The organism is Verrucomicrobiia bacterium (genome assembly GCA_036405135.1).
GTDB lineage: Bacteria > Verrucomicrobiota > Verrucomicrobiia > Limisphaerales > JAEYXS01 > JAEYXS01.
Genome location: DASWYF010000047.1, coordinates 115,343 through 173,013, shown reverse-complemented (window position 1 = coordinate 173,013; position 57,671 = coordinate 115,343). Strand labels below are relative to the sequence as shown.

At 56.0% G+C, this 57,671-nt stretch carries 53 protein-coding genes (2 of these 53 running past the window's edge); 27 read left to right on the top strand and 26 right to left on the bottom strand.

What is annotated here, in order from left to right; genetic code table 11:
- Nucleotides 1-75: the start of a leucine-rich repeat domain-containing protein gene (locus VGH19_21755; protein HEY1174006.1), read on the bottom strand. 1,452 nt of this gene lie to the left of the window's left edge; 75 of the gene's 1,527 nt are visible here — the first part of the coding sequence; it begins with the start codon at nucleotides 73-75; the stop codon falls past the left edge of the window.
- An 81-nt stretch (nucleotides 76-156) separates the two neighbouring features.
- On the opposite strand from VGH19_21755, the gene VGH19_21750 reads away from it, so the two are divergent.
- From VGH19_21750 to VGH19_21725, 6 genes are all read left to right on the top strand, one after another.
- Nucleotides 157-297, top strand: a complete 141-nt coding sequence (locus tag VGH19_21750; protein HEY1174005.1) for a hypothetical protein — start codon at nucleotides 157-159, stop codon at nucleotides 295-297.
- Nucleotides 298-1,484: 1,187 nt separating this feature from the next.
- A complete protein-coding gene (locus VGH19_21745) occupies nucleotides 1,485-2,375 on the top strand; it encodes a phosphoribosylaminoimidazolesuccinocarboxamide synthase (protein HEY1174004.1) in 891 nt (296 codons plus the stop codon).
- A gap of 1 nt (nucleotide 2,376) precedes the next feature.
- Nucleotides 2,377-2,547 carry a hypothetical protein gene (locus VGH19_21740; protein HEY1174003.1) on the top strand — a complete coding sequence of 57 codons (171 nt, stop codon included), beginning with the start codon at nucleotides 2,377-2,379 and terminating at the stop codon, nucleotides 2,545-2,547.
- Between the two features lie 2 nt (nucleotides 2,548-2,549).
- Nucleotides 2,550-3,470 (top strand): tyrosine recombinase, encoded by a 921-nt coding sequence (locus VGH19_21735; GenBank protein HEY1174002.1) that lies wholly within the window; start codon nucleotides 2,550-2,552, stop codon nucleotides 3,468-3,470.
- 47 nt (nucleotides 3,471-3,517) lie between these two features.
- Nucleotides 3,518-4,420, top strand: coding sequence for a hypothetical protein (locus tag VGH19_21730; protein ID HEY1174001.1), 903 nt, complete (start codon nucleotides 3,518-3,520; stop codon nucleotides 4,418-4,420).
- Between the two features lie 45 nt (nucleotides 4,421-4,465).
- Nucleotides 4,466-5,389, top strand: a complete 924-nt coding sequence (locus tag VGH19_21725) for an alpha/beta hydrolase (GenBank protein ID HEY1174000.1) — start codon at nucleotides 4,466-4,468, stop codon at nucleotides 5,387-5,389.
- Nucleotides 5,390-5,396: 7 nt separating this feature from the next.
- On the opposite strand, the gene VGH19_21720 is transcribed toward VGH19_21725, so the two are convergent.
- From VGH19_21720 to VGH19_21710, 3 genes are all read right to left on the bottom strand, one after another.
- Complete coding sequence (locus tag VGH19_21720; protein HEY1173999.1) at nucleotides 5,397-7,763, bottom strand: dienelactone hydrolase family protein; 2,367 nt, start codon at nucleotides 7,761-7,763, stop codon at nucleotides 5,397-5,399.
- A 79-nt stretch (nucleotides 7,764-7,842) separates the two neighbouring features.
- Nucleotides 7,843-8,271, bottom strand: coding sequence for a helix-turn-helix domain-containing protein (locus VGH19_21715; GenBank protein HEY1173998.1), 429 nt, complete (start codon nucleotides 8,269-8,271; stop codon nucleotides 7,843-7,845).
- Nucleotides 8,268-8,576 carry a type II toxin-antitoxin system HigB family toxin gene (locus tag VGH19_21710; GenBank protein ID HEY1173997.1) on the bottom strand — a complete coding sequence of 103 codons (309 nt, stop codon included), beginning with the start codon at nucleotides 8,574-8,576 and terminating at the stop codon, nucleotides 8,268-8,270. Before VGH19_21710 ends, VGH19_21715 begins: the two co-directional genes overlap by 4 nt.
- A 97-nt stretch (nucleotides 8,577-8,673) precedes the next feature.
- On the opposite strand from VGH19_21710, the gene VGH19_21705 reads away from it, so the two are divergent.
- The 9 genes from VGH19_21705 (at nucleotide 8,674) to VGH19_21665 (ending at nucleotide 17,457) form a co-directional block, all read left to right on the top strand.
- On the top strand, nucleotides 8,674-9,204 hold the full coding sequence (locus VGH19_21705; protein HEY1173996.1) for a hypothetical protein: 531 nt from the start codon (nucleotides 8,674-8,676) through the stop codon (nucleotides 9,202-9,204).
- Nucleotides 9,205-9,313: 109 nt separating this feature from the next.
- Complete coding sequence (locus tag VGH19_21700; GenBank protein HEY1173995.1) at nucleotides 9,314-10,264, top strand: SDR family NAD(P)-dependent oxidoreductase; 951 nt, start codon at nucleotides 9,314-9,316, stop codon at nucleotides 10,262-10,264.
- A gap of 194 nt (nucleotides 10,265-10,458) precedes the next feature.
- Nucleotides 10,459-11,592: a M20 family metallopeptidase gene (locus tag VGH19_21695; protein ID HEY1173994.1), complete on the top strand. Its 1,134-nt coding sequence runs from the start codon at nucleotides 10,459-10,461 to the stop codon at nucleotides 11,590-11,592.
- Entirely contained in the window at nucleotides 11,589-12,542 is a 954-nt protein-coding gene (locus VGH19_21690; protein ID HEY1173993.1) for a glycosyltransferase, read from the top strand. Before VGH19_21695 ends, VGH19_21690 begins: the two co-directional genes overlap by 4 nt.
- A complete protein-coding gene (locus tag VGH19_21685) occupies nucleotides 12,539-13,837 on the top strand; it encodes a hypothetical protein (protein HEY1173992.1) in 1,299 nt (432 codons plus the stop codon). Before VGH19_21690 ends, VGH19_21685 begins: the two co-directional genes overlap by 4 nt.
- Nucleotides 13,834-15,024: a glycosyltransferase family 4 protein gene (locus VGH19_21680; GenBank protein HEY1173991.1), complete on the top strand. Its 1,191-nt coding sequence runs from the start codon at nucleotides 13,834-13,836 to the stop codon at nucleotides 15,022-15,024. The genes VGH19_21685 and VGH19_21680 overlap by 4 nt, the downstream gene beginning before the upstream one ends.
- Nucleotides 15,021-15,770: a glycosyltransferase family 2 protein gene (locus VGH19_21675; protein ID HEY1173990.1), complete on the top strand. Its 750-nt coding sequence runs from the start codon at nucleotides 15,021-15,023 to the stop codon at nucleotides 15,768-15,770. The genes VGH19_21680 and VGH19_21675 overlap by 4 nt, the downstream gene beginning before the upstream one ends.
- Before the next feature lie 292 nt (nucleotides 15,771-16,062).
- Nucleotides 16,063-17,016, top strand: coding sequence for a type II secretion system protein (locus tag VGH19_21670; GenBank protein HEY1173989.1), 954 nt, complete (start codon nucleotides 16,063-16,065; stop codon nucleotides 17,014-17,016).
- A gap of 18 nt (nucleotides 17,017-17,034) precedes the next feature.
- Nucleotides 17,035-17,457, top strand: coding sequence for a hypothetical protein (locus tag VGH19_21665; GenBank protein ID HEY1173988.1), 423 nt, complete (start codon nucleotides 17,035-17,037; stop codon nucleotides 17,455-17,457).
- 106 nt (nucleotides 17,458-17,563) lie between these two features.
- On the opposite strand, the gene VGH19_21660 is transcribed toward VGH19_21665, so the two are convergent.
- The 9 genes from VGH19_21660 to VGH19_21620 all read right to left on the bottom strand — a co-directional run bounded on the left by VGH19_21660 (nucleotide 17,564) and on the right by VGH19_21620 (nucleotide 30,594).
- On the bottom strand, nucleotides 17,564-19,429 hold the full coding sequence (locus tag VGH19_21660) for an FKBP-type peptidyl-prolyl cis-trans isomerase (GenBank protein ID HEY1173987.1): 1,866 nt from the start codon (nucleotides 19,427-19,429) through the stop codon (nucleotides 17,564-17,566).
- Nucleotides 19,430-19,434: 5 nt separating this feature from the next.
- Nucleotides 19,435-20,898, bottom strand: a complete 1,464-nt coding sequence (locus tag VGH19_21655; GenBank protein HEY1173986.1) for an ABC transporter permease subunit — start codon at nucleotides 20,896-20,898, stop codon at nucleotides 19,435-19,437.
- 21 nt (nucleotides 20,899-20,919) lie between these two features.
- Entirely contained in the window at nucleotides 20,920-22,140 is a 1,221-nt protein-coding gene (locus VGH19_21650; protein ID HEY1173985.1) for an ABC transporter ATP-binding protein, read from the bottom strand.
- Nucleotides 22,141-22,152: 12 nt separating this feature from the next.
- Nucleotides 22,153-24,180 carry a cation-translocating P-type ATPase gene (locus VGH19_21645; GenBank protein HEY1173984.1) on the bottom strand — a complete coding sequence of 676 codons (2,028 nt, stop codon included), beginning with the start codon at nucleotides 24,178-24,180 and terminating at the stop codon, nucleotides 22,153-22,155.
- A 41-nt stretch (nucleotides 24,181-24,221) separates the two neighbouring features.
- Nucleotides 24,222-25,472, bottom strand: a complete 1,251-nt coding sequence (locus VGH19_21640; protein HEY1173983.1) for a protease modulator HflK — start codon at nucleotides 25,470-25,472, stop codon at nucleotides 24,222-24,224.
- An 11-nt stretch (nucleotides 25,473-25,483) separates the two neighbouring features.
- On the bottom strand, nucleotides 25,484-26,395 hold the full coding sequence (locus VGH19_21635; protein HEY1173982.1) for a protease modulator HflC: 912 nt from the start codon (nucleotides 26,393-26,395) through the stop codon (nucleotides 25,484-25,486).
- Nucleotides 26,396-26,436: 41 nt separating this feature from the next.
- Nucleotides 26,437-28,323 (bottom strand): protease modulator HflK, encoded by a 1,887-nt coding sequence (locus VGH19_21630; GenBank protein HEY1173981.1) that lies wholly within the window; start codon nucleotides 28,321-28,323, stop codon nucleotides 26,437-26,439.
- 3 nt (nucleotides 28,324-28,326) lie between these two features.
- Nucleotides 28,327-29,292, bottom strand: a complete 966-nt coding sequence (locus tag VGH19_21625) for an ABC transporter permease subunit (GenBank protein HEY1173980.1) — start codon at nucleotides 29,290-29,292, stop codon at nucleotides 28,327-28,329.
- 342 nt (nucleotides 29,293-29,634) lie between these two features.
- Complete coding sequence (locus tag VGH19_21620; GenBank protein HEY1173979.1) at nucleotides 29,635-30,594, bottom strand: peptidyl-prolyl cis-trans isomerase; 960 nt, start codon at nucleotides 30,592-30,594, stop codon at nucleotides 29,635-29,637.
- 184 nt (nucleotides 30,595-30,778) lie between these two features.
- Between VGH19_21620 and VGH19_21615 the strand changes: the two genes are divergently transcribed.
- The 3 genes from VGH19_21615 (at nucleotide 30,779) to VGH19_21605 (ending at nucleotide 33,187) form a co-directional block, all read left to right on the top strand.
- Complete coding sequence (locus VGH19_21615) at nucleotides 30,779-31,762, top strand: acetyl-CoA carboxylase carboxyltransferase subunit alpha (GenBank protein ID HEY1173978.1); 984 nt, start codon at nucleotides 30,779-30,781, stop codon at nucleotides 31,760-31,762.
- A gap of 12 nt (nucleotides 31,763-31,774) precedes the next feature.
- Nucleotides 31,775-32,755: a type I phosphomannose isomerase catalytic subunit gene (locus VGH19_21610; protein HEY1173977.1), complete on the top strand. Its 981-nt coding sequence runs from the start codon at nucleotides 31,775-31,777 to the stop codon at nucleotides 32,753-32,755.
- Between the two features lie 153 nt (nucleotides 32,756-32,908).
- A complete protein-coding gene (locus VGH19_21605) occupies nucleotides 32,909-33,187 on the top strand; it encodes a hypothetical protein (GenBank protein HEY1173976.1) in 279 nt (92 codons plus the stop codon).
- A 51-nt stretch (nucleotides 33,188-33,238) separates the two neighbouring features.
- Here the strand turns inward: VGH19_21605 and VGH19_21600 are convergent, their stop codons facing one another.
- The 13 genes from VGH19_21600 to VGH19_21540 all read right to left on the bottom strand — a co-directional run bounded on the left by VGH19_21600 (nucleotide 33,239) and on the right by VGH19_21540 (nucleotide 44,465).
- The gene (locus VGH19_21600; protein HEY1173975.1) at nucleotides 33,239-35,383 is read right to left on the bottom strand and encodes an acetylxylan esterase; all 2,145 of its coding nucleotides are present in this window, start codon (nucleotides 35,381-35,383) and stop codon (nucleotides 33,239-33,241) included.
- Between the two features lie 341 nt (nucleotides 35,384-35,724).
- Nucleotides 35,725-36,567: a sugar phosphate isomerase/epimerase gene (locus tag VGH19_21595; protein HEY1173974.1), complete on the bottom strand. Its 843-nt coding sequence runs from the start codon at nucleotides 36,565-36,567 to the stop codon at nucleotides 35,725-35,727.
- A 461-nt stretch (nucleotides 36,568-37,028) separates the two neighbouring features.
- A complete protein-coding gene (locus VGH19_21590; protein ID HEY1173973.1) occupies nucleotides 37,029-37,169 on the bottom strand; it encodes a hypothetical protein in 141 nt (46 codons plus the stop codon).
- A gap of 14 nt (nucleotides 37,170-37,183) precedes the next feature.
- A complete protein-coding gene (locus tag VGH19_21585; GenBank protein HEY1173972.1) occupies nucleotides 37,184-37,465 on the bottom strand; it encodes a hypothetical protein in 282 nt (93 codons plus the stop codon).
- Nucleotides 37,466-37,613: 148 nt separating this feature from the next.
- Nucleotides 37,614-38,366, bottom strand: coding sequence for a prepilin-type N-terminal cleavage/methylation domain-containing protein (locus tag VGH19_21580; protein ID HEY1173971.1), 753 nt, complete (start codon nucleotides 38,364-38,366; stop codon nucleotides 37,614-37,616).
- Between the two features lie 373 nt (nucleotides 38,367-38,739).
- Nucleotides 38,740-39,537 carry a hypothetical protein gene (locus tag VGH19_21575; protein ID HEY1173970.1) on the bottom strand — a complete coding sequence of 266 codons (798 nt, stop codon included), beginning with the start codon at nucleotides 39,535-39,537 and terminating at the stop codon, nucleotides 38,740-38,742.
- 63 nt (nucleotides 39,538-39,600) lie between these two features.
- Nucleotides 39,601-40,617 carry a polysaccharide deacetylase family protein gene (locus VGH19_21570; GenBank protein HEY1173969.1) on the bottom strand — a complete coding sequence of 339 codons (1,017 nt, stop codon included), beginning with the start codon at nucleotides 40,615-40,617 and terminating at the stop codon, nucleotides 39,601-39,603.
- 32 nt (nucleotides 40,618-40,649) lie between these two features.
- A complete protein-coding gene (locus VGH19_21565) occupies nucleotides 40,650-41,042 on the bottom strand; it encodes a hypothetical protein (GenBank protein ID HEY1173968.1) in 393 nt (130 codons plus the stop codon).
- 324 nt (nucleotides 41,043-41,366) lie between these two features.
- A complete protein-coding gene (locus VGH19_21560) occupies nucleotides 41,367-42,308 on the bottom strand; it encodes a hypothetical protein (GenBank protein ID HEY1173967.1) in 942 nt (313 codons plus the stop codon).
- Nucleotides 42,309-42,440: 132 nt separating this feature from the next.
- Nucleotides 42,441-43,082 carry a hypothetical protein gene (locus VGH19_21555; GenBank protein HEY1173966.1) on the bottom strand — a complete coding sequence of 214 codons (642 nt, stop codon included), beginning with the start codon at nucleotides 43,080-43,082 and terminating at the stop codon, nucleotides 42,441-42,443.
- A gap of 5 nt (nucleotides 43,083-43,087) precedes the next feature.
- Nucleotides 43,088-43,348, bottom strand: a complete 261-nt coding sequence (locus VGH19_21550; GenBank protein HEY1173965.1) for a hypothetical protein — start codon at nucleotides 43,346-43,348, stop codon at nucleotides 43,088-43,090.
- Nucleotides 43,349-43,366: 18 nt separating this feature from the next.
- On the bottom strand, nucleotides 43,367-43,597 hold the full coding sequence (locus VGH19_21545; GenBank protein HEY1173964.1) for a hypothetical protein: 231 nt from the start codon (nucleotides 43,595-43,597) through the stop codon (nucleotides 43,367-43,369).
- Between the two features lie 202 nt (nucleotides 43,598-43,799).
- Nucleotides 43,800-44,465 (bottom strand): hypothetical protein, encoded by a 666-nt coding sequence (locus VGH19_21540; GenBank protein ID HEY1173963.1) that lies wholly within the window; start codon nucleotides 44,463-44,465, stop codon nucleotides 43,800-43,802.
- 450 nt (nucleotides 44,466-44,915) lie between these two features.
- On the opposite strand from VGH19_21540, the gene VGH19_21535 reads away from it, so the two are divergent.
- The 9 genes from VGH19_21535 to VGH19_21495 form a co-directional block, all read left to right on the top strand.
- Nucleotides 44,916-49,667 carry a 2-oxoacid:acceptor oxidoreductase family protein gene (locus VGH19_21535; GenBank protein ID HEY1173962.1) on the top strand — a complete coding sequence of 1,584 codons (4,752 nt, stop codon included), beginning with the start codon at nucleotides 44,916-44,918 and terminating at the stop codon, nucleotides 49,665-49,667.
- A gap of 107 nt (nucleotides 49,668-49,774) precedes the next feature.
- Entirely contained in the window at nucleotides 49,775-50,263 is a 489-nt protein-coding gene (locus tag VGH19_21530; GenBank protein HEY1173961.1) for a hypothetical protein, read from the top strand.
- Nucleotides 50,264-50,362: 99 nt separating this feature from the next.
- The gene (locus VGH19_21525) at nucleotides 50,363-50,716 is read left to right on the top strand and encodes an autorepressor SdpR family transcription factor (protein ID HEY1173960.1); all 354 of its coding nucleotides are present in this window, start codon (nucleotides 50,363-50,365) and stop codon (nucleotides 50,714-50,716) included.
- A complete protein-coding gene (locus VGH19_21520; GenBank protein HEY1173959.1) occupies nucleotides 50,637-51,329 on the top strand; it encodes an SdpI family protein in 693 nt (230 codons plus the stop codon). The genes VGH19_21525 and VGH19_21520 overlap by 80 nt, the downstream gene beginning before the upstream one ends.
- Before the next feature lie 27 nt (nucleotides 51,330-51,356).
- Nucleotides 51,357-52,703, top strand: a complete 1,347-nt coding sequence (locus VGH19_21515) for an SGNH/GDSL hydrolase family protein (protein ID HEY1173958.1) — start codon at nucleotides 51,357-51,359, stop codon at nucleotides 52,701-52,703.
- Between the two features lie 406 nt (nucleotides 52,704-53,109).
- Nucleotides 53,110-54,693 carry a patatin-like phospholipase family protein gene (locus VGH19_21510; protein ID HEY1173957.1) on the top strand — a complete coding sequence of 528 codons (1,584 nt, stop codon included), beginning with the start codon at nucleotides 53,110-53,112 and terminating at the stop codon, nucleotides 54,691-54,693.
- Nucleotides 54,647-56,191, top strand: coding sequence for an AMP-binding protein (locus tag VGH19_21505; protein ID HEY1173956.1), 1,545 nt, complete (start codon nucleotides 54,647-54,649; stop codon nucleotides 56,189-56,191). Before VGH19_21510 ends, VGH19_21505 begins: the two co-directional genes overlap by 47 nt.
- Nucleotides 56,188-57,471 carry a thiolase family protein gene (locus VGH19_21500; protein HEY1173955.1) on the top strand — a complete coding sequence of 428 codons (1,284 nt, stop codon included), beginning with the start codon at nucleotides 56,188-56,190 and terminating at the stop codon, nucleotides 57,469-57,471. The genes VGH19_21505 and VGH19_21500 overlap by 4 nt, the downstream gene beginning before the upstream one ends.
- On the top strand, nucleotides 57,468-57,671 hold the beginning of the coding sequence (locus tag VGH19_21495) for a 3-hydroxyacyl-CoA dehydrogenase NAD-binding domain-containing protein (GenBank protein HEY1173954.1). Its footprint extends 2,058 nt past the window's final position; 204 of the gene's 2,262 nt are visible here — the first part of the coding sequence; its start codon is at nucleotides 57,468-57,470; the stop codon falls past the right edge of the window. Before VGH19_21500 ends, VGH19_21495 begins: the two co-directional genes overlap by 4 nt.

Sequence of the window (57,671 nt, the reverse complement as noted above, 5' to 3'; positions counted from 1 at the left end):
TGCTGCACCTTTCTTTTCTGCGGCCATGAGCGGAGTAGCGAGCAGCATCATGGACAAGAGGGCGGGGAGATACATGGCGAGGGGAAGGCTAGCGCGAAGTTAAGTGCGGAGGCAACTATTTCAGCGGGTCGCATCGGGCGGTGGTCCGTGCATTTCATGCACGGCTACCATCGGGTCGTGCCGCTGGCACTGGAGGCGGGGATGCGGTGGTTGTTTCAGGAGACGTATAACGAGACGGAGACGGCGCGTCGGAAGAAGGGGTTTGTGGGGCGGTATCGGGAGGGGAGAAGGGGTTAACCGCAGCCCCGACTAAGAGCCGGGGTGAAATAGACGCAGATGAGAAGATTTTTTTGCGGTGCTTTTTTTGCGAGAGTGGGTTGGTGGTGCTTATGGACGTTGCTGCGGTTCGGAGACCCGCGCTCCAAGGAAGGCGAGCTCCAGGGCGCGGTGGAAAATATTTTTTGGTGGAAGTTTTTGAGCGGGAGGAGATTAGGGGTTTTGATTTTTAAGATATGGAAAATTTATTGTGCTAGTGAGGTTTTGTGGTAATCTTTTTGGTGCTGGCAGCTCGCTGCTGGTAAAGGACGGGCTTGAGGTAATTTTAAGTTCTTAGTTTTAAGTTTTGAATTAGGAACGAGGAAAGAGCCGGAAATCCCAGGTCACTAAACATAGCGATGCGTAATTGCGTCGATGTGTCCTGCGTTGGCGGGGAGGTGGCAGTTCTTATGGAACCGTTAGGAACGGGGGCAAGAGAGCTTTTGATAGCTATCGAGTCCACTGTTGCAAATCCGGTAGTTCAGTTGCGGAAAGAGTTACGGCGGAGCGGCAGCTCCGCCCTACCGGGTTTAGGATATGTGGGTGTATCGGGCGTTTGGATCAGGGTCCGTAAGCCGGAGGGGGAAAGGGACGTCGGTCGTCATAGGTTATGACCAGACCGGGGAATCCCTAGGTCGAAGTTCGACCTCCATTCCCACTGCGGAACCGGCCGGGTCAGGGACAAGCGCTCAATCTGAAGTCCCAATCGTAGGGAGGGAGGAAACGATAGCTCACAGGGGTCGGATGGTTTCATTGCTCTTTGACATAGTTCCCCAGTGGGGAAATGCGAAGGAAGAGGTGCGAGGTCCGAAAAGACCGGGCACCCTCATCCTCAATCCTTCTCCCGGTCGAAGTTCGACTGCCAAGGGAGAAGGACGAATAAAGCGCCGTTTTTCGACGTGACGCTCAAGCATTTTCCCGTGAAGTGGCTGGCGAGGGTTTGGTTTGGGAGGTTGAGGCCGGAGGCTAGAGTGCCGCAGAACAGGATGCTTTGAACGGGTTGCCGGGCTAAAGAAACCATGCAGAAGGCCATTTCGGGGAATGTTAAATAGGTTAAATGGTGAAGCGATTCACGGTTTCACGGTTTTAACGAATCGAGGACGAGCAAGATGGGAGGTTGGGAATTTCGATTTGCACTTTCGTGGGGGGACCCCATCATCCGCGCGATGATGAGTGACCAAACGTTGTTGCAGATCGATTTGCCGGGCATCCCGAAAGTGAAAAGCGGAAAGGTGCGCGAGGTGTTCGACCTCGGCGATAGCCTGCTGTTCGTGGCGTCGGACCGTATCTCGGCGTTTGATTGCATCATGCCCAACGGCATCCCGCGCAAGGGCGAGGTGCTCACGCAGATCTCCCACTTCTGGTTCGATCAAACGGAAAAGCTGGTGCCGAATCATCGCCTGGCGAAGGCGAACGATCCCCTGCCCGCCATCCTGCAACCGTTCGCAGACAAGGTGGCACGCCGCAGCATGATCGTGAAGAAGTCCAAGCCATTGGCGATCGAGTGCGTGGTGCGCGGCTATCTCGCAGGCTCCGGCTGGAAGGAATACAAGACCAGCCAGACGGTTTGCGGCATCAAGCTGCCGGCAGGTTTGAAGGAATCTTCGGAATTGCCTGAACCGATCTTCACCCCCGCGACAAAGGCGGAGACGGGCCACGACGAGAACATCTCGTTCGAGGAAGCGGTAAAGATCGTGGGCAAGGACATCGCCGAGAAGGCACGCGACCTGAGCCTGAAGATCTACAACTTCGCCCGCGATTACGCCCGCCAACGCGGCATCATCATCGCGGATACAAAGTTCGAGTTCGGCATCTACAATGGCGAACTCATCCTCATTGATGAAGTACTCACGCCGGATTCCTCACGCTTCTGGCCCGCAGATCAGTATCAGGCGGGCAAAGGCCAACCGAGCTTCGACAAGCAATTCGTGCGCGATTACCTGGAGACGCTGGACTGGGATAAGACCCCGCCCGCGCCTGCTTTGCCAAACGAGATCGTGATGAAATCGCAGGCGAAGTACCTGGAGGCGTATGAGCGGTTGACGGGGAAGAAGCTGTAAGATGACAGCCGAACTTACAGATGCTGTGAAAGATGAATTGATTCGTCGTCGGGAAGAATACACTCAGCATCCGGAACGCTTCGTAGTAATACACAACGCTGCTGAGTTAGATGGTTTCTTTGCTGGCATCCGCAAAGAAGTTCAAAAGCGCGTGAACAGGTCTCGGCATTAAATATGCAAGACCTCGTCGAAGATTTCCTGACTTACCTCCGCTTGGAGCGGGGCCAGTCCGAGCAGACGCAGAAAACCTACGCGGCGCTCTTGGGGAAATTCACAGCTTGGGCAGAAGCCCAAGGCATCAGCGCTTGGCGCGAGGTGGACCTGAAATGCCTGATGTCCTTCCTGCAAACGGAACGTGAACGCGTGCCGATGGATCAGCCGAAGGAGTCCGCAGCCAAGATGAGCTCCGAGAGTATCTACCTGCAGATCGCGGCGTTGCGCGCCTTCTACAAATACGCGGAGAACGAGAAAATCCTGCCGGTAAATGTGGCAGAAAACCTTTCCCTGCCTCGCCGCTGGAAGCGTTTGCCCAAAGCCCTCACGAATGCTGAGGTAGATCAGTTACTCAAGCCCTTGCCGGTAGAAACACCGGAAGCGCTCTGCGATCAGGCCGTTCTCGAACTCGCCTACGCCTCCGGCCTCCGCCTCAGCGAACTGCGCACCATCCGCCTTGAGCAACTGCATCTCGAATCCGGCTTCATCAACGTCATCGGCAAAGGCAACAAAGAGCGTGTCGTTCCCGTGGGCAAAATTGCGGTGGAAGCGATCAATCGTTACCTGCACGCCGCGCGTCCAAAACTGGTGACACCCAAATCTCCCGCGACATTATTCCTCAGCAAACGCGGCACCGGCTTCGCTTCCGTTAGCATGTGGTGGCGCGTGAAGCGTCGTGTGAAGCTCGCAGGCATCAAACGGAATATCACACCGCATATGTTACGGCATAGCTTCGCCACACATCTGCTCGAACACGGCGCGGACTTGCGCGTGATCCAAGAATTGCTCGGCCACGCGAACATCAGCACCACGGAGATATATACTCACGTGGCTGGCAGCCGCTTGCGCGAGGTGCATCGGAAATTTCATCCGAGAGCTTAGGAGCGGGGATTGCGCACCCTTCAGTTTCCTGCATAATCCCGCTTGTTATGCCCGGGAAGTTCGCCAAAGCGGTCAAAGGCTTGTTCGTGGTCGCGCTTATCGCCAGCGCGGCCTTGGCAGGACTTCATTACAAAGAAGATGCGATCCAACTATGGGAACGCCTGCGCGCACCGAAAGCCGCAGCACCGATAGAAGCCTCCCCCACCGCATCCACCGTCATCGACGAATCGTTAAGGCGCTCGCAAGTTTCCGGGAAAACCGCTGTGATCCGCTTTAATCTCACCGGCTGCGCCGTTTGCGAACGGATGTCGCGAGATGTTTTCGCACAAGCCGAATGGGCCACCTTCGCCGCCGAGAAACTGGAGCTGACGGACTATCTCATGCCCACCTCCTTCACCAGCGCGCAACCCGAACTTGTCCAGCGCATGGAACTGCTCGACTCCTTCGCGAAGGCTTCCGGAGCCGGACAGGGATTTCCTTTCGTGGCCGTCATCGCCAAGGACGGCTCCCTGCTCGGAGCGCGTTCTGGCTATCAGGACGGCGGCCCGAAAAGCTACATCCGCTGGATCGAACAACTCAGCAAAGGGGACAAATCCTCACCAAAAAAACTTATTGCCCCTGCTTCAGCCACAACCAAAAGCACGACTTCACCTGCCTCCGTCGCAACCGTATCGCAAACCGCCTCCGCAGCGAAAGCATCCCCAACCACTAACGCTCCCCCTATAATCTTTGAGGTAACACTGAAAGGTGTAAGCGGCACTGGTGACCGTAAGGTGGCGTTGATCGGCGTAGGCAAACGCAATATCCCTCTCATGATCGGCGAAAAGAAAAAGGTGCCATGGGAAAACACATTCAAGGTGGTCGAGTGCCGTGAGATCGGTGAACGCGAAGTGGTCGTCCACATCGAAGGTGAAGCAGAAACCCGTCACCTCGCCCTGCCACTGAAATAGTCTGACACTTGATTTCCTGCGTCTTGCAAGGGATGTTCTCCGCAAGTGGTCCGCTCTATTTCCATCATCACTTGCCTGTTTGCGCTGGCTCTCACCGGTATCGCGCAATCCGTTCAGACCTTGCAATGGCCCACACGCTTCGCCTCCAAACCGCCGACCGGTATCGACTCGCGCTGGCTTGCGACATATCGGCTGGGACTTTCCAGCATGAGCGAGGCACAGGCCGTCGGCATGAGCGCCTCTGCCGCCCAGATGATCGGCCTCACGCAAGAACAGGCCGGAAGATTGCAACGTCTCCTCGTCCCGCTCTACGCTGAGATCAAGAAGGACGAAGTATTCAAAAACGCCCGTAGCGCCCTGCCCTATTGCTACTCCGAGACCACGCCCACCAACGGCCTCGCCACAGTTTACTTTCCGGAGAATGTGGGTACGAACAAACCGCCCATCCTCTTCCTCCACGGCTACGGCGGCAGCTTCCTCTGGCCCATCCATCTCCTCGCCCGCGCTTTTCCCGATCGCGTCATCATCGCACCCGCTTACGGCCTCAGCGGTGGAAACATTCACCCTCTCTACATCCAGCAATCGTTACGCGCCGTTCAGGATACTTTAAAATTGGAAGAACCATTACCCAAGCCAGTGCTGATCGGGTTATCTGCTGGCGTGAATGGAGTCTTGGAACATTACGGGCCTCGCGCACGACAATATACGGGCGCGATCTGCATCGCGGGATATCCAGCCAACGAAACCCTGCCTGCCTTTCGTGAAGGCCATCGGTTGGAATTCCTCTGCGGCGAGAAAGAACTCTTCGTGCAAAACCAGATGCTCACGAACAATCTGGAGAAGATGAAGTCACGCGGCGTGCAAGTCACCAGCCAAGTGATCACCGGCGGCGACCACTTCTTCCTCGCCGAGCATCAGGAGGAATCCATCACCCGCCTGAAGCTCGCAATGTCGCGTCTGAAAGAATAGCAACGCTCTACTGTTTCGGCTCCGGCCAGTTCAGGTGCTTGTGCAGGAACTTGTAGCTCGCCTGACCATTGATCGTGTGCGGCCCGTCGAAATATTCTATCTGCGTGAGCTGCGGAATCTTTAATTTGCCGTAGAGACGGTTCACCTTCGCGTATTCGAAAGCCACCCATTCATCCACGCCCACCCCGTCATTATGCCCGCGCTCTACCATGAAAGGCCGTGGTGCGATCAATGCGGCCATCTCCGCATAATTGAACGTGGAGCCAAGATTGAACTCCGGCATCTCGTACTCGCCGCTGAACATGTAACTCCGGCTCCAGTCCGTCGTCACATTCTTCCAGACCCACTCATTGAAATCACCGGAGCAGATGGAAAGGCAATAGCGGTCCAGCAAAGCCGGCACACGCATCGCCGTCTTGCCACCGTAAGAAAGCCCGTAGAAACCGATGCGTTGCGGATCGACGAATGATTGGGAGGAAAGAAAATCCAGAATGCGATCATGCTGGTTCAGAATCACCGAGAAGAGTGACTTGCCGAGCGGATTCGCTTTGCGTTGCAGCACACGGAAGGCGTCCTTGCCGCGATACGGATTGTGCGGCACGAACACGATGAAACCACGCTCCACCAATCGCGCACCAAAAGCTTTGTAAGCAGCGTAAGCTGGGCTTTCCAGATTATCATTCACCACGTCGTCCGGCACACCTTCAAGACCATGCTGGCAGACAACCACAGGCCGTTTTTCACCCGGCTTCATCCCCTTGGGCAACAACAGATAACCCCAGGCGTAAACGTCATTATGCACATCCAACACCACGTCGTAGCCCGTCCACTTTGGTTTATCGTAGATCTTGCGCGTGCGTGGATTCAGCTCATTTGTCCCTTTGGCGAAACGTCCGATGCTTTCATCCCACAGTTTGGTCTGATACGACCGCATGGCAGCCTGCCACTCGTTCGTCGTGTTCGGCTTTACCTTGTTCCACAGAAAATCATCCCGCACGCTGCTGGCCAGCAATAAGAGCCGTTGCGTATGCCGTTCCAAATCACGGACCAGACGCTCCTGCCGTTCATCTTGATTGAACGTCGGTCGCAAATCCGTCGGTTGCTGGCCGGGAACACGCAGGCTTTCAATATTCACGCGCAAAGCCTGCATCGTGGCCAACACGCCCGTGTCATTGATCGGTCCCATCAAGGCACCATCCTGACCATTGAACAAAATGAGCGCGGGCCGGAACGCTTCAGCACACAGCATTTGAGCGCGATTGAATTCAGCGACGACGTCTTTGTATTCCGGTGTGACAATCTTTCCCGGAGCCGCGCCCTTACGACCCGCGCGTTCTTCCGGCGGACCTTTCACATCTGGAGCGGGTGAATACTCCGCGATGAACACACGGGGTGCGATGAGTGTGGCGATCTCCGCATCACCAAATTCCTGCAACAGACCGTGAAAGTTCCGGTAAATCGGCTCCTGCCAAAGTTTTTCGCGCTTGCCGAAATAACCGCTGACGAAACAGGCATCGATGCGCGTATCAATCGCCGCGCTGTAAAAAGCGATCAAACCACCCTCCCCATAACCCACCACGCCCACTTCGGGTGGAATCGCATCTTTCGTCGGCAGTTGACCTTCGAGCCAGTCCACCGCCGCCAGAACCTTTTGCACCTCATATCCCACGATGTGACGGCCCAGCTCATACGCCTGACGGTAAATCCATTCGCGATGCGGCTGATTGGTGAAACGGTTCAACCGTACATTGCCCGAAAAAGTATCCGCCCGGCTGGCCAACGTGGGAATGATCACCTGACAACCATTCTCCGCAAAACGACGGGCAAACTGCAGTTCCGTGGGCAAGCCCGGAGCCAACCCTGCGATCTGCTCGGGTGTCTGATCCGCATCCGGAATGGCGATCACGCGACAGGAGGAACGGCCCTTCGGCACCAGCATCAGCCCTTCACCATAGACATTCTCAAACACCGGCCAACGCACTGCATAAGCTACGAAGCGATCCGTCTCCGCCACCTTCGCTGGGGAGGTGCTCGTAGCCACGTATTCCAGATTCACCTTGGTCACGCGCGCATCGACCGCACCGATGATACGCGCGAGCCGCTCACGATTCGGCTGCACCGATTGATTATAAGTCGTCCGCGTGGAGAAGTCTGGCTTCCAAAAGCGGGCGCGGCCTTCCACCGAGGCAGCCAGTTCACGATCCAGGAACTTGCTGATGCCCGTGACCATCTGCTCCGAGAGGTCGCCTTCCATGGTCAATTGCTTGGTTCCGGCCAGCGGCTCGGCAGATTGAGAAAATGCGGGCAGGGTCCACGACAACAACGCGCCGCAGAACAACGCGATACGACCAGCGGCAAAGACCTTGGATGACATGCCTTGGCAGGATAGCGAACGGGACGGAAAAGACAAGTGCATCACCGACGTCACGGTTGTAATAGAAGAACACCGTCGGCTAACTGCCAATAAACAACGCAGGTGACACAGCAAAATGCTTTGCCAGCTTCGCGATATGCTCCGTCGTCAATCCACGCTCGCCCCGTAGAATCATTGCCCCCAAATTCCTGCTCCCACCCAAAAGCCGGGATAAATCCGCCGCTGACATTTCCTGTTGCTCCAACAAATGTTTTAATACTTCCAAAGGTGGCAACTCAATCGGTGGAACCTGCTCCGCGTCATACTGCTCGATCAATCGGCAAAGCAGGTCGAAATAGTCCCGTTGATCCGCCGTGAAATCTTCTTCATGCAACACCATCGCATCCGTCATCTCCATGGTATTCTCATAGCCCACACTGTCATGAATGGGACGCGGCATTAGCAGCTTGCATAGCCCCGAATAAGTCTTCGGCAGCTTGCGAAATTCAATCTTGGTTGCTGTTTTCATAACTGCTCTTTCCATTGATCTTTGCTGTATTCGGCATGGGTCAAAAAGCGGAGGATGTACACCATGCCCGTATTGAAATGGACCGCCACAATCAACCGGTAGGCATTGCCACAGATATTGAACACCATCACTTTCTTGCCGCTGCCCACTTCCACCAGATCAGCGTGCGGGTAAGTCCGTCGCACGTCATTCAGCCCTCGCCACTCAGCCTGCTTGGCCACCACCAGCCAACTCCTGATCGCCGTAAGCGATTTCGGGTGTTTTTCAGCCAATGCCAGCAGCGTGCTTTGCTTGATTATCCGCACGCATACAAAATGTATGCACCAATTCAACATTGTCAACCGGCATTCCCCAAGGCCCAGATTGACACCGCTCTGCAACCTGGCCATCCTGATATAAGCGATGAAAAACTGGAAGGCATACCTATTCCTGCCAGCACTTGCCTGCTGGCTCATTTCATTCCTCGATCCCTTTATCGAACGTGTCAAAATCCATGACGGCAGCCAATCGCCCGCCGCCTTGCGCTATCAACAGGAGTTTGCCGATTCCTTTAAAAATAATACTCACTGGAAAAACGGCCATTTCTATCTTCGCGACATCCCCATCAAGCTCGACTCACCCGATGGAGTCCATCGCCTCCAATGGCGGGAAAAGGATTACTTCCACGCCTTGGATGTCACTTGGACTGCCAAGAAAACCACCGCCACCATCTTGAATGTGGAAGAAGGCGATCCCGGCTCCGGCAAAGCTTATCGTGGAACTTGGTCAACCGATTCCCAAGCCGTATTCGTCTTTGGCGAAGGACGCCTACCCGGTGAAAAACATGCCACCCGCTTGTCCTTCATTTATCTCGTCGCCGAAAAGCGCCTCTATAAGTTGGACATTCAAAAACTCTTGGCCCAAAGCGTTACTGCTTTACCTGCAACTCGATGAAAGTTGAACCTGTTGCCTAACCTGTGCAACCGGCTTCAGTGTTTCCCCTTAACAATCCCTCCCCATCCCCTCTCGACGCCACCCCTCTCGTCCTGTTACTCTTTCCCCAATGAATTTTTTGGTCACTGGCGGAGCTGGTTTCATCGGCTCGCACGTTTGTGAACGTCTCTTGCAGGGCGGTCATGCCGTCTGGGCGTTTGATGAATTGAATGACTTCTATTCGCCCGCCATCAAGCAGTCCGCCATCCGCCATCTGCAATCCTTCGCCAAGCCCTTCACCTTCGTACAAGGCGACCTGACGGATAACGCCGCCGTGGAAGAAGTCTTCGCCAGCGCGCAGATCGATCAGGTCATCCATCTCGCCGCCCGTGCCGGTGTGCGCCCCAGCTTGCAAGAGCCCGCGCTCTACCAACGCGTGAATGTGGAAGGCACCGTGAACCTCCTCGAAGCCGCGCGCAAACGGAAGGTGAAGAAGATCACCATCGCCTCATCCTCCTCCGTCTATGGTGTGAATGCGAAGGTGCCCTTCTCCGAAAGCGATCCTATTTTCTCCGCCATCTCGCCGTATGCCGCGAGCAAGCTTGCCTGCGAAGCCCTTGGCCATGTGTATCATCACGTCTATGGCATGGATGTCATCATGCTGCGCTTCTTCACCGTGTATGGACCGCGCCAGCGCCCCGACCTCGCCATTCATAAGTTCTGCCGCATGATCCACGAAGGCAAACCCATCCCCGTCTTCGGCGATGGCTCGACCGCACGTGACTACACCTACGTGAGCGACACCGTGGATGGCGTCCTCGCCTGCACACAAAAAGAATTCGGCTACGACGTCTTCAACCTCGGCGAATCGCAGACCGTGCGCCTCGATTACCTCATCGAGCTCATCGAGAAAGCGCTGGGCAAGAAGGCGGTCATTGATCGCCAACCGATGCAAGCCGGTGACGTGCCCATCACTTATGCCGACATTTCAAAAGCTCGTGAGAAGCTCGGCTACAATCCGCACATCAAGATCGAGGAAGGTATTCCGCGCTTCGTGGAATGGTTCCGCACGACGCTGTAAAGTGACATGAGCTTCTCACCAATAAACGCCACCAAAATGGCAGAAGACTTACCACCCTCGCCCCTCGGAGGGGAGAGGGCCGGGGTGAGGGGTGCCGGGCTTTTGTTCGTGCGTGAATACTTGGGCCGGGCATCCCTCATCCTCAATCCTTCTCCCCTCCAAGGAGAGAAGGAAGAAGAACATCCTGCATTTTCATGACTCCCGTCGTTCAACTGCTACGCGATCTGGTGGCGCTTCCGAGCGTTAATCCAGAGTTATTGCCCGCCGGCGATCCGCGCGCAGGCGAACATCGCGTCGCAGACTTCCTCGTAGCCACGGGCGCGAAGGCTGGCTTGACCGTTGAGACCCGCGAAGTTTTCTTGGGCCGTTCCAACGTCTTCATCCGCCTCACGCCTTCCGGTCCGGTGAAGCATCGCATCGTCCTCGCCCCGCACATGGACACCGTGGGCGGCGATAATCTCGATCAGTTGCTCAAGCCCGAGATCCGCAATGGCCGCCTCTACGGACGTGGTGCGTGTGATACGAAAGGCTGTGTCGCCGCCATGCTCACCGCCGTGCTGGACACCGCGCGCAGCACGCAACGCCCGAACGAGACCGAGATCGTTTTCATCGGCCTCATCGATGAGGAAGTAAAACAGAGAGGCTCACGCGCTGTGGCTGCTTCTGGATTTGAAGCGGACCTCGCCATCGTCGGTGAACCCACGCAACTGAAAGTCATCACCGCGCACAAAGGCGATGTGTGGCTCTGGTTGGAGACGAAGGGCAAAGCCGCGCATGGAGCGCGTCCTGAACTTGGCGATAACGCCGTCCACCGCATGGCGAAGGTCGTGGATTTGCTGGAGACGAAATACGCGCAAGCTTTGAAGAAGCGGAAACATCCGCTGCTCAAGCACGGCACGATCAACGTCGGTTCCATCCAAGGTGGCTTCCAACCGAACATCGTCCCCGCACATTGCACCATCTCCATCGATCGCCGCACCTTGCCGGGTGAGACAGAGACGAGCGTGCGCCGTGAACTCACCGCTTTCTTTAAGAAAGCAGGCGTGCAAGTGAAACTCGCGAAGGGCAAAGGCGTCCCCTGCCTCGCGCTGGAGACGAATCACAAACTGCCGCTCGTGCAGGAGTTCATGAAATTGAACGGCCAGACGAAGCCCATCGGCGTGGATTATTTCTGCGATGCCGCTGTGCTCGCGCAGAGCGGCATTCCCAGCATCGTGTTCGGCCCGGGTCACATTGCGCAGGCGCACACGGGCGATGAATGGATCTCGCTCGCCTCGCTGGAGCGCGGCACCGCCCTGCTCACGCGTTTCCTGAAATCCCTGCCATGAGCGAGGTCTTGCCGCTGGTCACCGTCGTCGTTGCCGCCCGCCCGGGCGATAGCGAGGTGCCATCCATTCAAGCCGCACAAAAGTTCGATTACCCAAAAGATCGGCTGGAGATCATCGTCGCCCGCGGCCGTCAGCCCGCCATCCAGCGCAACCGTGCCGTGAAGGAAGCCACAGGCGAACTCATCTATTTCCTCGATGACGACGCCATCGCTCCTACCGACAATCTTAAACGCGGCGTGCAACATTTCCAGAAACATCCGAAGGCCGCGTTACTCGGTGGACCGAATGTTTGCCCGAAAGACGCACCGGACATCGAGCAAGCCTTCGCGCAAGTCATGGCCAGTTTCCTCGCCTTCGGTCCCAGCCGCGCGCGCTACACCCCTATCGGCCAACTCCGCGCCAGTTCGGAAAAGGAACTCATCCTCTGCAACATGATGATGCGGAAGCAGGAATTTCTGGCCGCTGGCGGCTTTGACGAAGCACTCTATCCGAACGAAGAAAATGCCTTGATGGATACGCTGCAAAAAGAAGGTTTCACGCTGCTCTACGATCCGGTGTTCATCGTGGAACGCCGTCCCCGTCGCGACCTCAAGGCTTTTGCGAAAATGCTGATGACCTATGGTCGTGGTCGTGCCGAGCAGTTCCGCGTGAATCCGACTCTGGGCAGCGCGCCGAATTTCGTCCCCCCGCTCTTCTGCCTCTACCTGCTCGCTTTGCCATTTTTGCCCAAATTACTGTGGTGGCCTTTATTTGCTTACTTTCTGGCCATATTCGGGCAAACCTTGGCTTTGCCGCGCGGCTTGGAGTTTTTCTGGCCGGTGGCGCCACTGATCATGTTGTCACACGTATGTTATGGATTCGGATTCTGGAAGGGGTTGTTCACCCGCCTGAAAACGAAGGCCGAACAGGCGGCGGTTGAAGTCGTTCTGGAGAGAATTTCCCCTGCATGAGCACTGCCGAGTCCAAAGCTTCGTTCTTCCGCCAGAGCGGCTGGATGGTCATCGCCACCGTACTCATGGGCGGCTGCATGATGCTGGTCCACAGCGTGACCGCTCCGCCCCGTCTCCAAGAAGCAGAATACGAGATCTTTGCCGCGATGCTGAAGCTGCAGTTGCTCATCGCCATTCCGGCGGCGGCTTTACAGACCATCTTCGCCCAACAGTCTGCCGCCGCGATCACTGAGCAAAAAGAACGGCAATTGCGCTCGGCCACTCGCGCCTTCGCATTGGCCATCTTTGTGATCTGGGGATTGGTATTTACCGCCATCCTGTTGAAGCAGTCGGGTTTCATCACGACTTTTACGATCACCAATCCTTGGACTCTTTATTTCAGCATCGGCCTTGTACTCAGCCAGCTCTGGCTGGTGATGGCGCGTGGCATCCTGCAAGGGAAGCAAAACTTTTTCGGGCTGGGCTGGACGATGATCTTGGATGGCTTCGTGCGGATCGCGGCCCTGGTCGCCATCGTGTTGATGTTTCGCGGCCAATCGGCGGGAGCGATGCTTGCAGCGGTCATAGGCCAAGGGATCGCCTTGGTCTTTGGCCTTTACTGGATACGCGATGTGCTTCGCGGTCCGGGGGAAAAGTTTCCGGTCCGGGAATGGATGCTGCAATTGCTGCCTTTGATGGGCGGCACGGGCGCCGTTCTGCTGCTCTCTTCCTTTGATGTGCCGTTCATCCAGGCCACGTTTGAAGCGGGTGAAAGAAAGCTCTACATGGCCGGGCAAAACATCGGCTTCGCTTTGTTCCAATTCACCGCACCGCTGGCAATGGTGATGTTCCCCAAGATCGTTCAAAGCGCGGCGAAAGCCGAAAAATCAGATGCGTTGAAACTGACTTTGATCTCCACGGCCATCATGGGCGGACTGGCAGCGATCGCCAGCACTTTGCTGCCATGGCTGCCTTTGCGGGTGCTTTATTTCAAGAGCCCGGAGATGTGGCAGGCGGCTCCTTTGGTAGCGGGTTTTGCGTGGTGCATGCTGCTTCTCACGATGGCGAATGTGGTGGTCGGCGGTCTGATCGCGCGCAAGCGTTATGCCTTCATCCCCTGGTTGATGCTGCTGGCAGCCGGTTACGTCTATACGATGCTCCGGTTGCGCCCCTGGTTGCCGCAACTGGATTCTTTTGAAGCTTATCGTATGATTATCCACATCATGACGGCGTTCAATGGTGCGGCTCTGATCATCGCGCTCTGGTTTGCGTGGGGCCGCAAAGACCAGCCAGTCATCTCGCAGGCTAGCTCATGAAATTGGCGCTCATCCGCCGCCGCTTTGCTGCCACGGGCGGTGCGGAACTTTACATGCAGCGTTTGCTCGAAGCCCTAAACGGCGGAGGGCATGAGGTGCATCTGTTCGCCGAAGCCTGGGAGAAGCCACCCCAAGGCGTGCAATTCCAGCCTGTTGAAGTCAACGGCTCACGGGCTGACCGCCCCGTCAATTTCGCCAAGCGTGTCCAAGAGATGCTGGCAGCCTCCAAGTTTGATTGCGTCTTCAGCCTGGAGCGCACCTTGAAACAAGATGTCTATCGCGCCGGAGACGGACTGCATAGCGAGTGGCTCGCTGCACGGAAGAAGTATGCCCCATGGTGGAAAAAGCCTTTTATCGGCATGGGCGCGTTTCACCGCAACATGCTGGAATTGGAAAAACGCACATTCGATCCAGCAAACACGGGCCGGGTGATCGTGAACTCCAACATGGTGGAGCGCGAGATACTGCGGAATTTCGCCTACCCTCAGGCGCGCATTCATCTTGTGCGTAACGGCATCGAAGTGGACCGCTTTCAGAACACGCGTCGCACGGAAGCGCGCCAGCAATTCGGCTTCGATAAGAACGATTTCGTCTGTCTCTTTGTGGGCTCCGGTCAGGAGCGTAAAGGCCTCAGGCATGTCCTGCGCACCACATCTGCGGTTGAAGAGGTCCGGGAAGCATTGAAAGAGCTCCCGACCGACCTGCTGACCGCCGAACGGCTCCACGGCTGTGACTGGCAGTTGGATCTGCCCCCCAAACTGGCTCCAGCCCGCCCGCTCAAGACACTGGTCGTGGGCAAGATCAGGCGCCCCTCAGGCAATTGGAAAAACGTCCTCTTTGCCGGCCCCAGTAAAGATGTGGAGAATGCCTACGCTGCCGCCGATCTTTTCCTCTTTCTTCCCATTTACGAGCCTTCCTCAAATGTGGTCTGCGAAGCCCTCGCATCAGGCCTGCCGGTCATCACCACGGCTTGCAACGGCGCTTCCGAACTCATCGAACAGCGCGTGAACGGCAGCGTCATCCAGCGGCCTGACGACATCTCGGCTGCATTGATGGAGACGCTTTATTGGATGTCCGCCCGCCATCATCACCTGCCTTCAACGAATCTCGCCCAACTCTCGCTGGAGCGAAATGTGGCGGAGACGATGACCATCCTTGAACGCACCATTGGAGATAAACAGAAATGAAGATCTCCTTCTGCCTGATCACGCTCAATGAACAGGAAAACCTGGCACGTTGCCTGAAAAGTTTTGCAGACCTGGCGGATGAGATCGTCATCGTCGATTCCGGCAGCAAGGACGGCACCAGCAAGATCGCCAAAGAATTCAACGCCCGTTGGCAGCATCAGGATTGGCTCGGCTACGTCGGGCAAAAAAATGTCGTCCTCTCACTCGCGCAGAATGAATGGGTCTTCAGCATCGATGCAGATGAAGAACTCTCACCCCGGTTGCGAGCCGAAATACAGGCACTCAAGCAAGCGGACATCCCTTCAGATGTAAGCGGGTACAGTGTCCCGCGTTGCGTGCTCTACGAGGGCAAATGGATCCGGCATGGCGATTGGTATCCGGACCGGCTCACGCGTTTATTCCGGCGTAATCGCGCCCATTTCGCCGGCGGTCGTGTGCATGAGCGCCTGGAGCTTGAAGGCAAGGTTTTGCCACTTTCAGGCGACCTGCATCACTACTCTTTCAAAAACGCCGAGGACCACTGGCAGCGCTGTGAAAAATATGCGCGCCTCTGGGCTGAGACGCAGGCGGAAGCCGGGCGCACGGCAAATCTTCTCTCTCCCTATACTCACGCCACATTCCGCTGGTTGCGCGGTTATATCTTGCGGGGTGGCTTTCTGGATGGCCCACAGGGCTGGCAAATCGCGAATTATTGCGCCCGCGAAGTCCATCGAAAGTATCAGATTCTCCGGGAGATGAGTCGTTGAGACACAAAAATCGCCCGAATTTGCACAGCCGCACTGCGTACGCCCACGGATTTTCAAAACCTCCACTTGAGACATCGCTCTAAACCGGTTAAGTTGTCTGGTTCAAACTTGCACAGCTTTCCCGTGGTGGCCTTTCCCGCCCGGAAAAGACTCGGCAGAAGGGTTTAACCCCTGCCGTCTCTGATCATAACAAGGTGTGCCGGATCTGAGCAAAAAGTCGTACGGCTGCGACGTTGCCTGATGGGTATCATGCAACCGAGCTGCCAAAAAGTAGTAAAGTCGTAAACGTTGTATGAAGTCCCAGTCGTATCGTCGTAACCGCCTTTCCTGGCGGGCTTTCACCCTCATCGAACTCTTGGTGGTCATCGCCATCATTGCCATCTTGGCAGGCATGCTATTGCCCGCATTGGCCAAGGCCAAAGCTCGTGCCATTTCCACCCAGTGCTTGAACAACTTGAAGCAGATCGGCACCGCGAGCGCAATGTATACCAGCGACAATGCTGAAAAATTGCCGTACGCACGCCTGCGTTTCAAATACGGTTCCGAGATGACTTGGGATGATCTCATGAACCCCTATGTCGGTGGCACTCTGAGCGAGAACGACCGCTGGGCGGGTCCTTACACGGGCAACGCCAAGACCAAAGTGATTCTCTGCCCGCAAGACAAGTCCCCAACCCCGACGTGGTACACCACCGGCAATCGTAACAAGCGCTCCTATGCGATGCCACGCTACATCCAAGGCACGAGCGGCTCCACCTTCGGCAATGTTCCCTGGCCGCCGGCTCCGAGCGCGGCTTCCGGTGTTGGTTTGAGCTGGAACTTCGGCAATGGCAATCCGACCTCCTCGGACAATCCGTGGAATACGATGGATCCCGTGCCCTCGGCTTACACCAATTCCATCCCCTTGCAGATTCCCCGCCGCCAGTACGCGGTTTACGGTGCCATGCTCCGGGATAATTCCGAGACCATCCTCCTCACCGAGCGCATCCATGTGAGCAATGTGATGGGGCACCCTGATGAAGCCCGCATCGACGCCGCCAACGGCCACATCCAATCCGGCACTGTGGCAGCCGCTGACGGTGATTACACCTACCCGAACGCGCAGGATTTTCACCCTAATGCGTCTTGGAACTACTTGTTCGCCGATGGTCACGTCGAATTCATGAATCCGAACAAGACTTTGGGTTCCACGAACACCACGAACTCCCGCCAGACGGGCATGTGGACCATCCAGCCCAATGATTAACCTTTAACCATAGAGCATATGCGTAACACGTTATTTTCCGCTTTGGCCCTCGCCGGTCTTATGACCGGTTGCGGTGGCGAGCCTGAAACGACGGTCAGCGCACCGCCTCCGGCAGAGCAGCCACAGGCTTTGGATATTAGCCAGAGCGTGGCAGCCCCCGCGCCGGAAGCCGCGACACCTGCCACCGCCGCTCCTCCGGCCCAAGCACAGCTCACTGAAAGTGAACCTTTGGGCGGCAAGGGCCGTCCGCTGACCCAGGAAGAAGTGATGCTGCTCAGCTACGGCATCTCCATGTTCAAGGAAGAAAAAGGCCGCTTCCCCGCCACCCTGGAAGAAGCGGTTGCCTCGCGCCACATCATACGCCTGCCACAACTGCCTCCTGGCGAAAAACTCGCCTACGATTCCAGCAACGGCAGCGTGAAGGTCACGAACACGAATTAAAATTCGGCAGAGAAACCCCTGACAGCATTGAACCCCTCCATCTGCCGGTGGAGGGGTTTTTCATTGGGATCAGAATCTTTCCGCATCTCTTGCCGGAGGCTTGAGGCTACTTCACTTCCACCAGGTGGACTTCATACACCATCACTGAATTTGGGGGGATGTTGGGAGACACCCCCTTCTCGCCGTAGGCCAGGGCAGGCGGGACGTAGACATGCCACTTGGAGCCTTGGTTCATCATGGGGATGACTTCCTGCAGGCCTTTCACGAACTTGCCAATGTCCACCGCGGGGGCAGGGACCACGGTGTAAGTGTTGATGATCTTTTTGCCTGTCGAAGTCTGTTCCCAATGGTGTATGTGCGTCTTCAGGCCCGGGCGGGGTTTCGGTCCGTCACCTTTTTCGATGACTCGATACTGCACACCGCTGGGCAGCACCACCATGCCCGGACGTTTCGCATTCTGGGCCATGTATTGTTGAGCGGGCAGTTTGCGCATTACCTCCGGGTTATACAACTCCATCTCGGCATCCTGATTTTTCTGTCCGGCTGCGGAGGCTGGCATAGGAAGGCCCAGCTCCGTCCGCAACTGCAAGGCCAGACCGGCAGACATCAGGCGCTTATCGGGGTTCAAAATATCATTCAGTATGCGGTTCTTGATGGTTGCATAAGGCGGAAGCTGGATGCGCGCCTTGATCTCTTCCTTCGTATCCACGTCCACCTTGATCTGGTGACTCTGCCAGACTTTCTGCGCCATGCGTTCATAACCAGCAGCGCGATCGTACTCGCCCACTGCAAGCAGGGTATAAGAACGCACCAACAGACCTTCGATGACGGCCAGGTATTTCTCACCGCCTTCATTGGCCAGCAGTTCGGTCGTACGCCAGATGCTATACTCCTCGGCCGTTTTCCAATCTTCAACCGTCGCCGGATACAGCCTCTTCAACTCCGCCCAATACTTGGCTGATTCCGCCTCGCGATTGTAAAGATACAGGGTGCTTACCGCGCTCTTCAAAAAGTTCTGATGCCCTTGCTGGATGTTCTCCAGATTCTTCTCTTCCTTGAGCATCTGCGCGTAAGAGGCGCTGACCTTTTCCACGATGTCCACGTTGGGGGCAAAATCCGCCCGGCCATCCGCCACATTCAATACCAACCTGCCGCGATGGAAGGCCAGCTGCATGGACTGATAGATCAACCGGCGCAACGGCATGAGATCCATCCCGCGGCCTGCTTTTTGCATGCCTGTGTAGGCCCAATATATGGCCTGCGTTTCCGGCATGCGCCAGTCGAGCGGCCCATAGATGTTCTCCACGCTCTGCATGTAGGCGGGATCCATCTTGTAGGTCTCTTTCAATGTCTTGCGCGTAGCCTCATCCTCCGGGGTCTTGGGATTGATCAAGTTTTCGAAATTATAAGGCGGGCGTCCCACTATTTGGTCCATCTCATAGGCCCAAGAGAGCTTGTAGTACATGTGCCCGTCATCCATGTTGCCGCCGATCTTGTTCTGGAAGGTCCAGCCCAGCTCATGGTAGAGCTGCACTTCATGGGGATTGAAGCGCAGGCCTTCATCTCTCAGCAGTTCGATCGCGCGTACCACCCACATCCACCGCTCCTTCTGGTCAGGGAACTTGATGGAGATGTTGTAGGACATGTTCCATGCCTGATGCCGCCACACCATGGCGAAGTGGGGCTGCAGTTTGGTGATCCAGTCGGAAAGCTGCACCATTTCGAAGTACTTTCCGTTCTGCTGCATGTCGTTGGCACGCAACCAAAGTGCGTTGGCGATCAATCCGCGAAAACCGCCGAGCGCCACAGTGGTGAAAGCGAGCATGGGCGGAGCGTTCTCCAGAGGTTCCGTGCGAGTCAACCCCATGGCCGTGCGCTCTTCGTTAAGCGCCTTCTGGGTGATGCCGGAGGTCACCAGCATCGCCAGGGCGAGCAGAAGCAGGAACGGTTTGTATAAACGGCTTTCGGTCATCTATCTCAACTTGTTTGTTGTACGGCAGCCAGTTCACGACGGTAGAAAAGCCCGATGCCAACAAGGCTGACCAATCCCGTGACCAGCACGCCAATCTGCCCGATGGCCCGCAACAAGTCCCACCAGGTCACGCTGCGTCCGCTGCTTAACGAGTCGATCGGTGAAAACTCCTTGATCAGATTGATACCCTTCAACAGGACGCGGAACATGGGCACGATCACCAGATCCACCAGCGAACCCGCCGCCTTGCCCGTCTCGTGATTCACTCCCGTCACGGTGCCTTCCCTGACCACATTCTCCATCACACCGCTGGAGAGTGCCACCACCAGCATTGCCAGAGAGACAAACGCCGCCACCGGAAAGGACAGGTAGCTGGCCGCCGCCAGCCCCAAAGCCGTCAGCAAAGCCAACCAGAGCAGGATGATGAACATCCCACGAAAAAAATTCACGCCAAAGCCCGATTCCTCATATAACACCTCAATGCCATCCTCCAAAGGAACCATCAACGGCACGGGACTCATGTTATAAAATTCCACATTCAGCTTGCCGTTCGCATCCAGCCGATCTTTCCCGACCGGAATCTCATGATAGGATTCATCAGCCAGGGCGGTCTCCACCCGGATCATGCGGGGGTCTTCCGGAGGTCCCACTTGCAACATGACCGGAAAGCTGGTGATCTGCGTTAGCGTGCCCTTGTTGAATTTCAAGCGGACCTGCATCTCCCGGTCCTGCACGAAACCTTTCATAGCGCCGAAATCCAATTCCCAACGTTTGCCCATCAAAGGCGGCACGTACTGCTCACGGCCTTTCACCATCTCTTCCACCTGCTGGCGCACGAAAGCACGGTCCATCGCGGCGACAGTCGGTTCTTTCAACCGCTCTTGCAGCAACGCCTCCACATCCTGCTTCATATCCGGCACGGGTGCTTTCACCGAGCCGCGTCCCACGAGGATCTGGTTGCGCAGGACGTCCTTCTGCTCATCCGGCAGCTTTGCCGCACGATACATCACCGAACCATAAACACAGAACCCGACGAAACTAAGCAAGCTGGCGTTGAGCGCCATGATGCCGAGCCATTTGCCGAGCCATATCTCCCAACGTGCGATTGGTTTCACTGCAAGTGTCTGGATGGTGCAATCCTCGATATCCCGGGCAAGCACACCACAGGCCAGCCAAAGGGTGCTGAATCCCAGCAGGGAAACAGACAGGCCCAAGGTATAGGTCAGGAGAATTTGCGTCAGGCCCCGCGCGGTACCGTCATCTTTGATGACCATCGGCAAGACCAGCACCGTGAGAAACAGGAACAGGAGCAACGCCGGAAACAGCCGAAACCGATAGGTGGCCCGCAAGGTGACTCCCGCCACGGCGGTGATCTGCGGACCGAATATCTTGCGCGACACCCAGGGAATCAGACCATAGCCGGTACTTTGCCAGTAAAGAAACCGCTTCGTTTTATCGACTAATTCCATGGGTACTCAGCGTGCGATTGCTTACTCCTTGCCGCCCAGCAACGACGACAGCTTGTCGTTCGCCTTGTCGAGTTGTTCCTTGGTGGCTTGTGCCGGAGCCGGTTTAGGCGCTGGCGCTGGAGCCGGAGCTTCCATCGCAGAAAGTTTGTCCAACCGCGCCGTATCCACTTTCGACTCCTCTTTCTGAGTGACGACCGGCTGGGTGGCAGCGGCAGGTTTTTCAGTAACAGTCAGCCGGTCCAGCACGCTGGCAGATTGCGCTTCCGCCAGCTTGTCCGCATCACCACGCAAGTAAGCGGCGACTTGGGCGCCAGACGTGGCACCGGAAGTATGAGACGCGGCGGCACGGGCGCGCTCGACGACATCGAGGAAATAGTTCTCCAAGTTCTGCGTCGGATTGTCCACACGCAGTTTGTCCGTGCCGACATCGCGACGGATCATTTCCAGCACCTTTTCCATCGTCTCGCGGGGCAGCACCGGCGAGGTGATACGCACGGAGTCAGGCTTGGTCAGCAGGCTCTTGAGTGTGCCGGAAGCGTGGATCTTGCCACCGTAATAGATCACCACGCGATCACAGACATCTTCCACATCCGCGAGCAAATGACTGCTCAGGATGATGGTTTTGCCACGCTTGGCCAATGCGAGAATGAGGTCTTTGACTTCGCGACAACCGATCGGGTCCAAGCCCGCCGTCGGTTCATCAAGGATCACCAGATCGGGATCGTTGATGAGCGCCTGCGCCAGTCCGATACGGCGCTGCATACCCTTGGAAAATTCGCCCACCATGCGGCCTCTCGCCTGATTGAGCCCCACCATCTCGATCAATTGCTCGGCACGATTGCGGCGATCACCCGGAGGCAACTCGAATAAATTACCGAAGAAATCCAACGTCTCGGCGGAACTCAGATAACGGTAGAGATAAGACTCTTCCGGCAGATAACCGATGCGGGCCTTGGTGGCCACGTGACGCGGCGATTTGCCGAAGACTTCGATGTGGCCCTTGGTCGGATTGAGCAAGCCCAGCAACATCTTCACCGTAGTGGATTTGCCAGAACCGTTAGGCCCGAGCAGGCCGAACACTTCGCCACGGCGCACATCGAAATCCACATTATCCACGGCACGCGCCTTCGGGCGGCCCCAGAAGTCTTTGAACACCTTCGAGAGACCGCGCACTGCGATCACCAGATCGCCCTGCGTGGACGTGGATTCGGGCGCTGACGTTGTTTCAAATGTGGCAGCCATGGTCGTGAATTATCAGGCGGCTTTGGGTGCGAGCTGGCCGGACGGAGCCGGTGCAGCCGGAGTTTCCTGCTTCGGTGTTTCCACCACGAACGGCTCCAGTTCCTCACCCTGACGGACAAGGCGGAAACTGTTGAACACGACGAGCAAAGAGCCCATCACATGCATCAGTGCGGCCACGATCGGATTGATGTAACCGAAGGCCGCGAGAATCAGACCGCCGATCACGAACAGAACACCGATGAGGAAGTTCTGGTTGATCACGGCACGGGTCTGGCGCGAAAGACGGACGAGGAACGGCAGGCGGCGCAGATCGCTGTTCATCAGCGCGATGGTCGCGCTGTGGATGGCCACTTCAGAGCCAGCGGCACCCATCGCGATACCGATATCACCGGCGGCAAGAGCAGGCGCGTCATTCACACCGTCACCGACAACGGCCACGCGATAACCCTTCTTCTTCATCGCGCGGACGAATTCCACCTTGTTCTGCGGCAGGCACTCGGCCACGACTTCTTCGCAACCGATCTCTTTCGCCACACGGATGGCCACCGGCGTACGGTCACCGGAGACCATCGCCACGCGGCGGACACCATTGCCGAGCAGGTCGGAGAGAGATTCCTTGGCTTCGCTACGGGTCTGGTCTTTCAAGCCGACCCAGCCGATGCACTGGCCGTTGCGGGCCACGAAGATGAGGCTGAAGCCTTCCGTCTCGTTCAGGTCCACGGAGCTCATGAAGTCTTCCTTCACGCCGTTTTCCTTCAACCAGTTCGCACGGCCAACAACAATCTTCGCGCCATCGATCTCTGCCTGCACGCCTTTGCCGGCAGTTTCAGAGAAATTCTGCGGTTGTGCCAGCGGGACACCCGCTTCTTCAGCGAGTTGCAGCACAGCCTTGGCTGTCGGGTGATTGCTGTATTGCTCGGCGGAAGCGCCGATGCGCAGCAGTTCCGCAGGCTTCACGCCGTTCAACGGGGCCAGGCGGCTGACGGCCAGCTTGCCGGTGGTCAACGTGCCAGTCTTGTCGAAGATGAAGGCATTGATGCGGGCGGCCAGCTCAAGGTCCGCCACATTCTTGATGAGCACACCCAGACGGGCAGCGGCAGAAAGCGCTGCGACCATCGCGGTGGGTGTTGCCAAGATGAACGCACACGGGCAGGCCACGATGTAAACGGCGATGACGCGGTTCAGATCTTTCGAGAAGGCGAACACCATCAAGCCGATGACGAACACCAGCGGGGTGTAGAAATGCATGTACTGGTCCACCAACCGCATGATGGGCAGCTTGGTCTTTTCCGCTGCCAGGATGAGGTCATGCACGCGGCCGAGGGTGGTGTCTGTGCCGGCGCGGTTCACCTTGATCTCCAGCACACCCGTGAGGTTCACGGTACCGGCGAAGACTTCATCGCCGCCCTTCTTGTCCACAGGGAGTGACTCACCGGTGATGTTCGCCTGATTGATGGAACCCTGGCCGGAGATGATCACACCATCCGCCGCGATGTTATCACCAGGACGCACGCGGATGATGTCACCGATCACGAGTTCCTTCACCGCCACTTCGGTTTCCTTGCCGTCCTTGATGCGGCGCGCCTTCGTTGGCGTCAGCTTGATGAGAGATTCGATGGAACGGCGGGCACCATCGGCCGTGCGTGTCTCGATGATCTCGCCGAGCAGCATGAAGAAAGCGACCGTGCCTGCTTCCTGATAGTGACCGGAGGCGAAGGACGCCAGGACCGCGAGCGCCACGAGCTCATTCGTGCTCAGGATGCCGCGACGCAAATCCTTGATGCCCAGCAGCACGATGGGAGTGCCCAGGATGAGCGCACCGATCATGGCACTGATGGCGCTCACCGCACCCAAGGTCGAGATAAGATCGCCCTTCTCCAGAAACTTGTCTGCGATGAAGGAATTGATGATGAAGATCAGGCCGATGATGACCTGTTGCAGCTTGACCTCGGTGTGCGAGTGGTCATGGCCGCAACTGGAGCAGCCATCATGATCGTGGTGGTGATGATCATGATCATGCGCATGGGATGAGACTTGCATGTTACTTATCTTTCTTGGCAGCCGCAGCCGCCGGTTCAAATTTAAAAGGCGTTGCCCTTCGGTTTCACAGGCTCACGGTTCAACTGTAGCCTGAGGTCACGCTTTTCGCCATCGGCACGATTGGGGATGAAAAACTTGTCCTGCGCATTCGCCAGGACGTTCTGGATTTTGTCCGTCATCACCCGGCTCTTGAAGAGTGCGGGATCGTCACGGTAACGGGGCAGCAACTCCGTATAAGTGGCCGCTTCTGCACGGACGGCCTGCACGAGCTGGTTGCTCTCGGATATGCCGCCGCTGATGATGGCTTGCGCTTCGCCTTCCGCTTCGCGCGTCATCTTGCCCGCATCGCCCTGGGCAGCGTTGATCTTCTCGTTACGGTCAAGGTCCGATTGCTGGACCGCTTCATACGAGGGCCGCACATTGAACGGTGCCGAAGTGTCGATGCTGATCGGCTCCAGCGTGACGCCCAGATTGTGCTTGGCCACGAGCTGTTGAACCCGATCCGAGACCTTCTCGCGGAAACCTCCTTTGTCCGTGTAAAGCGCCTGTTCCGCCGTGTAGAAGGTGGCCGCGTAGAATACGGCGTTGTCCACGAAATTCAGCAACACCTTGGTGGTGTCCGCATAATCGAATGTGTAACGCACCGGGTCCGAGATGCGGTAGTTCAAATTGGCCTTCACATGGATGATGTTGCCATCCTTGGTCAGCACGTACCCATCCAAGCCAGGCCGCAACGATTCGTTGCCCGAAGGCATGTCTCCCTTGATCTCCTGCGTCGGGTTGAAAGCCGGCCAGCCATTGGTGGACAGCACGCTATGGCTCTGACCCAACGGAATCTTCACGATCTCATCGATGGGATAGGGAAACGCCCAGTGCAGACCGGGTTTCAACGCCACATCATTTCCGCCGACCGGCCTGCCCAAACGCAAGATCACGGCGGCTTCATTCTCTTTTACCTGAAAAACTCCGGAGGAGAAAAAGATGACGACAAGGATGATGAGCAGGACTTTGACGATGGCGAAGACGCTGCGCAACGCCTCGGAAAGGGCGCGGGTGGACGGATCATCCACTTCGTTCACAATCTCGGCCTCAGGCTCGGGCGCATCCTTCTTCTGGCTCAGCAATTCTTCGAGATGATCTTTTCCATCATGGCCGTGGCCATGACTGTGACCGTGGTCGTGCTCATGCCCATGGCTATGACCGTGGTCATGATCGTGCCCATGGGAATGGGAGTGATCATGCTCATGCCCACCATGATCGTGCTCGTGCGAGCCTTTGTCTTTATCGCTCATGGTTGTTTAGATTACTTGTTGCCCTTCTTGTCGTTCGCCTCCCAGCCGCCGCCGCTCAACATGTCGAACGGAGGCGTTTGCTGATCGAGGATCAGCGTGGAACGATCTTTAAGTGAGGCTTCGAGCGCTTTGAGGCGCAGAAGGAAGATCGCCAGATCAGGCTCCTGCTTGAATACGGCGAAGGACTTGGCGGCTTCACGATCGCCTTCGCCGCGGATGATCTCGGCCTTGCCGCGGGCTTCGGCGATGATCTCTTCACGCTTCTGCTTGGCTTCGGCGCGGATGATGGCCGCTTCCTTCTCGCCTTCACTGGTCAATTGCTTCACCAGACGCTCACGTTCCGCCTTCATGCGGGCGAAAACCTTGGTGGTCACGTTCTCAGGCAGGCCGAGTTGCTTGATGCCGAGCAGGACGACATCCACACCATATTGTTCTTTGGCCAGGGGCTGAACGGCCTCGAGCATCTTTTTCTCGATCTCGTCGAATTTGAGCGTCTTCGGGTCGGCGGAGACAAGGTCAGCGAAATCATACTGACCGATGACACCGTTCTTGGCAGTACGGATGAGGTTCTCCAGTTTCTCCTCGGCCTTGGCGGCGTCACCATCGAAGCTGGTGAGGAACTTGGCCGGGTCGGCGATCTTCCAGCCCGCGAACACGGTGATCAGGATGATGCGCGAATCTTTGGTGGGCGTCTGCTCGAACTTCTTCTCGAAGTTTTGCAGGCGGTTCTCGAACTTATAGACCTGCTGGATGGGCCACGGCAGCTTGAAGTACAGACCCGGCTGGGTCTGCGGCGCCGAGAATTTGCCGAACTGTGTCACCACAGCCACCTGCGTCTGCCTCACTTGGAAGGAGAACAGGAGGAACGCGAACACGATCACGAGGAGGATCCCTACGACTAATGACAGAGTATTCTTCTTCATACCCAAAATATTTTTCTTCGGCTTCGATCTAAGTTCTAAAATTATTGTTTCTGGATGGTTGGCAACGCCACGTCTTCGATGATGTCCATGCGCACCTTATCCTCCAAATTCATGATGATGGTGTCCTTGGTGTTGGTCACACCGATCACGTATTTGCGGGCGGGAGCGATGGCTTTGCCGAGTGAATCCAGATAAGAACGCTGGCGGAACACTTCTGGGGAGGCTTGATAGGCCACGATCTGGTTCGGAAAACGCCCGGCTGCGGCCACACCTTTGGCCTGCTCAGACAGTTTGTAAACTTGCGCCTCGGCGATGATGTTCGCCGCTTCGGCACGAGTCATCGGGATTATCTGCGCACGCTCGCCTTCCGCCGTGAAGATGATGCCTTCACGGGCCTGCAACGCGGCGTTCACCTCCTGGTAAGCCTCGGCCACGGCAGTAGGCGGATGGATGTCCTGCAAGCCTACGAATATGATCTGCACACCCAGTTCGTGTTTGTCCGCGAGCTTCTGAATGCGGATTTGCAACTCGTTGGCCGCGTCCAGACGGCCACGCGCCATGATGTCGTCCATGTCCACGCTCACGAGAAAGTTCACCACTTCACGGGTGGCGAGCTTCTCCAGCAGTTTGCCGGCGTCTTCGTGATTGTAAGCCCACTTCTGGAGATCCTTGATGGTGTATTGGACCGGGATGCTGGCGGTGAGAAGGTTCACCGGAACGGCGGCTTCCGCCGTGGAATCGGTATTGTTGGTGACCGTCAGTTGCTGGCGGCTGGCCACCAGCATGTTGAACTCCTCCTTGTAATGGGCTTTCGTCCACAGGACAGTGCGTTCCTTGTCCAGATTCTCATCAGGGACGGCACCTACGAGGAAACTTTGGATGGCACGGGTTTTGTAACGATACACCTTGTCCACCGGCCAGGGGTATTTGAAGTGCGGTCCCGGTTCCAGCACACCGCGGTCTGATTGCTTGCCGAAACGTTCCAACACAGCCTGTTCACCGGGCTCGATGAAAACCACCACCGTGGAAAGCCAAAGAATGCCGATCTGCGCCAGGATGATCCAGGCGATCGTGCGCTGGAGGAAACGGTAGAACCAGGTCTCGGAAACCTTGAAACCGAACTGGTAGTCGAGGGCCTGCGCCGCCGTGGCAAAGAACCCTGCCGGATCGCCCACCAAACCGATGACGCGGCTGTCATACAACAAATGCGTGACCTGGCCTTTGAGACGCGGACGGTATGCTTCGAACACCACATTGAAGAGCGTCTCCATGGCGGCGAAGCCGATGATGACCACCAAAATCCGGGCGATGATCACATCGATATTGGGACTGCCAAGGTAGGCGAAGATCAAGGCCGTCAAGGCGAGCAGGCTCGCGAACGAGCACAGCAGCATGTAGGAGGAACCCGGGCGGAGGAGCCGTTGCTTTTCCAACCGGGCAACCCCCGCCGCATACTTGCCCAGCATGAACTGGATGAGCATGAAGATGCCGAAAAACGTCATGCCTACCGGCGCCCGGCTGAGGTTCAGCCCCGCGAATTCATCGTAGCGGGTCCAGAGGAAGTAGATGGCCGCGCCCTGAAGCAGGAGCAGGATGATGGCGAAGGTCGGGACCCCGAAGCGCTCGAATTGCAGGCGGGCACGGTGTGCGGGAAAATTCTCCGCTTCAGCGGTGTCGAACAGTGCCGCTGCGTTCTTGGACTTCTGGAGTTCGTCGAATTCCAGTTTCTCCAGTTGCTCCTGCGTCTCCAGGCGCATCTGCAGGTAGGAGACGAGGGAGGCGAGGAAACCAAATCCCACCAGCACGGCCATCACCTCGGCGGTGGCCGATCTCACATATTGCGCCGTCACTGCGGCGGCGATGCCGATACCCAGAAAAACCACGAGGTTGATCAGGCCGATCCGTTGCACGTTGCGATCCGTAGTCATGTGCTAGTTCAGTTCCCGGTCTTCAAACAGATATAGCGCCGCCATGAGAGAAGCCCCGAGATAGGCCACCACATAGCCGAATGCCTGCGCCACGTAACTCCACGGCACGCCGGGCTTGCCCGGCTCCAAAGTGTCTGCCGTCCAAAACAATTGCCAGTTGGGCGTGATGGTGTAGAGCACCTTCGCCCAGAGCGCGCCCGCTTCAGCCGGACGCCCAAAAAGATAATCAGACATCAAACCCAGAATGAACACGCCCGAGCAGATGGCCAGGGTGGGTATCGTCTCCAGCCGCGTGGAGCAGACCAAAGCCACACCCGCCAGTGTCCATAAAGCGAAAAGCAGCAGGATCGTCACTGGAACCATGCGGGTATCCACATGGTTCGGCTCCACTTCCACCGCGCTCTTCAAGACCATAAAATTCGTGATGACAATGTAAGCTATGGTAGTGGTGACGAGCAGGGCGATCACGCCATCCGAGGCAAAAGGCCGGCGCAGGAAGTAGTTGCTGATACCGGCCACCAAGTATGCCAGGGCGATTGCCGCATAATACACCGAGAGGCCTGCAATATCGGCATCCCCATAGGCATCATAAGCCATCCGGCTGGCGAGCAGCACGCTGAGGGCATTGATGTAGGTGAGCACCGTGAGGGCGCCCGCCACACCGAGAAACTTAGCGAGGAGGAATTGCGTGCGGCTCACCGGCTTGGACATGACGGCCAGTGCTGTGCCTGTCCGGATTTCCTTGGCCACGGAGGAGGATGCGCTCAATACGGCTCCGAAAAGGCCGGAAATGAAGGTAACGGCCAATACGCTATCTTTCACCAACTTCGGATCATCACCCAGCGCCATGTAAGGAACAGCCGCCAAGAAGACATTGAAAACGGCAGTGCTGGTGCCAAGCAGCAGAAAAATCGGCTGCCGGATCAGCTCCATGAACGCATTGATTGCTATGGTCAGTATCTGCCGCATCTAAGTTTGGTTGCGCCGCGTATCATAAGTGCGAAGCACCTGATTGCAACGGCTAACGCCGGTTTCTATAAGTTTTTCCGTAGTTTTATGGACTATTTTTACCATTTCAGCCGAGGAAGACGCCTGCATGGCGCATCTTTCCCCAGTCCGGTTCATAGTGACAGACAGCCCCTATAGCATGTTGTTCAACCCAGTAACCTCGGCAAAATGGGTGATAGACGGAAGAATTGTGAGCGGCAGGCATGACATCAAACAAGTTACGACGACAACGGCTGACCTGCGCTGGGAAATCGCCACGAACCCGAAAGCCACATGGCGAAAAAAGAGGGACGCCGGAGACTCTTAGTAATAACGGACAAACGACTTCTTCATCAGACGGTCCACGTATTGCTTGCGCAAACGGGCACGCTCTTCAGCCACCAAAATGCTTTCAATCTCATCACGAACCTCGGGCAACGGGCGGACCTGTGCCTGCCGGATATCCTCGACCAGCAATATGTAACAGGCGTCCGCCGTTTCGATTACCCCGCTGTGCTGACCTTTCTTCAAGGAAAAGGCGACGGCATCCAGTTCCGTCCGCAATACCTTCTTCTTCTCCACCCAGCCCCAATCCCCCTGCTGCGCCCGTTGGGCGCCTTCAGAATATATTCCAGCCATCTCGGTGAAGGAAGCACCCTCATCCAGCTTGAGCAGGATTTCTTTGGCCAGCTTGGTGGTGATGGTGGCATCCGAGCCGGGTGGTTTGTTCAGCACGATCATGCGCAGCTTGACCTGGTCTTCCAATTTGTAGTTCTGCTTGTTGGTCTCGTAATACTGCTCGATCTTGTAGGGGGAGATGAGCACCACCGAGCTGACATGCTTCTGCGCCAACGCGTCCACGATGATCTGATCCCGGATGTTCCGGCGATAGCTTTCATAAGTGCCACCCTGGCGCTGCAAGGTCTGCGTCAAACGAAGGCGGTCACCGAACTGTTTGCGGATGCGAGTGTTGATCTCATCATCAATGATGCTCTCCGGGAGCATGTAACCAGAGACCTTGTAATCATTCAGAATCAACTGGCGCTCCACCAGTTGCTGCAATGCATCGTTTTGCAGTTGGGCCATCTTTTGCGACAACTGGGCTGATGGCGTGGTACGGCGGATGGCATCAACGGCAGGTCCGGCGAAATCTTCGACTTCAGTGTACGTGATGACGGCATCGTTCACGATCACGGCAATGCCGTTCAGAGTACGGGCCTGTTGCGCCACTGACTGAAGCGTCAGTGCCAATGTCAACCCAATGAATAACCGGAATACTTTCATGACAAACGTGGCGCATACTAGGTGCGGCAATAGGGGCGGGTCAAGCCGACCCGCAGGAAAGCTGAAAATAAACATTTGAACAAAACCCAAAACAACCCGGTCGCCACCCGTGACAACGGCGGAGTTTGCCCCATGTTACTTCCCCTTGCGCGCTCCCCCTCTCCGGCCTATCCTCCGCCCCGACATGAAGCATCAGCTTGAATTCGAAAAACCGATCATTGAACTCCAACGCAAGTTGGACGAACTGAAGCGGCACCCAGCAGAGAACAAATCTCTGGGAATCGATTTCGACCAGGAAATCAAGCAGATGGAGGCGAAAATCGCCGAAACCCGCAAGCAGGTCTATTCCAACCTGACAGCTTGGCAGCGCGTCCAGATCGCCCGCCATCCCAAACGCCCCTTCTCGCTGGACTATTTCCAGCATTCGTTCACCGATTTCGCTGAACTGCACGGCGACCGCCTGTATGCTGATGATCGGGCCATTGTGGCCGGTTTCGCCAAGCTCGGTAACCATAAAGTGCTCGTGATGGGCACTCAAAAAGGTCGCGATACCAAGGAAAACATCCTACGCAACTTCGGCTCTGCCCACCCGGAAGGCTATCGTAAAGCCCTGCGGCTCATGAAGTTGGCGGATAAATTCGGCCTCCCGATCATCACCTTGATTGATACCGCTGGCGCGTATCCCGGTATCGGCGCAGAGGAACGTCACATCGCCGAGGCGATCGCGGTGAACCTACGCGAGATGATGCTTTTGCAAGTGCCTGTGATTGCAGCAGTTATCGGCGAAGGCGGTTCCGGTGGCGCACTTGGCATCGGCGTGGCCGACAAGGTGCTCATCATGGAGAACGCTTACTACTCCGTCATCAGCCCGGAAGGTTGCGCAGCCATCCTCTGGAAGGAGCGCAATGCCGCCGCCAAAGCAGCTGAAGCTCTCAAGATCACAGCCAAAGACCTGCTCGAACTCAAACTGGTGGACGAAATCATCCCGGAACCGCTCGGCGGCGCTCATGTGGATACTAAGATTTCGGCAGACAATTTGAAAGCCAGCTTGTTAAAGCACTTGGAAGGCTCTCTAAAGCTGAGCACTTCCGAGCGCCTGCGCTTGCGCTATCAGAAATTCCGCGCTCACGGGCATTTCAACGATCCCAAGGCCAAGCAAGCCGCCTAAAAGCATCCGGTCATGGCTCTCTACCCGCTCACGTTCCAGCCGATCTTCAAGGAACGTGTTTGGGGCGGGCGCCGTCTCGCGGATCTTTACCAGAAGAAACTCCCGGCCAACGTGCCCATCGGCGAATCGTGGGAAATCACGGATCGCCCCGAAGGCGTCAGCGTCATCACCAACGGCACCTTCGCCGGTAAGGACCTGCGTTGGTTGATGGAACATCACGGTGCAGAACTCCTTGGACCAGCGAAACCTCAAAGCGGCCGCTTCCCCCTCCTCGTCAAGTTGCTGGATGCTCAGGACGACCTTTCGCTCCAAGTCCATCCTCCCGCTCATAAAGCCGCAGAACTCGGTGGCGAACCCAAGACTGAGATGTGGTATGTGGCCCACGCCACGCACGACGCCCAAATCTATGTGGGCCTGAAAAACGGTGTCACACGCGAGGACTTCGAGCGCAAAGTCAATGACGGCACCGTCGCGGATTGTTTCCATCGCCACACCGTTCATGCTGGCGATGTGATGTTCCTCCCCAGCGGTCGCGTCCACGCACTCGGCGCGGGCAGTGTCATCTTTGAGATTCAGCAAAACTCGGACACCACCTATCGCGTCTTCGACTGGAACCGCAAAGGTCTCGATGGCAAACCGCGCGAGTTGCATCTGGAGCAAGCGATGAAGTCCATCGACTTCAATGATTTCGAGCCTGCGATGCAAGCCGCCGCAAGCACTGCTTCCGCCATCTCCAGCCGTCGCTCACTCGTGGACCACGATCTCTTCACCGTGGACCTTCTCGCGCTGCCGCCGAAGTCTTCCGCGCAATTGCCTCACACCGGGCCTTTAGTTATCGCGGCGACACAAGGCAGCGTCACCATCTTCTCCTCGGGTGATCCGGTACATCTGTACACCGGGCAATTCGCCGTCATCCCCGCGAGTGTTTCCGCTGTCACCCTTCAAACGAGCGCGATCACTCGTGCGAGCGTGTTGGTGGCTGAGGCACGATAGGAAAACATTCATCTTGCAATCCACCGGACGATTTCGTCTCCTGACGATCAGTTCGGGTATTGAGCTTCAAGGGATTTTAAAAATCCCTTCCGTAAAAGGACAAATCTACGCTCGGAGCCCGTCGCCAAAGGAAAAAAACACCCAATAAATGCTATGCTCGCAGAGTATAAAACAAAAACAAACATCGGCATCGGTATCGGACTCCTGATCCAATTCGTCGGACGCGTCCTGACTGGTGTGGAAAGCCTCGCCCTGATCGGTTTTCTGATGGTTTTGGTAGGCTATATCATGTTCATTTGGGGCTGTGGCTGCTACGCCATCGGCAAGGGCTACTCCCAGTTCCTCGGGTTATTGGGAATTTTCAGCTGCTTGGGCCTCCTCATTCTCGCCGTCTTGCCGGATAAGCACAAAACGCCACCCGGCATCAAATAGCACCTCTTTTTTCGTTTTCAGCGGGGGTTGAGTCCATCAACCTCCGCTTTTTCATTCCTTCACCACTTCCCCTTTCCCATCCATCGTCTCGATCATCTTCAATTTCTTCCCCGACAACATCCGGTAACAATCCGGCAGATCAAACGTCTTCAGTACGCCTGGCACCATGCTCGAGAGCGGCCACTTGTAGATCTCCGTCTCCGCCAGATCCGCGTAAGACGTCAGCGCGTTCTTGAACGTCACCTGGTTCACCTCATCCGCAAAGATCGCTGCAAACGTCGCGGGAATCGTTCCCCATCCCTTCGCCACCAGATGCACGCCCTCATGGCCCGTGCCGCGCAACCAATCGATCACCCGCAAAATGTCCCACGTCTTCTGCGCCACGTAGGAATCATCCAACATGATCGCATGGATCGCATAGAAGTAATCGCTCCCGTACGGGTTCAAGAACGAATTCGCCCCGCACGTGTCCGGCTTCGATTCCCCGATGCCCCGCACATCGCACGCATAAAACGCCGCGTCTTTCTCGGCGTCCATGATCTCCTTCACCAGCGGCTCCTCGCGCAACTCCGCATCTGCCGAGTGATGCGCGATGTATAGCACCGCGCGCTTCTTGTCCTTCGGCGGCCGCGAATACAAAGGCTCCTCCGTCAACCGCGTCACCAGCGCATGCACACCCGCCTCCGTCTCCACTGCGTACGTGATCGCATGTTTCGTCGGATATTTTCTGCCACTGATTGGCCGCAATATCCGGTACTCTGGATACGTCGTCTGTCGCCGCACCTTCAATACATTCGTCAACGCCTGCCGCAGCGCATTCCCATCCAAAGGCGCGCGCTCCTTCCGCAATTTCTCCGAGATCTCCTTCGTGAACGAAAACATCGTGCGCGATTTCAATTCCGCCACTTGTCCGTTCGGCGTGCACCACAGCGTCTCGTCCTTCTCGATCACCAGCGCCGGCTCCTTCTCCGCCTTCGAGACCTGCGTCATCGCATTGAAGAACTTGTACATCTCCTCGCGATTCTCCTGTGAGTAACCGTGATACGTCGGTCCCGTGAACATCGCGATGTTGTTCGGGAAACCCAGCAGATCATACAGCCGCTGCAACCGCCCGTAGGCCTCTTCCGTGCCGCGCACGTCGAAGAAATCACGCTCCTTCGCCAGGATGATCACCGGCCTCGGTGCCATCGCCGCGATGAAATCTTCGTGATCCAACCCCATCGCCAGCGCCTTCGGCGGACATTGCTCAGTGTCTGCTGGCAATTCGTTCTCCAAGTTGCGCCGGAACGTCGTGATGAAACACGCCGGAGCCGCCATCGTCCAACGCGCCTCCAATCCGCACAACCACGTCGTCATCGTGCCACCGCCGGAATTGCCCGTGATGCCTACCACCTCCGGATGCACCTCTTTCCGCGTCAGCAGATAATCCAGCGCCCGGATCCCGTCCCACGCCCGCCAACTTCCGAAGAATTCACCCACGAGGAACTGTTGGTTCCCGCCCAGCAAATGCTCGCTCACCCCCGAACCCACCGTCGATTTCAACTTCTCATCCGCATACTGCAACCGCTCACCCTGCCCGATCGGATCAAAGATCAGCGTCACATAACCCTGCCGCGCCAATCCCTGTGCAAAACTCTGATACGCCTCCGCCGCCTTGCCGTTATGCGAGTGCCCGCAAGAACCCACGATGCCTGGCAAAGGAAACGGACGCCCCTTCGGGATATATAGATTCGCCGTCACCAGGAATCCCGGACGGCTCTCGAAAATCACATTCTCGATCGTATACGCATCACGCTCGACCGTCTTCGTCGTCCTTGCATTCAGCGGCGTCTTCTCCGGCCAAGGACCGAAACAGGCCTGCACCTTCTGCCGCACCGCCATCACATACTTCTGCGCGCTCTCCAGGCTGTTCATCTCCTGCTTGCGCGACCGCACCGCCTGCTCGATCCGCTTCACCCGCGCCACATACTGCTCCTGCACCATCCGTGGAAACCGGTTCAACGGCGTCAACGACGGAGCTGCTACAGCCTTGCCTGCTTCCGCTGCTTCCAACGAAGAAAGCCCCGGCACCTCGCCCATCGCCAGCCCCAGCAAACCAAGCCCTGTAGCCTGCAACAACTCGCGGCGATTCCACAACAACGACGGCGACAGCCCGGGATTATTCGGTGAAGGATTCATGATTGATGACAACGCCATTTACATACTCCCATTTCACGAGCAACAAAAGCGAATTTGCCACCCCTGATAATGTAGCAGCATCCCATACCGGATGACAGGCTCTCACTTCCAAGAATGCCCCCCCAAGCGTTCACCACTCTTTCCTCGATTGATAGATGCAGGGCCGGAGAGAGGAGGCACTGGTCCAACTTTATAACGCTAAAAAACGCTGCATCCGTGTGAAGTGAAGATTTTCCGGGTTCAGACGAGGCTTTGGCGGAGGAGCAGACTCCAAGGATTCTGCGACGGAGAAGCCAGAACAAAAAAAGACCGCAGGACTCTCATCCTGCGGTCTTTGCAATCTCTGATGTGAACTCTGCTTACTTCACATTCTCCTTGAAGAACTTCGACGCCACTTCCACGAACTTCGTCGGCTCGTTCGCGAAGGATGCGTTGTCCGTCTCGATGGACATCACACCGTCCCACTTCGCCTTCTTGATCTCCGAGAAGAGGCCTTTGTAATTCGCGTGGCCCGTGCCCACTTCCACGTCCAGATACACTTCCTTGCCGTCCTGCGTCTTCTCGATCTTCTTGTCCTTCAGGTGCATGTCATACACGCGGCCCTTGTAATTCTTGAACACCTCAGCCGCATCGAAGCCCGCTGCCGTGATCCAGCCCACATCCATGCACACGCCGATGCGTTTGTCGCGAGCATCGAGGATCTTCTGCACCGTGGCCGGATCACCATACACGCTGCCCTTGCCATGGTTATGGATCGCCAGCTTGATGTCATACTCCTTCACCAGCTCTTCCAAGTTATCCCAGATCGCCTGATCGCGCGGCTCCACGATGATGAGCTTGCAGCCGAGGAATTTCGCCATCTCGAACAACTTCTTGTTCTCCTCTTTCTTCATCGAGGTGCCCGCCACGCCAAACGTGTAGCAAGTCAGACCTTTGCTATCCAAGATCGCCTTCTTCTTCGCCCAATCTTCCTTCGTGCCATTCGGATCAATGTGCTTGCCGATCATCTGCAAGTGTTTGATGCCATGCTTCTCGGCAAATTCCACCACTTGATCAAAGGACATGTTGCGGCACGTCCAGGTCTGGAGACCCAGCTTCGGCTGGGCTTTTTCCGCGGCCTGCGAGGAAGTCACCGGGGCGAGCGCCAAAGCGGCCACGGCCAAGGTGGAAAAGAGAAAACGACGTAAAGATAGCGGTTTCATGAATGATGAATGTGATTCGGTTCCCGACGATTCAAGCGGAACGCGCCAAATCGTCAAGCATGCAAGGATAGACGCGGATGCCCAAGGCCTTGTTCAATCCCGCAATTGGCCCAAAGGGCCAATAGATTCTAGCCTAGGGCAGCAATCGTCGCCTACGGCGATTGCTGCCCTAGGAAGTCCGATACAAAGGGATGTGCCCTGAAAGTGGCACGAGAGACATCGTTGCTTGCATTCAACCTATTCGCACCTTCCACCCGCAGTCCCCCTCGCGTTAGCGAGGACAGATTCCTAGCCACGGGTTTTTAACCCGTGGTAGCCCATCTCAGTTCCCGCGTCGCATAGCGACGACAGAACCACTGCCAACCAAAATCTTCCGTCACTACGTGACGGCACTCCTATTGATCCCACCCGGCGGCTTTGAAAGCCGCCGCTATGAATCTTTCGTGCCTAACGGCACGGAATCACACTCCACCACCACCATCAACCATGCTGCCACAATCCCGCGATTGCCCATGCTCCTTGCACGACGTCGTGTTGCTGCCGCTGATGTACATCCCCAGCAGTACCAAGCCGAATATCATGCACCAAATGAGCGTTTCCATAGGCTTGTCAGTGTTTAATCACTACTGCTGCTGCTCCCGCCACTGTCACACCCGCTGCTACCCGAATCAAAGCTGCCCCCGCTATCATGGCTGCTGCAATCGTGCGAGCTATGGTCGAAACTGTTGTCTGTAGAAGATTGATGGCCCTGAAAATCTGAAGGGTTGGTGGTATCCCATGCTGAAAAGCCTCCATCATAACCTCCGGTTGATCCAGTGCGGCCGCCTTCGCCGCGATACCTGAATATCATGAACATCCCCACCATCAGCAGTAAGAAGACGATGAAAAAGTTTCCCATGACTGAATGATGATAACACCCGGCTCAGAGAGGGACACTATAAAACTACCGTCATATTGGAGTCGGATAGCCAAATCAGAACCCTCGCAGTGTGAGTCACTGCGAGGGCTTGCCCCCATTCATTCATTTACCTTGGCGTCCTGCTGAATTATTGTGGTTTCCCTTCCGCATCCACTTGCGGCAGGACGAATTGATTCGCCTTCGCGCCGTTGCTTTGTTCGCTCAGGCGCACTTGCTCTTGCAGCTTCTCATTGCCGCCGGAGGCCATGCTGCCATCGCTGAGGAGAAACACACCCACGCTGCCGTGCATCGGCGTCACGTGCTGGTTCACCAACTTGGACCACACCACCGCATTCGTGCTCGTGGCCGTGATGTTCGTGGCATAGCGATAATGCAGTGCCGTATCACTCGGCCCGATGTGGCGATCGCCGAAGAGGATCGTGGACGGCTTCGTCTCATCCGCTTCCAAGCCGATGAAATAACTCACCGCCGCATTCTGCTTGCCCGGCTCTTGCAAGCCGCGTCCGACAACGTCGGTGAAGTCCAGAGCCTCATTTGCTTTGCGGATGGCGTCGCCTGGACACAACAGCAATTTCGTCGAACCAAGTTCACCGGAGAATTTCTGGAAGTGTTGCCAGGTATCCATCCAATTGTTGTTCGTCTTGAGCGAGCTGCCCTGCACCTTGTAGGGATAATTCTGCTCGTGATCATTCGCGAAGACCTTGATGGCGATACCCATCTGCTTCTGATTGTTGATGCATTGCGTCTTCTGCGCCTGCCGCTTGGCATTCGCCAGCGCGGGCAATAACAGCCCCGCCAGAATGCTGATGATGGCGATGACGACCAGCAGCTCGATGAGCGTGAAGGCCGCCCGATGAATAGAGTACGTCTGTGCTTTCATAATAGACCTCACGGAGTTTCCCGAAGTTTCGGTGGCGGGACTCTGGCACCGCTGCCAGAGCGAGTAAGTCACCTTAAGTCAATGAAAGCATCGCGTATGCCACCAGTAAAAAATGGGCATAAATGGCCGGAAATGCAGGATTTTAGAAGAGAGATGGCCGAAGCTCACGCCTGATGCGTGAAAAGTGGAAGATCGGATGAATCCGATGGATGGGCCGACGAAGCATGTGTCCATGTGCTGCCGGATTCCAGCCGGCAGTTCTGCGGGCGACGACGTAGCAATCCATCAGCGGGCGAAGTGTGTCATCAGTGATTTGATGATTGCCGTGATGCTATTCTACCGCTCCTACTGCCGGCTGGAATCCGGCAGCGCATTACCTCGGCTCATCCGCCTGCAACGTTGTCACCACACCATTCTCCAGCATCACACGTCCGCCGGGATAACGCCACACCTCGGAGCCACTGGCCTCTGCGCTCACCATCTCGGGATCGCCCCAGCTCGCGCGCACATCGGCATACGTCATGCCCACCATCACAAAGCCATCCAATATCGCCTCGCGCATATCGTCGGGCATATCAGTCGCGCTGTTCACATGATTACGCTGGAGCTGCTGACGGTTCATCGCCTCCATCACGTTGAACGACTTCGTGCGCATCTCAGGCAGGCGGCGTTCGAGCGATTCGATCAGCGCGGCGAACATCCAGTCCGGTACTTGGAACTCATGTGTGCCGCGCTCGCTCGTCAGGGTGAAGAACCGACCAGTGGTGGCCGATTGTTCCACGAAGTCTTTATCGAAGAAGACCTCCGTGTAATTCATCTTCTTATCGAGCGAAGCCGGGGGACGTGCGTAGGCGTTCATCGTGAGCGCACCCAAGCCATTCACGATCACCGAGGAACCGGCATCTACTGCGCGTGGAGAGGTGGCGATGCCCAGCCCGTAAACGATGCTCTTCCCGCGATGATACTGGGCGAAGAGCGTGTAGTAATCTGCGTGTCCTGTGCCCGTGCTGCCGGAAGGGAGTTGGAGACGCACGGCACCGCTGGGGCGATTCGGCGCGTAGTCCACATCCGCCAATGTAAGTGCCTCATTACGAGAGATGACCGCCGCGTGTTTCGTGCTGCAACCGCAGAGTCCCACCACGACGACAGCCAACAGGCAAAACGTTTTCATAACCGGCCTTTCAACGGAATTCGACGCAGGAGAACGGGCGGTTATTCGAATGCCGTAAAGGCATCAATTCGCTTTCTCCAGCACGATCGGAACGCTTCCCGGCAACGCATCATAACGGATGCTGCCATTCTCCACCTTTACCGAAGTTTTCTGGGTGCCTTGGGTGACACTGGCTTGCTTCCAATCCGCAGGCACCTGCGTGATGAGCGTGAGCGGATGATCGTAAAAGATCGGGTCCGCTTTGGACTTCAGCTCCAGTCGGATTGCGTCGCCTTTCTTTTCCACGACTCTCACCTCGGCAGAGTTGCGCTCAGTCTCGTATTGATGCGCGGAAATGTGGTCGGTGATCCAGAGCTGGTTTTTATCCTGACGCTCCTTTAGCGCGTCGAGCAAAGGGAGGAAGATGTCCTGCTTCAAGGCCCAGAAGTCCTGATAGCCCCAGTCCGGCTTGAGGCGTTCCACGCCGTGGATGACGAGGTATTCCATGCCCTTGTTCGTGATGGCCTTATCTGCCAGCGCGAGCATCTCTTCCTTCGTCTTCCAGTGATAGACCGCTCCGTGATTTGCGAAAGGCGGCCGGTCGATCATGTTATTCTGTTTGAGCAAATCGTTCAGTTGCGCCGCCGTGATGTTCCAATCCTTCGGACCCACGCCGGGTTGGCCGTAGGAGATGAGCTTGGTCTCCTTGGCCCCGGTGACCTTGCGGATGTATTGCGCGCAATTGCCGATCTCCGTGATAGCGTTCGTGTAATCTTTCACGCCCTTATGCGTCATGGTGTGATTGCCATAGACCATTCCTTGCTTCCACAGCTTGTTATCCCAATCCGCCGAGAACTTGAGGTGCTCACCTTTGCCGGGGCAGATGTAAAACGTGGCGATCATGCCGCGCTTCACCAACTCCGGCGCAGCCACCTGCACGTGGCTGGGCCAACTGTCATCGAACATCAGGAGAAACGTGGCGGTGCGGTCATCTTTCCACTTCGCGATGCGGGTCTCGCCGATGTCTTGGGCGAATATCGGGAGAGCTGCAGCCAAGAGAAAGATAGCCGAGAGTAATGTATTCAAGCGGAGACTGGACATAAGAGTGTTTCTGAGGACTGAAATTTGTGTGTTCAAGGTTGTTCTGTCTCCTTGATCACGCCTAACGCACGGTTCAAGAACTTGAGCAGATTCTGACCTGACTGAGCCTTGGCATCGAACTCGATTGTGCCATGAAGTTCATGGGTGGAGACTAAGATATTGTTACACTTGAAGCAGATGGAAAGTCTCACAGAAGCGCCGCTCGCATAATGGCATTCTGCAGCATACGCAGGGATATGGCAGCGCATCTGGTTGCTGTAACGAAGAACCCGAGTACGCTTCAACAGCTCCTGCGATTGCTGTGCATCCAGCGTGACTGAACCTGACAGAGCCACATCCGGCTTACGGTCATGGAAGGAAGGGCCGTCTTCAGCTTCAATCAGATGAAGGTCAGTGCGTATTAAGTTTTGCGTGCTGATTTCCATGACGATGCAACTCTATTCTAGTAGATCGTCAGTTGGCAAATCTGGTCCTTGCTTGATAATGGTGCGCGGCTTTCCATCTGAAGCTTCGGTATATACTAAGAAAAGCTCCCTTTCGAAACCGAAGTGAAATTCGATCTCGCCGTATTTCCAGATACCGCTCAAAGGACGTTTGCGAAAGCCCTGCGCAGTGTCATCCCGGTTCGCCGAACAATGCGTGCAAGTCTTCCCGCGTCATTCCTAGCTGGATGATACCGAGCTTGCCAGTGCGCTCATATTCGCGCCACCATGTTCGAAATTGCATTGAACGACTGTTATTTACGACGATTAGCTGTCTTTGAGACATTTTTCAGTGCGACTACATTTTCTGCATTGTAACAAGACTACCGTTGAAGGATCTGTGACGAAATTGTTCCAAACATCGGACAGAAAATGCCTACCCCAGAAAGCATCGCAACGCGGACACACGTTGACCATATAGTAATCACTTGCAGTTTTACTAAACCGCCGTTCAATTTTGACACCTTTTTCTTGAGCAAATTGTATTTCTGCAGAGCGAAACTCTTCGGGTCCGGCTAGTCCCCATTGGAAAAGCCCATAAGCTGCCTTCATAATTCTTTTACACCGAGAGCAGTTGCGGTCCACGACGTAAACGCTTCGCGCATCCATCAATCCCCCGCATGAGCATTTAACAGCCAAACAGTAGTTAAGTTGGGCAGCTTGAAGAATCGCAGCTTTTTCAAGGAGTTCCAAATCACTGCTTGAAGAGATATCAAATTCTGCCAAGACGATTTTGCTATTCCGATAGAATTCTATAGTTTCAGGCTCTGGGCTGTGAGTTACGACCATTTCTATCGCGATGTAGGGTAGGCCCTTCCGGTTGAACAACATCAAATCCGCCCTGATACTGCCGTGACAGTATTCCTCCTTGATCGCTATTGCCTTCTTGAGCAGATCGACCTTGTGTTTACCTTCACAAATCGAACAATTCCATTCTATCTCTAACGCCGTGTGTGCAAGCAACGAACGTTCTATTCTTTCTCTCAGGATTCGCTTGGAGAGAATGTGGAGAACGGATTCTTCGCTGCATGGTGTGCCAATATTGGCGTGAGAAAAATGATGAATTCGGTGCTCGCCTTTGCGGGCAATCAAACTTCCTCCGCAACCAGCACAGACACAATTACAGTCCAAGCCTCGTTCGACGTCTTTTACCTCAACCAAACGTCCGTCACGGATTGCATACTGAATTTTAATGTTATCGTGCGGCATCTTCTGCCACCCCTTCTGGGTGATGTGTTTGCGGGCAACTTACCGGAGGTATCGCTCTCGATGGTCGCTCGACCTCCGGCTACTTTCTGGCATCACTTCGTGATGCGCGAGGAATACGGATAATTGATGGGTTTATTTCAGCTTTGGGATGATGAGCGTTTCCTTCCCGGTGATTTCGTGGGGATGTTTTATCGTTTTCCGGTTGGCCTCGTAGATGTGATTCCATTTGGTGTCATCGCCATAAATCAACCGGGCGAGCTTGGGTAAAGTGCTGTCATTGTTCAAAGTCCCCATTTTATATGTGAACGGTTTCGGCGTGTTCACGATCTCTGTTTGAAGGTCCGCTTCCATCTCCTTCATCCACTGCACCGTCTGATTTAAAGCTTTGCCTGTGATATTATAGAGGCCACTTGGGAGATATAGCAGTCCGCCGTTGTGGGTTAAGCCTAGCTTCATTGTCGTCCCATCAGTCAGTGTCAGCTCTAGCCATAACCGTGCGGGGGCAGGTGCGAAGTAGCCCGTGCCGTCCAGCATGCGATTGTTCATCCATGGTTCCAAGGATTTTTCTCCTGCCAATATGGCCAACAGCGCATCTCCCCGTGATTTCTCGGTCTGAGTCGATTTGAAAACAGGTTGCAGACGTTTATAGGCTGCGACCGTGTTGGTAAGGGGAAGGAGTGCGGATGGGTTTTGCGCGCACAAAGACCCGGACGAGGTCATCAATAAAGCGACCACAAGAATCAATGCTGCCTTTATGGAATGACACGGCTTCACACTGCTTATTCCCTCCCATGGTAACGGAGGTAGTAATAGCTGTCTTCCAACGCGACACACGGTTTGTAAATCCGGTAAAGCAATGTCCGGGTGGGGGATTCCAAGCTGATCAGCAAAGAGGGATAGTCGTCATCAGGTCCGAGATGGTCACCGCGAGGCCAGTGCAGGTCGACCGGGCCGTAACAGCGGTAAACACCGTATCCAGCAAGATAGACGGCAAATATCGCAGCCAGAATAAAGACACGGTGTTTTTTGATTTTCTGCATGGCTCGCTGGTGTCCTAGTCAGGGATCGCAATGTTTTTTCACGAAGGCTGAGAGTTCCGTAGTGGAGACGGTGTTCCAGACAAGACCGCAATCCAAACACGCATTGCTGATCAACTCAGGGCCGTGACTCAGGGTAAAGGAGAACAGCTTCGAACTGCTTGGCCGAAAGGTTGCTATAGGACGGCCTTGATTGTTCATGATCTCACCTTGGACGGTGCGTTCACTCTGGCATTGGAGACACTTGGGCATGGCGTTCCTTCTTGTCAGTTCAAAGTGAGGTATCGGGCTGGGAATTGCAAGGGGTAGAGATGCAGGCGGATGTATGGACAATCCTTTCGGGCCTGGCGGTCAAAAGACAGTCTGATTCTCAAGCCTGGAGGGCAAAAAAAGAGCCCAGCGGGTTTATCGCTGGGCATAGTGCAGGAGGCACAATCTTTTGAGGAATCACGCACTACCATTTCTTCCACTCTGTCAGGATCGTGTCGGCGAATTCGTTGACGCCTTCCAAGGTAAACGTGACGATGATCGAGTTTTCGCTCTCCGGAGCGAGCCGGACCAGCATTTTGTCGGTCTTTTTCAGCTTGGTAAGGAAGGTGTTCGATCCCATGGCGGGATATGCAGCCTGGTGGTCGTCCGAAAGGGACCATCTTTCCGTTTTGGCTTTTTCCGTGCCATATCTCACCGTGACGTCAATGGTCTCATAACCCAGATAGTAGTCATAATCCACATAGGCCGACAGGCGTTTTCCGTCCTTCAACGCGATGACCAGGCGTGGGCGTATATCCCGGAAGCCCACACGCACGGTCTGATCCGCTTCTACAACGGCTGTATAGATCTGTTTGTCGTCGATGGGAGAGATGGAGGCATACAAAGTCCAGTTGCCGTGCTTGGTGACGGTTTTGCCGGTGATTTCCTGCTTTTTCTTCTCTTGGGATAGCTTGGCCGCTTTCGCCGCCAGGGCGTCATAGGCTGCCAGTCTTTCCGTGGCATTCGGCTGCGCAGAGATCTTGACGAGTTCCGTTTGGAGATTCACGGGTGCTTCAGCCGCCTGCAAAGGCATGACCGCGCAGAGGGTAAAGATGGCTTGAAGACAGATATTTCGGGTGAAGGTGCGCATTTTATTAAAGACTTGTTAAGTTTGTTTTATCCCTCTTGGTAATGGCTGGATTTATAAAACCTAGTTTTTCGGAGTGTCAAACTTTTCTGCAAGCTGGCGATTTTTTTTCGAGTTCAAATCAGACACTTAGGGTGTTTTTCTGAAATTTTGTGTAGCTGGAGTGAGTTATAGCGAGCGGAGTGATAACGCCTGCACAAAAAAACTGCCATGTTCGTGCCCATGGTAGAGGAAAAAGACAGGGCGGAGGGTATTGGGGAAACATCGAACACCGAGAAATGGGAAAATGAAGGGGATAGGATGGCTCGAAAAATTCCACTCCCGCATTCTTTTCCTTTGTGTCTTTCAGCGGTACGTCATAACGTTAGGGACACCTTCACTTCCGGCCATGCCTGGCGGGGGACCGTCGTTTATGGGTCGGGCGATGAACGTGCTACCGAAAGGCATTGCTTTATGGCCACAGACAACCCTGTAACCGCAGCAAAACCGGTACCTACCAACCCGGCTGTCAGTTCCCGTAACAAACCCAAGTATCCCGGCATCCGGGTGACGTGTAATGGCAACCAGCTCGTTACGCAGTGGGTGGAGACGCGTATCACGGAAGGCGGCGTGTTCTATCCCATCACGCCCTCCACGGAAGGTGGCGAGATCTATCAGCAATCTTTTGCACAGGGTGAACTGAACGTTTGGGGCCAGCAGAAGATCGCGGTGGAGACGGAAGGCGAACACGCTGCGCAAGGTGGTGCGACGTCTTATGCGGTGCAGGGCAAGCGCACGGTGAATTTCACTTCCGGCCAAGGCATCGTGTATGCCATGGAGCAATATTATCATGCGCCGGGCAAGCTCTCCACGATGGTGCTGGAAGTCGGCGCGCGCGCGCTGACTAAGCACGCGCTGAACGTGCATTGCGGGCATGATGATTTTTACGCCGCGCTGGATACGGGTTGGACAATGTTGATGGCGAAGGACGCGCAACAGGCTGCCGATCAAGGCATCATTCTGCGTAAGGCGAACGAGCTATCGCTGAATCCTGGCATGAACATCCAAGACGGCATGCTCTCCACTCACTCGGAGCGCACGTATCTCGCGCCGGAAGCGGAACTCCTCCGCGAATATCTCGGCGCACCAGATGACCAGATCGAGTGTCCAACGCCCGCGCAACGCGAGCTCTTCGGTGAGAAGCGTCGTCGTGTGCCGATCATGATCGACCTGAAGAACCCGATCCTCCTTGGACCGGTGCAGAATCAGGAGCATCACATGAACGGTGTGGTGGCGCGTCGGAATAATTTCAACGAGTACATCCTCGGCTTCCTCGAACAATGCTACGCGGAGTTCGGTCGCCTGACGGGCCGTCACTACGGGCTCATCACGGAATACAAGACGGAGGATGCGGACACGGTGTTCGTTTCGCTCGGTTGCGCGGCGGAGAATATCGAGGAAGCCTGCGATTACCTGCGCAATCAACGCAGTGCGAAGGTCGGCAGCATTCATATCAATGTGATCCGGCCTTTCCCGGAAGCAGCGGTCATCAATGCGCTGCGCGGCAAGAAGAACGTGATCATCATCGAGCGCACGGACGAAAGCCTCGCCGGTGATAATCCGCTGGCACGCGATATCCGTGTGGCCTTCGGCAAGGCGCATGAAGTGGGCAAGTTCGGGGGCGCATTACCTGCGCTCACGCCGGAGGAAACGCCGCGCCTGTTCCGCGGTTCTTACGGCATCGGTTCACGGGATTTTCGCCCGGAACACACCTTGGGCGCGTATGAATTCGCGACGGGCCAGACGAAACGCAAGGACGGCAAGAGTTCTGCGGATGGCGAGACGTTCTTCGTTCTCGGTGTGGATCATCCGTATGCAGTCATCAGTAAGGACACGCCTTCGCTGTTGCCGGACAAATCCATCGCGGTGCGGTTTCATTCGATCGGCGGATGGGGCATGATCACCACGGGCAAGAACCTTGGTTCGATCATCGGTGACTTCGGCAAATACGTCTCGGAGCGCGATCCCGTCTATGACGAGGAAGGCATTCTCAAGGACAAGCTGAACATCATGGCGAACCCGAAGTATGGTTCCGAAAAGAAGGGTGCGCCGACGAATTATTATCTCGTAGTCGCGCCGGAGCGCGTGCGCGTGAACTGCGAGCTGAACCATGTGGACGTGGTGCTATGCTGCGATCCGAAAGCATTCACGCACACGAATCCGCTGGAAGGCCTGAAAAAAGGCGGCTGTCTCGTGTGGGAATCGAGCGACACCGTCGAGACCGCCTGGCAACGTATCCCGGCGCATCACCGGAAATTTGTTAAGGATAATAATATCCGCGTGTTCATTCTGCCGGGCTTCGCGATTGCGCGGAATGCGACGAACCAGCCAGAGTTGCAATTGCGTATGCAGGGCAATTCCTTCCTCGGCGCGTTCTTCCGCGTGTCGCCGTTCCTCACCACCTTCAACATCACTGAAGAACAATTCAGCACGGTGGTACGGAAACAGTATGAGAAGAAGTTCGGCCGCTTCGGTGATGCAGTCGTCGCCTCCAACATGGAGGTGATGACGCAGGGCTTCACGCAGGTGCAGGAGATCAAGTATGGCGAGATCGAAGATGCCGACCGCTCCAGCATGCGCAATGCGCCGTTGAAGCCGTTGGGCGAGCATCAAATCAATCCAACAGCGGGTGTGAAAGGTGGCAATGGTTTGCAAGCGTTCTCGCTGCCGAGCGGGCAATCGCGTGTGCCGGTGCAGACGCTGGCGAAGTTCGACAGTGAGTTCCGTTGCGGCATGGGCTATCACCAGCCTGCAGGTGCGCTGGCCTCAGTCGGTGTGATGGGCGCAGGCACGGGTGCTACGCAGTCCAAGTATGTAGCGCGGCGTGAGACGCCGGTTTACATCGCGGAGAACTGCACGCAATGCATGGAGTGCATCACGGCGTGCCCGGACACGGCCTTGCCGAACATGGCGCAGGACATCGCGACCGTGCTGCAAACAGCGGCGATCAATTACGTCGCAGACACAACGGAGCGCAAGAAGCTGCTGAACGAATTGAAGGGCGTGGAAGAGCGTGCGCGCGTGCGCATGAAGGATGCCGTGACGAAACGCGAATCGGTGCCGTTCAAGGACATCATCCGCGATGAAGTGAACCAGTTGGCGCAAGTGAGCGAAGCGGCCCGCTTGCAGTTCACGGGCATCATCGACCAGTTGCCGCTGGCGTACTCGAATGTGCCCGCGATCTTCCGTTCGCTTGAGCAGAAGACGCCCGGTGGCGGTGGCTTGTTCTCCATCTACGTGAGCGATCTTTGCAAAGGTTGCGGCGAATGCGTGCAGGTGTGCGGTGATCACGATGCCTTGCGCATGACGACGGAGACGGAAGATCTGAACGCCAAGCTGACGACGGCGCAGATCTTCTCGCGCCTGTTGCCGGATACGCCGCAGAAGTTCCTCGGTCTTTACAATGATCAAGATGCTGCGGGCTCGCGTGAAGCGGCCTTGCGTAATCACTTGATGGTGCGTCGCAATTACGAGGCGCTCGTGTCCGGTGACGGTGCGTGCGCCGGTTGCGGTGAGAAGAGCGTGCTGCGCGCGATCGCGTCTGTGACGGAAGCGCACATGCGCCCGATCTATCACAAGAAAGCGGAGCGTCTGAAGGCGAAAGCGGCGCGGTTGGAACACGAAGGTGCATCCAAGCTGGCGGCGCTCAAGGCGCGTGATCTCGCGCAATACCAACTGTTCCGCAAGAGTGTGGCGCACGTGATTATGGGTCTCGGTGGCGAGAACGACAAGGACACGGCCAAGCGCATCGTAGATTACGAGGCGAAACACGGCGAGATCACGGATGATCAGATCGTGGGCGGATTGGTCGCGGTCTTGAAACAAGACGCGTTCAATCACAAGGACCTGCAATCGGTGGATGGTCGCAAGGCGAATGGCATGTCCGTGATGATGATGGGTGCGAGCACGGGTTGTAACACGGTGTATGGCTCCACGCCACCGTCCAATCCGCATCCGTATCCGTGGATGAACTCGCTGTTCCAGGACGGCTCGACGATCTCGTGGCTCATGGCGGAATCCGTCATCGTGAATCACGCGCGCCGTTCCGTTTCGCCAGAGCGCATGGTGGATGCGTTGCTGGATAAGGAAACGGTCACGAGCGAGGCGGAGTATTTCACTCTCACGCACCTGGACGACACGCTGATGACGGAGCAGGAGATCCGCGAGTTGCCGAAAGTCTGGGTCGTGGGTGGCGATGGGGCCACGGGCGACATCGGCTTCCAGAACGTCTCGAAGGTTATCCTGCAAAACCGTCCGAACGTGAAGATGCTGATGCTGGACACGCAGGTGTATTCGAACACCGGCGGTCAGAATTCCGACTCATCCACGATGCTCGGCGGTTATGACATGAACCAGTTCGGTGTGGCCTCGCAAGGCAAGCTGATTGAGAAGAAGAACGTCGCCGAGGCGTTCACGAGCGGTCACGGGTCACCATTCGTTGCGCAAGTCTCCATGGCGAATGCGGCGAAGATGTACAAGGCGATGCTCGATGGTCTTGAGTATCGTGGAACGGCCTTCTATCAGGCTTACACCACCTGCCAGCCGGAACACGGCGTGGGTGATAACATGTCTGCCGATCAGGCGAAGATGGTGCGCGATGCGCGCGGCATGCCCGAGTTCGTGTTCAACCCGCGCCGTGGTGAAACGACGCAGGAAGCGCTGGACATCAAAGGCAATCCGACGCCGGACCGTGACTGGTGGCGCACGAAGTTCGCGACGAACGGCGAGGAATACAATTACACCGTGGCCCACTGGGCGCTGACGGAAGGACGCTTCCGCAAGCACGTGAAAAACATCACGGAAGAAGAAGCGCAGAAGATGATCCACTTCGATGACATGCTCGCGCTCATCACGCAGGATGACGTGATCCATCGCCGCGTGTTCAATCCCGCGCACCGCAGCTACGTCCCGAACTTCGATTGCTACATCAAGAACGAGGCGAAGGGTAAGATTAAATATGTAGCCGTCTCGCGCCAGATGGTGCTCTTCGGCGTGGAACGTCGCAAAGCGTGGCGCATGCTGCAGAGCAAGGCAGGCGTGGCGAACAAAGACTACCTCGCGCAGAAATCCTTCATCGCGAAGATCGACAAGGGCGAGATCAGCCTGGCCGATGCGAAGGCGAAGACGAAGGAACTGCTCGCCGCAGAACTGGCGGCGATCAAGTAACCGGACTTGCAGGACGTTTAGCAAGCCCTGCAGCCATGTGGCTGCGGGGCTTTGTTTTGGATAGACGATACCGAGACTGTTACGTAGTTGAGAGAAAGCATTTGGTCATGAAAGCTTCATTGTATTGGGGTTTGCTGCTGATTGTGTTCGGGATGGCCTTTGGCATCATTCAGAGTATTTTGGTGACGGTATTTATCGCCGTAATCGCAGCGATCATTTGGAGCAGAAGACGGCAGAAAAGAATCAAATGCCGTCAGCTTTATCCAAAAGATTATGCCTACTGCCTTTATATCGAATCGATGTCCCAGCCGATGATGGCGAGGATCGAATCTATTCTGGCTGAACTTCCTCAGAAGAATGAATCGGAGGTCGAGGCATGGATAAAAGAGTTTGAAGAGGTTGATTCATACACAGAAAGAGTCGCTGCTGCGGGCAGCATATGGATTTTGGGCAGGGAAAAGGTCAGAGAATTGTTTACCACGCAGTTTCCTTTTCTGGCGATGTTGGGGCTGTACTATGCTGTTTGCCGCTCAGCCTACTACGCGCGTCATAATGGCCATAATAAGCACCCCACGCTAAAACCAGGAGAAATCTGATCAAAGACGGCAAAGCCGTCCCTACTCCGCCGCGCCTCACAATAATAAACTGTTGTGCATCCATTAATATTTAGATATTTGTCTAAATATCGAATCGCTATGGACAGCCTTTTCAAGGCGTTGAACGACCCGACCCGCCGCAAGATCCTCGAACTCTTGCGGCGCAAGCCCATGACGGCGGGTGACATTGCCGACCAGTTCCAGATCAGCAAGCCCAGCATCTCGCACCATCTCGATCTGCTGAAGCAGGCGGACCTGATTCTCGCGGAGCGGCAAGGGCAGTTCATCACCTATTCGTTGAACACGACGGTGTTGGATGAGTGCCTGGCCTGGTTGATGGACCTGTCCAAACCTGCAAAGAAGGAGACGCCTCATGAATTTGCTAAAAAAAGAGTGGCTGCAACTGTTCATCCTCGCCGTGCCATTTTGCGCCGCCGCCCTGCTGTGGGATAAGCTGCCAGAGAAAGTGCCCTCTCACTGGAATGCGGCCGGCCAGATAGACGCCTACTCCGGCAAGACATTCGGCATATTGTTGCTGCCGATCACCAATGCCGCCGTTGCCTTGCTCATGGCAGTCGTGCCCTTCATCGACCCAAAACTAAAGCAGCAAAGCACGGAAGCCCAAGCTAGTTCGCGTCAAACCATCCGCACTATCCGGCTGGCATTGACGAGCTTCTTCTCCTGCTTCTCGTTGCTGATCCTGGCGGTGGCGTTTGGCTGGTTTCGCAATGGCACTGCTTTCGCCCATTACATTTACATCGGTCTGGGGATGCTGTTCATCGTGCTGGGAAACTTTATGACGAAGCTGAAACCCAACCGCTTTGTGGGCATTCGCACACCTTGGACGCTCGCTTCTCCTGAAGTGTGGGCCAAGACTCATCGCTTGGGTGGGCCCGTGATGGTCGCGTCAGGGTTTATCATGTTGGTGATGCTATTGGTCGTGCCTTTTGAGAAGTATGCTTTTTACGTGGTTTTGCCCATTGTGCTGGGGATGGCATCGATCACTTCGGTTTACTCTTACATTCTGTATCGGAAAGAATCTCCGAACACATCAGCCGTACGCTAATCCTTGTGCAAGGCTGGCTTGACTCTCTTGAGGCCACTTGCCGATGATGGCCGGGTGAACACACGCTTTCTTTCCGCTCGCCAGCTGGTCTGCGCCCTTGCGCTTTCCTTTGCTTCTTTAAGCTTTGCCCAGACCTACGAGGTCAAGCCATCCGCACCTGAATTCGAGAAATTCAAGCCCCTCCAAGCGCCTGAAGCTCCCGCCAAGTTGCAACTGAAGCAGGGCGACAAGCTCGCGATCATCGGCGACTCCATCACGGAGCAAAAGATGTATTCGCGCATCATGGAGACGTATCTTACCGTCTGCACGCCGGACCTCGGCATCACGGTGCGCCAATACGGCTGGAGCGGTGAACGCGCCTCCGGCTTCATCAAACGCCTCACGAATGACTGCCTGCGCTTCGGACCTACTTTTGCTACGACCTGTTACGGTATGAACGATCATCGTTATGTGCCTTACACGGATGAGATCGGTGCGGACTATCGCGCGAACTCCCTCGCCATCATTCGTTCGTTCAAGGCGAACAACGTGCGCATGATCCATGGTTCACCGGGGACCGTGGGTAAGATGCCTCATTGGGTTAAGAGTGCGAGCGGCACGGTGGAGGATTTGAATTTGAACCTCCTCAACCTTCGCAACAGCGGCATCGAGATGGCGAAGCAGGAAGGCGTGGGGTTTGCGGACATCTTCTGGCCGATGTATACGGGCGGCTATTTCGCGCAGAAGAAATTTGGACCGGATTTCATGGTCTCAGGCAAAGACGGCGTGCATCCGGGTTGGGCCGGGCAGGTGGTGATGGCGTATGCATTCCTCAAATCCATGGGCCTTGATGGCGATATCGGCACACTCACTGTGGATTTGAAGAAAAAGAAAGGGACTGCCTCCATGGGCCACGAAGCATTAGCCGGTACGGGCGAAGAGTTCACCTTCAAGAGCAGCCGCTATCCCTTCTGCGCAAGCGGGCCGGAGAATCTGGACAGCAGCATCCGTGGTGGCATGAGCGTGGTGCCGTTCAATCAAGACCTGAACCGCCTGATGCTCGTCGTGAAAGGTGCTACGAAAAAGAATTACAAAGTCACTTGGGGCACCGAGACGCACACCTACACGAAGGAAGAACTCACCAAAGGCGTGAACCTCGCCGCAGACTTCGTCACTAATCCGTTCAGTGACGCATTCAAGAAAGTGGATGATGCCGTGCTGGCGAAGCAAACTTTCGAGACTCAGCAGATCAAGAAAGATTTCCGCAGTCCTGAAGCCAAGGCCGATATGGAAGCTGTGGTAACGAAGACAGAAGCGCAACGCACGCCGCTCGCGGAAGCCATCAAGAAGTCCTTTGTGCCCGTCACGCACACTGTGAAGATCGTCGCCGAATAATAGAGGATTGGAGTCCTCTAACCGATAAACCTCGCACATCGCCTCCTGTCTGTCATCGGCAGGAGGCGATTTATTTTTGCCATAAAATGGCCGAAAAATGCATGGTCCCGGTTGACCTTTGAACAAGGAGGCTTACGTTAACGTCAGATAATTAAGCACAACAAATGGACTCAAGAGTTACACTGATAACCCTTAACAGAGCCGGCGATGGTGAGCCGGGGACGCCCAAAGTCTAGCGTCTGAGTCCGCGCTAAAACGTCCTTTCCGTTCACCGTCAATGGCGGTGACGGAAATGCTCAAAACAGCACATAGCTTCATTGCGTCGAGAGAGGCCAGGCCCCTCTCCTTACGCCTTGGGCATCTCCTCCTTCCGTCCCCTCCGCCCATCGGACCTTCGCCAGTAGTGGTGTTCGCACCATTGACCGCAAATCTTCCTGCCATCGATACCATCACCAAGATAGGCACCTTGCTTGGAAAAGAGACAAACCGTCGGCCTTTGATTGTTTCCCTGGTCAATCACGATGCAGCTTTTGCTCTGACAGACTGGCTGAAATCCCCGCCGCACCTGAATGGTGAATTTATTCTCACACCGGCCATCGATCAAACTCATGGCGATACCGATTGGTTAAGCGCAAAACTGGGTGATGAAGCGGGTGAAATAAAGGCGCTCGATGAACTGCTCCGTCATGCGCGAGAACATTATGCGCATGTGATCGTGTTGGCGGCGGCCGAGTTGAAAGCAGATGTGCTTTGCCGGGTGTTAGGCTTGGTGGACAAGGCATTTGTCATTCTGCGTCAATCGCCGAACCAGGTTTACAACTATCATCTCATCACCGCGGAGATGGAGAAGTTGAATACGGGGCGCAAACCGCATCTCAAACCGCTCCTTTACCTGGAAGAAGGCGAGAGTGCTCATGGTTTCACCGAATTGTTTTATCGCACAGAAGAGATCGATCCGCCTGCGCTCTACGGTCGCATGACGAGTGAAGGCGTCGGCAGTCTGCAAGTGCTGCGGGATTGTGGGAAAGCACGCGAGATACAGCTTCGTGGCATAGCTCGGGAAATCGCCGGGACACGCATTGGCCTTGCACTTTCTTCCGGTGGAGCGAAAGGGCTGTCGCATATCGGAGTCATCCAAGTTTTGGAAGAAGCCGGTATCGAGGTGGATGTGGTGGCCGGTTGCAGCATGGGCGCTTACATCGCATCCCTCTGGGCGCATGGGCATGACGGGCATCTGTTGGAAGACTTGGCGGATGAAGTAAAGGGGCGCTGGGGATTCTTTAAGTTGTTGGATCCCTCCATGCCACCGCGGCGGGGCTTTATCTTTGGCGGTGCGGTCAAGCAACGGTTGGAGCGCACCATCGGTCAGTCGCACTTCTCGGACATGGTGCGGCCTTTGCGTATCGTCGCGACAAACTATGACACGTTGGAACGGGCAGTCTTCGCCAGTGGGCAAGTCTCCAGCGCAGTTCATGCGAGCAGTGCCATTCCCGGTGTTTGCGTGCCGGTTGAGATTGGCCAGGAGATGTTCGTGGATGGTGGCATCTCTGATCCATTACCTGTCGATGTGCTGCGGGAGATGGGCGTGGAACGGATCATCGCAGTGAACACGATTCCCACGCCCGCTTACTTGCGTTGTGTGCGTGATCTGGAGCGCGAGAAGTCGGCAGCGGAGCCGAAACGCTTCTCGCTGATGCAGCTCATCAACCAGCATTTCAATTTTTTTGCGAACGGCAACATCCTCGACAACCTCATGCGCAGCGTTCACGGCGCGCAGATACGCGTGGCCGAGGAAGCCTGCCGTAATGCGGACGTGGTGTTACGTCCGCTCTCGTGCGACGGCAAGTGGCACGAGTTCAGCAATCCCGGCAAGTACATCGCGCTTGGTCGCCAGGCCGCTCAGGAGCAGCTCGACGAGCTTCGCAAACTAGGAAAGGAACCCCATGAATGCGCTGACCCAGCTCAAAACCGGATGGCAGTCGCTGCCTAAGGATACAATCCGCCGCCTGCAAGGCGAGCAATTGCACTCGTGGCTGAAGGACAACGTGCTGCCTTTCTCCAAACATTATCGCGAGCTCTTTCACGAACGCGGCTTAAGCGCGGATGATATCCAAACGGTGGATGATTTGCGGCTGTTGCCTTTTACCAGCAAGGTGGACCTGCTCGCCACGCCGGAAGCGCCGACTAAGTCCCGCGATTTCATCCTCGCACCTAATCCGAAGGAATTATCGAAACGTCCCAGCACCATCTTCCGTGCGTTGATGCACGGTAGCGATGCGGTAAAGCGTGAACTGCAACATGAATTCCGCCCGACATTCATGACTAGCACGACGGGTCGTTCCGCCGATCCAGTGCCGTTTGTTTACAGCGGGCATGATATGGATTTACTCCGCAGCACGGGACTGCGGCTCTTCAAGGTATGTGAAGCGCACAGTGATTATCGCCTGTTGAACTTCTTTCCGTATGCGCCGCATCTGGCCTTCTGGCAGACGCATTACGGAGCCACGGAGTTCGGCGTATTCATGCTCAGCACGGGCGGTGGCAAGGTGATGGGCACGGAGGGTAATCTGCGAATGCTGCGGAAGATCCAGCCGGATGTGCTCATCGGCATGCCGACCTTTATCTATCACGTCCTTCAAGAGGCGGTGCAGGAGGGTGTGACTTGCCCGAACTTGAAACGCATCGTCTTAGGCGGCGAGAAAGTGCCAGATGGAATGCGCCGTAAGCTCGCGCACTTCGCGGAAGAGATGGGGGCGAAGGATATCGATGTCATTAGCACCTACGGTTTCACGGAAGCCAAGTGTGCGTGGGCAGAGTGCCCTTGCTCAGTGGATGAAACGCCTACGGGTTTTCATCTGTATCCAGACACGGGAATCATCGAGATCATCGATCCGGTGAGCGGTGAAGTGGTGCCGGATGGGCATCCGGGCGAAATCGTTTACACGCCCTTGGATTCGCGCGGCAGCGTGGTGCTGCGGTATCGCACGGGCGATTGCATCGATGGCGGGCTGACGTATGAGGAGTGTCCGTATTGCGAACGGAAAGTGCCGCGGCTCGTCGGTCGCATCTCCCGCACATCGGAGATCCGTGAGATGCATTTGGACAAACTGAAAGGCACGCTCATCGACTTCAACGAACTGGAGCACGTGCTGGATGACGCGCCTGGCATCGGTGCCTGGCAGCTCGAACTGCGCAAGCAACACGATGATCCGCTGGACCTAGATGAAGTGATCCTGCACGTGAACGCCTTGAGCGATGCCACGCAAGATCAAGTGACGCGCAGTCTCAATCATCGTTTCGCCGCTCACACAGAGTTTCGTCCCAATCGCGTCGAGTTCCATGACGCAGCGACGATGCGTGAGCTGCAAGGTGTCGGCACACAGCTCAAGGAGCAAAAAGTTGTGGATCATCGCCCGAAAGGGAACGGGACGAAAGCCAACAGCGTATCTTCAAATGGGAAACACTCTGAGATGGAGGTGGCATCGTGAAAACACAATCACTTGTGATCGTGGATGGTGTCCGCACACCTTTCATCAAGGCGGGAACAGACTTCGCGGAATTGGGTGCGGATGAATTGGGGCGCGTGGCAGTGAACGCCTTGCTCACACGCACGGGCTTGGATCCGGTGCTGGTGGATGAAGTGATCTTCGGTTGTGTTGCGCAACCGGCGGATGCGGCGAATGTGGCGCGGGTCATCGCCTTGCGCGCTGGAATTCCCGAAAGCGTTCCGGCACTGACGGTGCATCGCAACTGTGCCTCTGGCATGGAAGCGGTGACACAGGCGTATGAACACATGATGGCTGGTCGCGGCGAGGTATTCATTGTGGGTGGCGCGGAGAGCATGTCCCAAGTGCCGCTGATGTATCCGCATAGTGCAGCGGAGAAGTTCACGAAGTTGAACAAGGCGAAGACGTTGCCGCAGAAGTTGCAAGCCATAGCCGGTTTTCGCCCCAAAGATTTCAGTCCGCGTGTGGGATTGTTACTGGGGCTGACTGATCCGACTTGTGGATTGAACATGGGGCAAACGGCGGAAGTGCTGGCGCGGGAACTAGGTATCACACGCGAAGAGCAAGATGCCTTCGCGATGGAATCGCATCGTAAGGCATTGGATGCGACTACCCGTCTCGCCGAAGAAATCACGCCGACCTATCTGCCGGGCAAAGAACCGGTGGTGAAGGACAACGGGCCGCGCAACGATCAAACGCCGGAAGTGCTCGCAAAGTTGCGGCCGATCTTTGAGCGCGGCACGGGCACAGTCACAGCGGGTAATTCCTCCCAAGTCACGGATGGTGCGGTGGCCTTGCTGGTGATGAGCGAGGAGATGGCGGAGGAGCTGAACTACAAGCCGCTCGGTTATCTGAAAGGCTATGCCTACAGCGGCTGCAATCCGGAACGCATGGGCTTGGGGCCGCTCTTCGCGATGGATCGGTTGGAAGAGATCACGGGTTTGGAATTGGGCGATGCCGATCTGGTGGAGATCAATGAAGCGTTCGCCGCGCAAGTGCTCGCGGTATTGCGCGCAGCGGCTTCGGAGAAGTTTTCACGCAAAGTATTGGGTCGTCGGTTGCCGTTGGGCGAGGTGCCAGTCGACAGGTTGAATGTGAATGGTGGTTCGATCGCCCTGGGGCATCCGGTGGGAGCTACTGGGGCGCGGTTGATTTTGACGGCATTGAAGGAACTCGAACGACGCCGGGAGAAGCGGGCTTTGGTTTCGCTCTGTGTGGGCGGCGGCCAAGGTGGCGCACTTTGGCTGGAAAGGAGCATATGAAGATCACGAAACCCATCACGGAGCGGTTGGTCACCCAGGCAGGGAAAGGTGACATTACGCCCATTGAAGTGACATCACCGGCAGGCGGTGCGGTGCAACATGAAGTGCTGGCGGATGGCACGTGCGTGCTCACGTTCGATTGTCCGGGCACCTCCGCCAATGTCTTCAATGAATCGGTGCTGAGAGAATTGGATGAGCAC

Excerpts from the sequence above, each read along its gene's own strand:
- VGH19_21750 (HEY1174005.1), top strand. The coding sequence starts at position 157 with ATGCACGGCTACCATCGGGTCGTGCCGCTGGCACTGGAGGCGGGGATG.
- VGH19_21745 (HEY1174004.1), top strand. The coding sequence starts at position 1,485 with ATGAGTGACCAAACGTTGTTGCAGATCGATTTGCCGGGCATCCCGAAA.
- VGH19_21740 (HEY1174003.1), top strand. The coding sequence starts at position 2,377 with ATGACAGCCGAACTTACAGATGCTGTGAAAGATGAATTGATTCGTCGT.
- VGH19_21735 (HEY1174002.1), top strand. The coding sequence starts at position 2,550 with ATGCAAGACCTCGTCGAAGATTTCCTGACTTACCTCCGCTTGGAGCGG.
- VGH19_21730 (HEY1174001.1), top strand. The coding sequence starts at position 3,518 with ATGCCCGGGAAGTTCGCCAAAGCGGTCAAAGGCTTGTTCGTGGTCGCG.
- VGH19_21720 (HEY1173999.1), bottom strand. The coding sequence starts at position 7,763 with ATGTCATCCAAGGTCTTTGCCGCTGGTCGTATCGCGTTGTTCTGCGGC.
- VGH19_21715 (HEY1173998.1), bottom strand. The coding sequence starts at position 8,271 with ATGAAAACAGCAACCAAGATTGAATTTCGCAAGCTGCCGAAGACTTAT.
- VGH19_21705 (HEY1173996.1), top strand. The coding sequence starts at position 8,674 with ATGAAAAACTGGAAGGCATACCTATTCCTGCCAGCACTTGCCTGCTGG.
- VGH19_21700 (HEY1173995.1), top strand. The coding sequence starts at position 9,314 with ATGAATTTTTTGGTCACTGGCGGAGCTGGTTTCATCGGCTCGCACGTT.
- VGH19_21695 (HEY1173994.1), top strand. The coding sequence starts at position 10,459 with ATGACTCCCGTCGTTCAACTGCTACGCGATCTGGTGGCGCTTCCGAGC.
- VGH19_21690 (HEY1173993.1), top strand. The coding sequence starts at position 11,589 with ATGAGCGAGGTCTTGCCGCTGGTCACCGTCGTCGTTGCCGCCCGCCCG.
- VGH19_21685 (HEY1173992.1), top strand. The coding sequence starts at position 12,539 with ATGAGCACTGCCGAGTCCAAAGCTTCGTTCTTCCGCCAGAGCGGCTGG.
- VGH19_21680 (HEY1173991.1), top strand. The coding sequence starts at position 13,834 with ATGAAATTGGCGCTCATCCGCCGCCGCTTTGCTGCCACGGGCGGTGCG.
- VGH19_21675 (HEY1173990.1), top strand. The coding sequence starts at position 15,021 with ATGAAGATCTCCTTCTGCCTGATCACGCTCAATGAACAGGAAAACCTG.
- VGH19_21670 (HEY1173989.1), top strand. The coding sequence starts at position 16,063 with ATGAAGTCCCAGTCGTATCGTCGTAACCGCCTTTCCTGGCGGGCTTTC.
- VGH19_21665 (HEY1173988.1), top strand. The coding sequence starts at position 17,035 with ATGCGTAACACGTTATTTTCCGCTTTGGCCCTCGCCGGTCTTATGACC.
- VGH19_21660 (HEY1173987.1), bottom strand. The coding sequence starts at position 19,429 with ATGACCGAAAGCCGTTTATACAAACCGTTCCTGCTTCTGCTCGCCCTG.
- VGH19_21655 (HEY1173986.1), bottom strand. The coding sequence starts at position 20,898 with ATGGAATTAGTCGATAAAACGAAGCGGTTTCTTTACTGGCAAAGTACC.
- VGH19_21650 (HEY1173985.1), bottom strand. The coding sequence starts at position 22,140 with ATGGCTGCCACATTTGAAACAACGTCAGCGCCCGAATCCACGTCCACG.
- VGH19_21645 (HEY1173984.1), bottom strand. The coding sequence starts at position 24,180 with ATGCAAGTCTCATCCCATGCGCATGATCATGATCATCACCACCACGAT.
- VGH19_21640 (HEY1173983.1), bottom strand. The coding sequence starts at position 25,472 with ATGAGCGATAAAGACAAAGGCTCGCACGAGCACGATCATGGTGGGCAT.
- VGH19_21635 (HEY1173982.1), bottom strand. The coding sequence starts at position 26,395 with ATGAAGAAGAATACTCTGTCATTAGTCGTAGGGATCCTCCTCGTGATC.
- VGH19_21630 (HEY1173981.1), bottom strand. The coding sequence starts at position 28,323 with ATGACTACGGATCGCAACGTGCAACGGATCGGCCTGATCAACCTCGTG.
- VGH19_21625 (HEY1173980.1), bottom strand. The coding sequence starts at position 29,292 with ATGCGGCAGATACTGACCATAGCAATCAATGCGTTCATGGAGCTGATC.
- VGH19_21620 (HEY1173979.1), bottom strand. The coding sequence starts at position 30,594 with ATGAAAGTATTCCGGTTATTCATTGGGTTGACATTGGCACTGACGCTT.
- VGH19_21615 (HEY1173978.1), top strand. The coding sequence starts at position 30,779 with ATGAAGCATCAGCTTGAATTCGAAAAACCGATCATTGAACTCCAACGC.
- VGH19_21610 (HEY1173977.1), top strand. The coding sequence starts at position 31,775 with ATGGCTCTCTACCCGCTCACGTTCCAGCCGATCTTCAAGGAACGTGTT.
- VGH19_21605 (HEY1173976.1), top strand. The coding sequence starts at position 32,909 with ATGCTCGCAGAGTATAAAACAAAAACAAACATCGGCATCGGTATCGGA.
- VGH19_21600 (HEY1173975.1), bottom strand. The coding sequence starts at position 35,383 with ATGGCGTTGTCATCAATCATGAATCCTTCACCGAATAATCCCGGGCTG.
- VGH19_21595 (HEY1173974.1), bottom strand. The coding sequence starts at position 36,567 with ATGAAACCGCTATCTTTACGTCGTTTTCTCTTTTCCACCTTGGCCGTG.
- VGH19_21590 (HEY1173973.1), bottom strand. The coding sequence starts at position 37,169 with ATGGAAACGCTCATTTGGTGCATGATATTCGGCTTGGTACTGCTGGGG.
- VGH19_21585 (HEY1173972.1), bottom strand. The coding sequence starts at position 37,465 with ATGGGAAACTTTTTCATCGTCTTCTTACTGCTGATGGTGGGGATGTTC.
- VGH19_21580 (HEY1173971.1), bottom strand. The coding sequence starts at position 38,366 with ATGAAAGCACAGACGTACTCTATTCATCGGGCGGCCTTCACGCTCATC.
- VGH19_21575 (HEY1173970.1), bottom strand. The coding sequence starts at position 39,537 with ATGAAAACGTTTTGCCTGTTGGCTGTCGTCGTGGTGGGACTCTGCGGT.
- VGH19_21570 (HEY1173969.1), bottom strand. The coding sequence starts at position 40,617 with ATGTCCAGTCTCCGCTTGAATACATTACTCTCGGCTATCTTTCTCTTG.
- VGH19_21565 (HEY1173968.1), bottom strand. The coding sequence starts at position 41,042 with ATGGAAATCAGCACGCAAAACTTAATACGCACTGACCTTCATCTGATT.
- VGH19_21560 (HEY1173967.1), bottom strand. The coding sequence starts at position 42,308 with ATGCCGCACGATAACATTAAAATTCAGTATGCAATCCGTGACGGACGT.
- VGH19_21550 (HEY1173965.1), bottom strand. The coding sequence starts at position 43,348 with ATGCAGAAAATCAAAAAACACCGTGTCTTTATTCTGGCTGCGATATTT.
- VGH19_21545 (HEY1173964.1), bottom strand. The coding sequence starts at position 43,597 with ATGCCCAAGTGTCTCCAATGCCAGAGTGAACGCACCGTCCAAGGTGAG.
- VGH19_21540 (HEY1173963.1), bottom strand. The coding sequence starts at position 44,465 with ATGCGCACCTTCACCCGAAATATCTGTCTTCAAGCCATCTTTACCCTC.
- VGH19_21535 (HEY1173962.1), top strand. The coding sequence starts at position 44,916 with ATGGCCACAGACAACCCTGTAACCGCAGCAAAACCGGTACCTACCAAC.
- VGH19_21530 (HEY1173961.1), top strand. The coding sequence starts at position 49,775 with ATGAAAGCTTCATTGTATTGGGGTTTGCTGCTGATTGTGTTCGGGATG.
- VGH19_21525 (HEY1173960.1), top strand. The coding sequence starts at position 50,363 with ATGGACAGCCTTTTCAAGGCGTTGAACGACCCGACCCGCCGCAAGATC.
- VGH19_21520 (HEY1173959.1), top strand. The coding sequence starts at position 50,637 with ATGAATTTGCTAAAAAAAGAGTGGCTGCAACTGTTCATCCTCGCCGTG.
- VGH19_21505 (HEY1173956.1), top strand. The coding sequence starts at position 54,647 with ATGAATGCGCTGACCCAGCTCAAAACCGGATGGCAGTCGCTGCCTAAG.